The organism is Cytobacillus sp. SAFR-174 (assembly GCF_051964675.1).
Taxonomy (GTDB): Bacteria; Bacillota; Bacilli; order Bacillales; family Cytobacillaceae; genus Cytobacillus.
This window is the reverse complement of record NZ_JBQCMZ010000004.1, coordinates 1-57,671: the sequence shown is the minus strand read 5'-3', so window position 1 is coordinate 57,671 and position 57,671 is coordinate 1. Positions and strand designations below refer to the sequence as shown.

The 57,671-nt window shown below is 43.5% G+C and carries 55 protein-coding genes, 2 pseudogenes and 1 riboswitch (1 of these 58 running past the window's edge); of the genes and pseudogenes, 33 read left to right on the top strand and 24 right to left on the bottom strand.

Translation table 11 applies throughout. The annotated features are described in order from the left end of the window. Both ACTHRG_RS05630 and ACTHRG_RS05625 read right to left on the bottom strand, forming a co-directional pair. On the bottom strand, positions 1-850 hold the 5' portion of the coding sequence (locus ACTHRG_RS05630; RefSeq protein WP_076262756.1) for a VanW family protein. 86 nt of this gene lie to the left of the window's left edge; 850 of the gene's 936 nt are visible here — the first part of the coding sequence; its start codon is at positions 848-850; its stop codon lies off the left edge, out of view. Between the two features lie 175 nt (positions 851-1,025). Next, complete coding sequence (locus ACTHRG_RS05625) at positions 1,026-1,535, bottom strand: hypothetical protein (RefSeq protein ID WP_076262758.1); 510 nt, start codon at positions 1,533-1,535, stop codon at positions 1,026-1,028. 253 nt (positions 1,536-1,788) lie between these two features. Between ACTHRG_RS05625 and ACTHRG_RS05620 the strand changes: the two genes are divergently transcribed. The 6 genes from ACTHRG_RS05620 to ACTHRG_RS05595 all read left to right on the top strand — a co-directional run bounded on the left by ACTHRG_RS05620 (position 1,789) and on the right by ACTHRG_RS05595 (position 6,459). Continuing rightward, positions 1,789-2,136, top strand: coding sequence for a lmo0954 family membrane protein (locus ACTHRG_RS05620; protein ID WP_440230829.1), 348 nt, complete (start codon positions 1,789-1,791; stop codon positions 2,134-2,136). A 17-nt stretch (positions 2,137-2,153) separates the two neighbouring features. Then, a complete protein-coding gene (locus ACTHRG_RS05615) occupies positions 2,154-2,786 on the top strand; it encodes a PspA/IM30 family protein (protein ID WP_440230827.1) in 633 nt (210 codons plus the stop codon). Between the two features lie 184 nt (positions 2,787-2,970). Then, complete coding sequence (gene liaF, locus ACTHRG_RS05610) at positions 2,971-3,705, top strand: cell wall-active antibiotics response protein LiaF (protein ID WP_440230825.1); 735 nt, start codon at positions 2,971-2,973, stop codon at positions 3,703-3,705. Further along, on the top strand, positions 3,702-4,718 hold the full coding sequence (locus ACTHRG_RS05605) for a sensor histidine kinase (protein WP_440230823.1): 1,017 nt from the start codon (positions 3,702-3,704) through the stop codon (positions 4,716-4,718). The genes liaF and ACTHRG_RS05605 overlap by 4 nt, the downstream gene beginning before the upstream one ends. Before the next feature lie 43 nt (positions 4,719-4,761). Further along, positions 4,762-5,394: a response regulator transcription factor gene (locus ACTHRG_RS05600; RefSeq protein WP_076262766.1), complete on the top strand. Its 633-nt coding sequence runs from the start codon at positions 4,762-4,764 to the stop codon at positions 5,392-5,394. Between the two features lie 114 nt (positions 5,395-5,508). Next, positions 5,509-6,459, top strand: a complete 951-nt coding sequence (locus ACTHRG_RS05595) for a cation diffusion facilitator family transporter (protein WP_440230821.1) — start codon at positions 5,509-5,511, stop codon at positions 6,457-6,459. Positions 6,460-6,502: 43 nt separating this feature from the next. Here ACTHRG_RS05595 and ACTHRG_RS05590 read toward each other — a convergent pair whose 3' ends face one another. Continuing rightward, a complete protein-coding gene (locus ACTHRG_RS05590; protein WP_440230863.1) occupies positions 6,503-7,183 on the bottom strand; it encodes a TspO/MBR family protein in 681 nt (226 codons plus the stop codon). Between the two features lie 309 nt (positions 7,184-7,492). On the opposite strand from ACTHRG_RS05590, the gene ACTHRG_RS05585 reads away from it, so the two are divergent. The 4 genes from ACTHRG_RS05585 to ACTHRG_RS05570 all read left to right on the top strand — a co-directional run bounded on the left by ACTHRG_RS05585 (position 7,493) and on the right by ACTHRG_RS05570 (position 13,116). Further along, positions 7,493-8,863: a sigma-54 interaction domain-containing protein gene (locus tag ACTHRG_RS05585; protein ID WP_440230820.1), complete on the top strand. Its 1,371-nt coding sequence runs from the start codon at positions 7,493-7,495 to the stop codon at positions 8,861-8,863. Positions 8,864-8,955: 92 nt separating this feature from the next. Beyond that, positions 8,956-10,275, top strand: a complete 1,320-nt coding sequence (locus ACTHRG_RS05580; protein WP_076262772.1) for an aspartate aminotransferase family protein — start codon at positions 8,956-8,958, stop codon at positions 10,273-10,275. A 12-nt stretch (positions 10,276-10,287) separates the two neighbouring features. Continuing rightward, a complete protein-coding gene (locus ACTHRG_RS05575) occupies positions 10,288-11,655 on the top strand; it encodes a YjiH family protein (RefSeq protein ID WP_076262774.1) in 1,368 nt (455 codons plus the stop codon). A 135-nt stretch (positions 11,656-11,790) separates the two neighbouring features. Further along, positions 11,791-13,116, top strand: a complete 1,326-nt coding sequence (locus ACTHRG_RS05570) for a polysaccharide biosynthesis protein (protein WP_440230818.1) — start codon at positions 11,791-11,793, stop codon at positions 13,114-13,116. A 34-nt stretch (positions 13,117-13,150) separates the two neighbouring features. Here ACTHRG_RS05570 and ACTHRG_RS05565 read toward each other — a convergent pair whose 3' ends face one another. Then, the gene (locus ACTHRG_RS05565) at positions 13,151-13,825 is read right to left on the bottom strand and encodes a TrkA C-terminal domain-containing protein (protein WP_076262778.1); all 675 of its coding nucleotides are present in this window, start codon (positions 13,823-13,825) and stop codon (positions 13,151-13,153) included. Between the two features lie 57 nt (positions 13,826-13,882). Continuing rightward, positions 13,883-14,146: a hypothetical protein gene (locus tag ACTHRG_RS05560; RefSeq protein ID WP_076262781.1), complete on the bottom strand. Its 264-nt coding sequence runs from the start codon at positions 14,144-14,146 to the stop codon at positions 13,883-13,885. Positions 14,147-14,343: 197 nt separating this feature from the next. Here ACTHRG_RS05560 and ACTHRG_RS05555 point away from each other — a divergent pair, with 197 nt between their 5' ends. Further along, positions 14,344-15,282, top strand: coding sequence for a magnesium transporter CorA family protein (locus ACTHRG_RS05555; RefSeq protein WP_076262783.1), 939 nt, complete (start codon positions 14,344-14,346; stop codon positions 15,280-15,282). A gap of 10 nt (positions 15,283-15,292) precedes the next feature. On the opposite strand, the gene ACTHRG_RS05550 is transcribed toward ACTHRG_RS05555, so the two are convergent. Together ACTHRG_RS05550 and ACTHRG_RS05545 are read right to left on the bottom strand one after the other, a co-directional pair. Continuing rightward, a complete protein-coding gene (locus ACTHRG_RS05550) occupies positions 15,293-16,243 on the bottom strand; it encodes an SDR family NAD(P)-dependent oxidoreductase (RefSeq protein ID WP_440230817.1) in 951 nt (316 codons plus the stop codon). A 74-nt stretch (positions 16,244-16,317) separates the two neighbouring features. Next, positions 16,318-16,890 (bottom strand): TetR/AcrR family transcriptional regulator, encoded by a 573-nt coding sequence (locus ACTHRG_RS05545; RefSeq protein ID WP_440230816.1) that lies wholly within the window; start codon positions 16,888-16,890, stop codon positions 16,318-16,320. 145 nt (positions 16,891-17,035) lie between these two features. On the opposite strand from ACTHRG_RS05545, the gene ACTHRG_RS05540 reads away from it, so the two are divergent. Beyond that, positions 17,036-17,548 (top strand): acyl-CoA thioesterase, encoded by a 513-nt coding sequence (locus tag ACTHRG_RS05540; RefSeq protein WP_076262791.1) that lies wholly within the window; start codon positions 17,036-17,038, stop codon positions 17,546-17,548. 216 nt (positions 17,549-17,764) lie between these two features. Continuing rightward, a complete protein-coding gene (gene ggt, locus ACTHRG_RS05535) occupies positions 17,765-19,546 on the top strand; it encodes a gamma-glutamyltransferase (protein WP_440230815.1) in 1,782 nt (593 codons plus the stop codon). 70 nt (positions 19,547-19,616) lie between these two features. Here the strand turns inward: ggt and ACTHRG_RS05530 are convergent, their stop codons facing one another. Next, the gene (locus ACTHRG_RS05530) at positions 19,617-20,114 is read right to left on the bottom strand and encodes a GNAT family N-acetyltransferase (RefSeq protein WP_335687587.1); all 498 of its coding nucleotides are present in this window, start codon (positions 20,112-20,114) and stop codon (positions 19,617-19,619) included. 125 nt (positions 20,115-20,239) lie between these two features. Between ACTHRG_RS05530 and ACTHRG_RS05525 the strand changes: the two genes are divergently transcribed. Further along, a complete protein-coding gene (locus ACTHRG_RS05525; RefSeq protein ID WP_440230813.1) occupies positions 20,240-20,383 on the top strand; it encodes a hypothetical protein in 144 nt (47 codons plus the stop codon). 687 nt (positions 20,384-21,070) lie between these two features. Further along, positions 21,071-22,582: a cardiolipin synthase gene (gene cls, locus ACTHRG_RS05520; RefSeq protein ID WP_440230812.1), complete on the top strand. Its 1,512-nt coding sequence runs from the start codon at positions 21,071-21,073 to the stop codon at positions 22,580-22,582. Between the two features lie 662 nt (positions 22,583-23,244). Here cls and ACTHRG_RS05515 read toward each other — a convergent pair. Continuing rightward, entirely contained in the window at positions 23,245-23,469 is a 225-nt protein-coding gene (locus ACTHRG_RS05515; protein ID WP_440230811.1) for a hypothetical protein, read from the bottom strand. A gap of 126 nt (positions 23,470-23,595) precedes the next feature. On the opposite strand from ACTHRG_RS05515, the gene ACTHRG_RS05510 reads away from it, so the two are divergent. The 3 genes from ACTHRG_RS05510 (at position 23,596) to ACTHRG_RS05500 (ending at position 27,147) form a co-directional block, all read left to right on the top strand. Continuing rightward, a complete protein-coding gene (locus ACTHRG_RS05510) occupies positions 23,596-24,987 on the top strand; it encodes a TldD/PmbA family protein (RefSeq protein WP_440230810.1) in 1,392 nt (463 codons plus the stop codon). A 1-nt stretch (position 24,988) separates the two neighbouring features. Next, positions 24,989-26,347 carry a TldD/PmbA family protein gene (locus ACTHRG_RS05505; protein ID WP_440230809.1) on the top strand — a complete coding sequence of 453 codons (1,359 nt, stop codon included), beginning with the start codon at positions 24,989-24,991 and terminating at the stop codon, positions 26,345-26,347. Between the two features lie 263 nt (positions 26,348-26,610). Next, positions 26,611-27,147: a GNAT family N-acetyltransferase gene (locus ACTHRG_RS05500; RefSeq protein ID WP_440230808.1), complete on the top strand. Its 537-nt coding sequence runs from the start codon at positions 26,611-26,613 to the stop codon at positions 27,145-27,147. A 394-nt stretch (positions 27,148-27,541) separates the two neighbouring features. Here the strand turns inward: ACTHRG_RS05500 and ACTHRG_RS05495 are convergent, their stop codons facing one another. From ACTHRG_RS05495 to ACTHRG_RS05475, 5 genes are all read right to left on the bottom strand, one after another. Then, positions 27,542-27,883 carry a DUF3243 domain-containing protein gene (locus ACTHRG_RS05495; protein ID WP_076263130.1) on the bottom strand — a complete coding sequence of 114 codons (342 nt, stop codon included), beginning with the start codon at positions 27,881-27,883 and terminating at the stop codon, positions 27,542-27,544. Positions 27,884-27,953: 70 nt separating this feature from the next. Beyond that, entirely contained in the window at positions 27,954-28,682 is a 729-nt protein-coding gene (tatC, locus tag ACTHRG_RS05490; protein WP_335687598.1) for a twin-arginine translocase subunit TatC, read from the bottom strand. 14 nt (positions 28,683-28,696) lie between these two features. Next, positions 28,697-28,915, bottom strand: a complete 219-nt coding sequence (gene tatA, locus ACTHRG_RS05485) for a twin-arginine translocase TatA/TatE family subunit (RefSeq protein ID WP_048010511.1) — start codon at positions 28,913-28,915, stop codon at positions 28,697-28,699. A 371-nt stretch (positions 28,916-29,286) separates the two neighbouring features. Then, positions 29,287-30,996 carry a GMC family oxidoreductase gene (locus tag ACTHRG_RS05480; RefSeq protein WP_440230807.1) on the bottom strand — a complete coding sequence of 570 codons (1,710 nt, stop codon included), beginning with the start codon at positions 30,994-30,996 and terminating at the stop codon, positions 29,287-29,289. A gap of 26 nt (positions 30,997-31,022) precedes the next feature. Next, positions 31,023-31,787, bottom strand: coding sequence for a gluconate 2-dehydrogenase subunit 3 family protein (locus tag ACTHRG_RS05475; RefSeq protein WP_440230805.1), 765 nt, complete (start codon positions 31,785-31,787; stop codon positions 31,023-31,025). A gap of 725 nt (positions 31,788-32,512) precedes the next feature. Between ACTHRG_RS05475 and ACTHRG_RS05470 the strand changes: the two genes are divergently transcribed. Continuing rightward, positions 32,513-33,238: a 5-formyltetrahydrofolate cyclo-ligase gene (locus ACTHRG_RS05470; protein ID WP_440230804.1), complete on the top strand. Its 726-nt coding sequence runs from the start codon at positions 32,513-32,515 to the stop codon at positions 33,236-33,238. Between the two features lie 11 nt (positions 33,239-33,249). Here the strand turns inward: ACTHRG_RS05470 and ACTHRG_RS05465 are convergent. The 3 genes and pseudogenes from ACTHRG_RS05465 to mscL all read right to left on the bottom strand — a co-directional run. Next, a pseudogene (locus ACTHRG_RS05465) lies at positions 33,250-33,687 on the bottom strand (AhpC/TSA family protein); the annotation flags it as partial. Between the two features lie 220 nt (positions 33,688-33,907). Continuing rightward, positions 33,908-34,543, bottom strand: a complete 636-nt coding sequence (locus ACTHRG_RS05460) for a Bax inhibitor-1/YccA family protein (RefSeq protein ID WP_440230803.1) — start codon at positions 34,541-34,543, stop codon at positions 33,908-33,910. Between the two features lie 70 nt (positions 34,544-34,613). Next, positions 34,614-34,985, bottom strand: a complete 372-nt coding sequence (gene mscL / locus ACTHRG_RS05455) for a large conductance mechanosensitive channel protein MscL (protein WP_335687606.1) — start codon at positions 34,983-34,985, stop codon at positions 34,614-34,616. A 141-nt stretch (positions 34,986-35,126) separates the two neighbouring features. Next, a riboswitch (PreQ1 riboswitch) is annotated at positions 35,127-35,172 on the top strand. Between the two features lie 110 nt (positions 35,173-35,282). Here mscL and queF point away from each other — a divergent pair. The 4 genes from queF (at position 35,283) to ACTHRG_RS05435 (ending at position 39,135) form a co-directional block, all read left to right on the top strand. Further along, on the top strand, positions 35,283-35,780 hold the full coding sequence (gene queF / locus ACTHRG_RS05450) for a preQ(1) synthase (protein WP_335687608.1): 498 nt from the start codon (positions 35,283-35,285) through the stop codon (positions 35,778-35,780). Positions 35,781-35,939: 159 nt separating this feature from the next. Continuing rightward, a complete protein-coding gene (locus ACTHRG_RS05445; RefSeq protein WP_061792267.1) occupies positions 35,940-36,230 on the top strand; it encodes a YhdT family protein in 291 nt (96 codons plus the stop codon). Continuing rightward, positions 36,227-37,669, top strand: a complete 1,443-nt coding sequence (panF, locus tag ACTHRG_RS05440; RefSeq protein ID WP_440230802.1) for a sodium/pantothenate symporter — start codon at positions 36,227-36,229, stop codon at positions 37,667-37,669. Before ACTHRG_RS05445 ends, panF begins: the two co-directional genes overlap by 4 nt. Positions 37,670-37,941: 272 nt before the next feature. Beyond that, positions 37,942-39,135, top strand: a complete 1,194-nt coding sequence (locus ACTHRG_RS05435) for a hypothetical protein (RefSeq protein WP_440230801.1) — start codon at positions 37,942-37,944, stop codon at positions 39,133-39,135. A 39-nt stretch (positions 39,136-39,174) separates the two neighbouring features. Here ACTHRG_RS05435 and ACTHRG_RS05430 read toward each other — a convergent pair whose 3' ends face one another. From ACTHRG_RS05430 to ACTHRG_RS05415, 4 genes and pseudogenes are all read right to left on the bottom strand, one after another. Then, a complete protein-coding gene (locus ACTHRG_RS05430) occupies positions 39,175-40,407 on the bottom strand; it encodes an aminopeptidase (protein WP_440230800.1) in 1,233 nt (410 codons plus the stop codon). A gap of 137 nt (positions 40,408-40,544) precedes the next feature. After that, positions 40,545-41,825 carry an MDR family MFS transporter gene (locus ACTHRG_RS05425; RefSeq protein WP_440230799.1) on the bottom strand — a complete coding sequence of 427 codons (1,281 nt, stop codon included), beginning with the start codon at positions 41,823-41,825 and terminating at the stop codon, positions 40,545-40,547. 117 nt (positions 41,826-41,942) lie between these two features. Then, positions 41,943-43,255 (bottom strand): annotated as a pseudogene (locus tag ACTHRG_RS05420) (short-chain fatty acid transporter). Between the two features lie 99 nt (positions 43,256-43,354). Continuing rightward, a complete protein-coding gene (locus tag ACTHRG_RS05415) occupies positions 43,355-45,448 on the bottom strand; it encodes a DNA topoisomerase III (RefSeq protein WP_440230797.1) in 2,094 nt (697 codons plus the stop codon). 202 nt (positions 45,449-45,650) lie between these two features. Here ACTHRG_RS05415 and ACTHRG_RS05410 point away from each other — a divergent pair, with 202 nt between their 5' ends. Further along, the gene (locus ACTHRG_RS05410; protein ID WP_076263155.1) at positions 45,651-46,499 is read left to right on the top strand and encodes an STAS domain-containing protein; all 849 of its coding nucleotides are present in this window, start codon (positions 45,651-45,653) and stop codon (positions 46,497-46,499) included. Between the two features lie 740 nt (positions 46,500-47,239). Then, positions 47,240-48,733 carry a histidine ammonia-lyase gene (hutH, locus tag ACTHRG_RS05405; RefSeq protein ID WP_440230862.1) on the top strand — a complete coding sequence of 498 codons (1,494 nt, stop codon included), beginning with the start codon at positions 47,240-47,242 and terminating at the stop codon, positions 48,731-48,733. 38 nt (positions 48,734-48,771) lie between these two features. Here the strand turns inward: hutH and ACTHRG_RS05400 are convergent, their stop codons facing one another. Beyond that, positions 48,772-48,999 carry a hypothetical protein gene (locus ACTHRG_RS05400; RefSeq protein WP_226619409.1) on the bottom strand — a complete coding sequence of 76 codons (228 nt, stop codon included), beginning with the start codon at positions 48,997-48,999 and terminating at the stop codon, positions 48,772-48,774. 110 nt (positions 49,000-49,109) lie between these two features. On the opposite strand from ACTHRG_RS05400, the gene ACTHRG_RS05395 reads away from it, so the two are divergent. From ACTHRG_RS05395 to motB, 6 genes are all read left to right on the top strand, one after another. Continuing rightward, complete coding sequence (locus ACTHRG_RS05395) at positions 49,110-49,697, top strand: peroxiredoxin (protein WP_440230796.1); 588 nt, start codon at positions 49,110-49,112, stop codon at positions 49,695-49,697. A gap of 100 nt (positions 49,698-49,797) precedes the next feature. Further along, positions 49,798-50,172, top strand: a complete 375-nt coding sequence (locus tag ACTHRG_RS05390) for a DUF1992 domain-containing protein (RefSeq protein ID WP_440230795.1) — start codon at positions 49,798-49,800, stop codon at positions 50,170-50,172. Positions 50,173-50,203: 31 nt separating this feature from the next. Continuing rightward, on the top strand, positions 50,204-50,665 hold the full coding sequence (locus ACTHRG_RS05385; RefSeq protein WP_440230794.1) for an STAS domain-containing protein: 462 nt from the start codon (positions 50,204-50,206) through the stop codon (positions 50,663-50,665). 139 nt (positions 50,666-50,804) lie between these two features. Further along, complete coding sequence (locus tag ACTHRG_RS05380; RefSeq protein ID WP_061792278.1) at positions 50,805-51,179, top strand: hypothetical protein; 375 nt, start codon at positions 50,805-50,807, stop codon at positions 51,177-51,179. Positions 51,180-51,316: 137 nt separating this feature from the next. Continuing rightward, positions 51,317-52,111 carry a flagellar motor stator protein MotA gene (gene motA / locus ACTHRG_RS05375; RefSeq protein ID WP_061792289.1) on the top strand — a complete coding sequence of 265 codons (795 nt, stop codon included), beginning with the start codon at positions 51,317-51,319 and terminating at the stop codon, positions 52,109-52,111. Then, the gene (gene motB, locus ACTHRG_RS05370) at positions 52,104-52,901 is read left to right on the top strand and encodes a flagellar motor protein MotB (protein WP_440230793.1); all 798 of its coding nucleotides are present in this window, start codon (positions 52,104-52,106) and stop codon (positions 52,899-52,901) included. Before motA ends, motB begins: the two co-directional genes overlap by 8 nt. Before the next feature lie 301 nt (positions 52,902-53,202). On the opposite strand, the gene ACTHRG_RS05365 is transcribed toward motB, so the two are convergent. Then, a complete protein-coding gene (locus ACTHRG_RS05365; protein ID WP_440230792.1) occupies positions 53,203-54,399 on the bottom strand; it encodes an MFS transporter in 1,197 nt (398 codons plus the stop codon). A gap of 55 nt (positions 54,400-54,454) precedes the next feature. Next, entirely contained in the window at positions 54,455-54,883 is a 429-nt protein-coding gene (locus ACTHRG_RS05360; protein WP_440230790.1) for a MarR family winged helix-turn-helix transcriptional regulator, read from the bottom strand. 159 nt (positions 54,884-55,042) lie between these two features. Between ACTHRG_RS05360 and ACTHRG_RS05355 the strand changes: the two genes are divergently transcribed. Next, positions 55,043-56,428 (top strand): alanine/glycine:cation symporter family protein, encoded by a 1,386-nt coding sequence (locus ACTHRG_RS05355; protein ID WP_440230788.1) that lies wholly within the window; start codon positions 55,043-55,045, stop codon positions 56,426-56,428. Positions 56,429-56,793: 365 nt separating this feature from the next. Further along, positions 56,794-57,519, top strand: a complete 726-nt coding sequence (locus ACTHRG_RS05350) for a CPBP family intramembrane glutamic endopeptidase (protein ID WP_440230786.1) — start codon at positions 56,794-56,796, stop codon at positions 57,517-57,519. Positions 57,520-57,671 lie beyond the last annotated feature (152 nt).

Here is a 57,671-nt window from a genome sequence, read left to right as displayed (position 1 = left end):
CTATTTCATCAGATGAGTATACTCTGATCACCATCTGGCCGTGCAGGGCTTTTGCTCTTATAAGCAGGGGAAAGCTGTAACGGTTCTTAAAGGTGAAATCAGGACCATACCAGCTTACTGTTGCATCCCGGCCGGGCGGTACATATGGAACCTTCTTGCTGTGGGAATAACGCTCGAGCACCTTCACGCCTGCCCTGTCAACTGCATTGAACAGAGTGGAGGAAACCTGGCAGATCCCGCCGCCGATATCTTCTGACAACTCCCCTCTTACGATCACCGGAGCGCGCATATAGCCTTTACCCGCCGTTCTTTTGCCGACAGCACGGTTAAAAGAAAATATTTCATTCGGAAACACAACAGTATTATCAAGAGCTTCGGCTGCAAGCTGAATATTATGAGAGCGTGAGGTGTTATTCGGATTAAAGTATGTAGCATACTGGCCGATCATTTTAACCCGGATATGGGAAAGAAGGTCCCGGTCGACTCTTGGATAAACGGGGAGCATCGGAATCTCAATTCTGCCCGGCCCTTTATGATAAAAATAGGAATAAAAAATATCTGTGAATGCTTTACGGTGCAGTATTCTGCCGGGTTTCTCAGCAACGATCCGCCCGCTATCGCCTATATAAGCGTTCATAGGCGGAATATACGTCTGACGATCCAATGTCTCAAGCAGCTGAATGAACCGTTCACTATCTACCAGAGGAAGCCCGGGAAAAGGTATTTGATAGTCTATTCTGCTGATAGTTGAAATGGATTTGCCGTCGTTTTCGATGGATAAATTTTCTGGGGGTCCAGCAGTCTGTGTTTGTGCTACTATCATAATCCCTAATATCCATGAGAAATACATATCACACTTCACCTCCGCCATTAGTATTGGCAGGAAAGAATTCTTTCATGTGCCGAAAGAACTGTTTATCAGGCAATTTCAATCAGCATTGGCCGCTTGCTGCAAGAAGCAATTATGGAATGAAACACACACAAAAAGGAAGCTCCGGTGATTGGGGCTTCCTTGTGAATGCCTATTATCTTTTTTCATCAACCAGCTGGCAGTCTGCTGAGGAATCATCTTCATTTTTATCAACCCAGAGCTTGTACATGGCCTTCCCGTCACTAAGCGTGCCATCTGCCATATCCATTGGCAGCAGGGCGAAAAAGACATAATAAAAAGAAAAATAGACGAATTGGTACCACAGCATATTAGCATCCAGAATACCAATTCGAATCAAGTAATTCACAAGAAAAATACTGGCAATGTTTAAAATGGATCCTCCTAAAAAGATAAGAGATTTGGTCAGTTTATTGTTGTGTGTTAAAGATGTATACTCACATCCCCCATACCAGAAGTAAAACCGCCTAACCTCCAAATACCTCGTTGAAAACAGGATTTTACCTGTGCCAATAATAACCCGGATTCCTTTCCCGCCAAAGATGGCTGCAAAGAATATATGACCCAATAGATGAATGAGTGTCACTATAGGGAATACCACAAAAAAAGCTTGCATGAACTTCATAAAATCATCATACCCAAACATGGGAAGACCTCCACTTCAATAGATGTATATCAAAAACTGCATATTGCAGACATCATTATTATTTGTTTGCATACCCCATGTGTACCCCCCGGTCTGTCGTTCTAACGTACATTCTTTTTCCAGATTTCCCAGCTTTATTGAAAGAGGCCGACAAACTGCTACGTCTCAGGTCTTATTTGAAAATAAAGCTGAGGCTCGTTATAGCATTTACGTATAACAGGTAAGATGAAATCAAGAAAGGAGGAAACGAAAAATGAAAAAACTTGGATTATTGATTGCAGGTGGTATTGCGGCGATGGTGCTGATTTCAAACCTTGGCCCGATCGTGGGTCTGGCAGTAAGTGCTGCAATTCTATACTTTGTGTTTAAACAATTTTTAAAAGCAGAAAGCACGATGGCAAAGATCGGCTATGGAATCATCGGGTTCATTGCTTTGATGGCCACAGCTTCCAATTTCCCGGCAATCCTGGGGCTTGCAGCTGCATATGTTTTATATCTGATCTATAAAAAATGGAACGATTCAGGCTCACGTGTAATGGAAGAAGATAATGACCCTTTTGCCAGCTTTGAAAAGCAGTGGGCAGAATTAAACAGAAACTAAAAAGAGGAGAGATCGATATGGCAAACCTATTAACAAGAATTAAAGATACAGTAATGGCAGACCTTCACGATGCATTGGATAAAAAGGAGAAAAAGAATCCAATTGCCCTTTTAAACCAATACCTTCGTGATTGTGAGCGTGAAACTGAAAAGGTCCGCAAGCTGTTGGAACGTCAATATACATTAAAGGAAGAATTCACCCGGGAATACGAGCAGGCGAAGAACCTTGCAGATAAACGCAAACGCCAGGCAGAGGTTGCCTCACAGGCAAGTGAAGAGGAACTCTATCAGTTCGCCTCACAGGAGCAAATTCAGTATGAAGAGCGTGCCGGCCGTTTAAAGGATCTCCTAAACCAGGCAGTACAGCAAATGGGTGATCTTGAAAGAAAATACGAGGAAATGAAGCACAAACTAAAGGATATGCACATCCGCCGCATGGAGCTGATGGGCCGTGAAAACATCACACGTGCCAACCACCGGATGGATAAGGTGCTGGATCAAAACAATGATAAATCCTTTACAAAGTTCCAGGAAATCGAATCCTATCTTGACCGTCTTGAGCATCAGGTGAAAAGCTCGTATCACCGCAGCACAATCGATGCCCGCATCGCGCAGCTGGAAAAAGAGATGGAGAAGAAGCCAGTATTGTAGCGGTTATTTCGTAAGCAGCAATCCAAATTAACGAGAGAGTAAAATAAACCCTGTCTGTATAATCTTTTTCCCAAAAAAGATAAAAACTCTTTCTACTTAATGAACAAAAAATGGTATTCTAAAAAGGCGTAGAAATACTGCGCCTTTTAATCAATCATTCCAAATACACAAAGGGGGATGCCTAATGAACACAAACAACAAAAGCGATTATATGAGCTGGATCATCATATTGGGCATTGTCTTTCTCTTTGTGGAAATAGCCTTTTTTAACAGCGGCGTGGTATTCTCTCTTCTTGTGCCAATTGGAATGGTATATATCGGAAGAAAGTGGATGCCTAAGAGCTCCGGTAAATGGCTTTTCTGGCTTGGACTAATTTTTCTGCTCATCAATATTTTCAGCATGATGACGCTGAAATTTTTCCTGCTGGCGATTCTGGTTCACCTGCTGATTCAGTTTTGGCAATCCAAAAAAGAACCTAAACGAATTCAGCCGGAATTAAAGGAACCGGCAGTCAATCTCCAGAAAGAAACGGTCATAAAAAAGAATCCTCTTTTTTCCAATATATTTGTCGGCCAGCAAAAAACGCCTGAGCAGGTGTATGAATGGAACGATATCAATATCCAGACCGGCATAGGTGATACGGTTATCGACTTAAGCTATACAGTTATTCCAAAGGGAGAAACCGTCATTTTCATCCGGAACTTCATTGGAAATGTACAGGTGCTTGTTCCCTATGATGTGGAGGTTACTGTCAGTCATTCAGCGATAGCCGGTAAGGCACGGATATTCGAGTACGAAGAATCAAAGATGTTTAATCAGCATCTTCACGTTCAGACGCCTGGCTATGAACAGTCAGGACAGCGCGTTAAAATTTTCACTTCTTTTGCAGCCGGGGATATCGAGGTGAAGCGCGTATGAGTATCATTCAGCGGCAAATTGCATGGGGAGCGGGCATGTCCCTCCTCATTCTTGCTGTCCTGACAGCCTCTTTTTTTACGATGTTCCCCATTCCCGGCTGGCGGGATCTTTGGGAAACGGAAATACTTGATATTCCATTTATCTTATTTGTGCCGAGCGTAAGCCTGGCCATAGGCCTGATTTTTGGTCTGCTGTCAGGCATTTACTGGCGCCGGCAGCTTTTTGCTGTAGACACTATGCTCCACCAGGTCGAAGAAGGCAGGCAATTGGATGTGCCGGAAACGGGTAAAGAACTGCATTCCATAGCAGTCAGAGCCGAGAAGATTCAAAAAAATATAGCAGAACAGGCAAAGATCTCTCAAAAGCTGGCAAATGAAAAAGCGGAAGATATCGAGAGCAGGATGCAGGAAATCGTTTCACAGGAACGGAACAGGCTTGCCCGTGAGCTTCACGACTCTGTTAGCCAGCAGCTGTTTGCAGCATCGATGATGATGTCCGCCATTACTGAAACCCAGCAGGATCCGGAAGACAGGCAGGCAAAACAACTGAAAATGGTGGAGGAAATGATCCATCAGTCACAGCTCGAAATGCGTGCCCTGCTCTTACACCTTCGTCCGGCTGCACTTAAGGGCAAAAGCCTTCAGGAAGGAATTGAAGAGCTTCTGGTCGAATTGCTTCAGAAAGTTTCCATGGAGATTGAATGGAAGGTGGAGAGTTTTCCGCTTGATAAAGGGGTGGAAGACCATTTATTCCGGATCCTTCAGGAGGCAGTGTCCAACACACTCCGCCATTCCAAATCGCAAAATCTTGAAGTGCTTCTAATTCAAAGAGATGATTATGCCATACTCCGGGTGGCTGATGATGGAGTCGGGTTTGATGTAGAGGAAACAAAGGCAGGCTCCTATGGTCTGCAGAATATGTATGAACGCGCAGCGGAAGTTGGCGGCAGCATGAAAATCATCAGTGTGAAAAATAAAGGAACCCGCCTTGAAGTAAAGGTTCCGATTATGTAAATATTGTCTGCTTGGGCAAGACTAAATTCTGAGGGTGAGGCCAATGATTAAAGTACTTTTTGTGGATGATCATGAAATGGTTCGGATTGGAGTGTCTTCCTATTTGACGGCACAGCCGGATATTGAGGTTATAGGAGAAGCGGATAACGGAAAAACAGCGATTGATATGGCACTTGAATTGCGGCCGGATATCATTCTGATGGATCTCGTTATGAAGGAAATGGACGGAATCGAGGCGACCGGAAGAATCATCGAACAATGGCCGGAAGCTAAGATCATCATTGTGACAAGCTTCCTGGATGATGAAAAAGTGTATCCGGCTTTGGAAGCAGGGGCGACAAGCTATATGCTGAAAACCTCCAAAGCCAGTGAAATTGCAGAGGCAGTCCGCTCGACCTATCATGGACAGTCAGTGCTTGAACCGGAAGTAACCGGCAAAATGATGGTGAAAATGAGGCAGAAAAACCAGCTGCTGCCCCATGAAGAGCTGACAAGCCGTGAGATGGAAATCCTCCTGTTAATGACAGAAGGCAAAACGAACCAGGAAATCGCCGACGAGCTTTTCATTGCCTTAAAAACAGTCAAAACACATGTGAGCAATATACTAAGCAAACTGCAGGTGCAGGATAGGACCCAGGCTGTCATATATGCCTTTAAGCACTCGCTTGTTAAATAATGTCTTTGGAGAGCTAATCATGATATTAGCTCTTTTTATTTTTGCTAAAAATGATTCAGAATCTGCTGATGAGGGTAAAAATAAAACCAAACAAAAATATTTGGCGGTGATGTAATGTCTGTGATTGCTTTATTGAAAAAAGGAAACAAATCATCGGGAATGGCAGCAATCGGAAATACGGCACTCGCAATTGCGAAAGGCCTGGCAGCTTTTGCAAGCGGGAGCGGGGCCATGCTTGCCACGACCCTTCATTCTCTTGCAGATGCATTGAATCAGGGGTTTGTGTTCTTTGGCAGCGCGCTTGCGGAAAAGGCGCCAACCAAAAGATTCCCAACTGGATTTGGCCGGGTGATCAACCTGTTTGTATTAATTGCTGTTATCGTCATTTCCATCATGGCCTATGAAACTTTACATAAAGGCTGGGAATTGATTCAGCATCCAAAGGAATCAACCGACCTCTGGCTCAATGTGGGAGTAATGATACTTGCAGTTGCCGTTGATGGATTTATTTTAGTAAAAGCCATGAAGGAAATCGGCCATGAAACGAGGAATCCTGCTAAAGGATTTGGCATTATTCCTGTTGCCTTTAAAAATGTCAGGCTTGCCTCTCCTCCAACACGACTGGTTTTTTATGAAGATATTATCGCGACATTTGGTGCGCTGCTTGCCCTTGTTTCGATTCTGATCGCTCATTTTACAGGGCTTTACTTCCTGGACGGAGTGGGCACGATTTTAATTGGGCTGCTTCTGGTGGGCATTGCTGTGAAAATTGGATTTGAAAATACGCTTGGCCTGATTGGAGTGGCCGCGCCAAAAGATATCGAAGACCGTATAGCCGATATTATTCTTGGTGACCCCCAGGTCGTGGATATTAAACAGCTGCGTCTGATTCAGGAGGGAAGAAGATATCATGTGGAAGGGTACATTGAGCTGGTTGAAGGCCTGACCCTTGCGGATGCGGATGATATAAAAATCGGTGTAAGGAATCAGCTGCTTGATGACCCTGATATTAGTGACGTAACGCTCGGTATACTTGAAACAGACCAAATCCAGACATGGAAATGATGAAAAAAGGAAGCCTTGTGATGAGGCTTCCTTTCTGTATGTTTTACCTTTTTTTCCTGGTCAGCAGAATCCCTGCCGCTGTAAAAAAGGCAGCGAAGTAAGCGGCAAAAGCCACATTTGGGTCGTTTTCCATATTCCTGACGCCAATGCCGATAAATGCCCAAACAAACACAAGCGGATAAACCCAGTCATTATTCCTAATTCGGAATACAAGGGCGAGGGCGGTGGCCACTGCGAGCATGATGTATGTCCACAAACTATCTTTAAGACCCCATCCATCCCAGCCTATATAGGTAAGATAAAAGCTGATATTTGCAATCGCCGCTACAGAAATCCAGCCTAAGTAAACAGAAAATGGGGCTATATCCAGAAACTCAGGATCAAATTCCCTGACATTCTTGTATAAAAAAATGAGAGTAAAAAGAAGTGCAATCATAATGAGTACGGATAAAAGAAAATATTCGTAGTGCCAGGCAAAAATCCATAGACTGTTTAACATGCAGCTCACAATAAACAGAAGACTGGTTTGCCTGTAAATGGGCAGGCTCCTGCTCTTCTTTGGAATTTGCCTTGCCAGCCAGACACCCAGCAGCAAATAGATAAATCCCCAAATGCTGAATACATACCCTGCCGGCGTGAAAAGAACCTCCAGCTTGTTGGATATCTCACCTGTTGTCTGCCCATTCAAAGGCAGAATGTTTGCCAGCGCATTTGCTGAAATCATGACCAAATAGGCTGCTATTTCAAAAAATAGAATCAAAAATACCTCTCCTTCCCCTTATAAGAGTATATATTCCACTTTTAATGCAGCTATAATCTTTGAAAGTTTTTATTTTATTTTTATACTTATATACGAATTTTTATTAATTTATTCCCTCAGTATCTTTTCATTTCCACTAAAATGATGTATAGTCTTATACAAATCTGAATAATTATTTAAATTTGAATAATCTAAGGGTAAATCTCCTGAAACACAACAATTTATTTTAGAAATATGATTATTCAATAATGAATAATCTGCGGGAGGAACTAGATGAACAGCTTTTTCATGGACTGGAATAATGACAGAGAAGTCATATCTTCAATGGAAGAAGACATTATGGTCACCAATGCAGACGGCATAATTATAAAGGTCAGTAAAGGAAGCGGTGTGCATTATGGCATCGAACCGGATACTCTGCTTGGTGAATCTGTATATGAACTTGAAAGAAGAGGCGTGTTTAAGCCTGCGATTACTCCAGAAGTATTAAAGAAAAAGAAAAAAGTCATTCTGGTGCAAAAAGCCGGCTCAGGCAAAAAGATCCTGGTTACTGGTATTCCTGTATTCAATGAAACTGGGAATATCGATCATATTGTCAGCTATTCCTACGATGTTTCAGAACTTCTTGTTATAAAAGAATATCTGAACAGTGTTGAAGAAGAAATGGCCAGGGTGAAGAGTGAACTGAATCTCCTCCGCAATAAGAGCATTAAAATGGATGGCATGATAGCAGACAGCCTGGCAATGAGAAATATTGCCGAAACCATCAGAAGAATCCGCGATGTAGATGTCACAGTCCTGCTCCTGGGTGAGTCAGGAGTCGGAAAATCGGCTCTCGCCAAATGGATTCATCAAAACAGTACACGAAAAGACGGCCCGTTCATTGAAGTAAACTGCAGTGCGATTCCGGAATCCATCTTTGAAGCTGAGTTTTTCGGGTATGAAGGCGGTGCTTTTACAGGGGCAAAGCATAAAGGCAAAATGGGATTTGCTGAAATGGCAAAAGGAGGCACACTATTTCTTGATGAAATTGGCGAACTCTCAGCCCATCTGCAGGCAAAGCTGCTGAAATTCATACAAGACAAGCAGTTTTATAGAGTAGGAGGGACAAAGCCTGTTCATGCAGACTTTCGGCTCCTGGCAGCGACGAACAAGGATCTTGAAAAAGCAGTGGAATCCAGGGATTTCAGGCAGGACTTATTCTTCCGGCTGAATGTGGTGCCCTTAAAGATTCCGCCGCTCAGGGAAAGGAAAGAGGATTTATTTGCTCTCATTCATTATTTTCTCCACTCTATCTCCAAGCGGCATAATCGGGAAAGGCGCCTGGACAAATCCCTGGTCGATCACCTGCTGCAGCTTGAGTGGAAGGGAAACGTAAGAGAGCTTGAAAACCTGATGGAGCGGCTTATCGTAACAAGCACCAGCCTGATGATTACGAAAGACGACCTGCCTTATGAATACCATATGCAAGGAAAAAAAGAGGGTTTTATAGATTATGAGGGACAAACTCTTCCCGCTATATTGAAAGATGTAGAGAAAAAAGTATTAAACAATGCAAGGAAACGTTACCGGACCACTACTGAAATAGCAGTTGCCCTGGGGATCAGTCAGCCTTCAGTAGTAAGAAAATTAAAAAAAATATGATTGTTAATACATACTTTGGCATGAATATTGCATTAAAGAATAGCAGAGAAAACATAACCATTACATCTATGCAGTATTCAGGAGGGAAAAGTATGAACGGAGAAAATTGGAGTCATCTTGTCGGAAACATTTCAAACCTATTGGCGCCAAGCATGGCAAAGGATCATCCGAATTTGCCGGTGGTCAAGGCGGAAGGCTGCTATTACTACGGTGTCGATGGAAAAGAGTATTTGGATTTTACATCAGGCATTGCAGTGGAAAATGTCGGGCATCGTCATCCAAAGGTTGTACAGGCCATTAAAGACAGTGCAGACCATTTGGTGCACGGCCCGTCAGGCGTTATCATCTATGAATCGATTTTGCGGCTCGCAGAGGAGCTTGGAAAAATTACACCGGGAAATCTGGATTGCTTTTTCTTTGCGAACAGCGGGACTGAAGCAATCGAAGGAGCTATTAAGCTTGCAAAGTATGTCACGCGGAGGCCCTATGTTGTTTCCTTCACAGGCTGTTTCCATGGAAGGTCGATGGGAGCGCTGAGTGTATCCACATCCAAGAGCAAATACCGCAAGTTTCAGCAGCCGTCCTGGCTGACCTATCAGCTTCCATATGCGGATGAGCGGGATTGTCCTTTTGGCGAAGATCCTGAGGAGTACTTCCCAAGAAAACTGGAAAAGGACGCTGAAACACTCTTCAAGCATCAGGTTGACCCGGAAGAGGTTGCCTGCATGATCATTGAACCGGTTCTCGGGGAAGGCGGCTATATCATTCCTCCGAAGAAATGGCTGCAGAAGATCAGGGAAATTTGTGACCGGCATGGAATCCTGCTGATATTTGATGAAGTGCAAACCGGCTTTGGGCGTACTGGGGAATGGTTTGCCGCCCAGGCATTTGATGTGGTGCCGGATATCATGGCGATTGCAAAAGGAATTGCGGCAGGACTGCCGTTAAGCGCAACTGCAGCTTCGAAGGAATTGATGGAAAAATGGCCGCTGGGTGCCCATGGAACAACCTTTGGCGGCAATCCGATTGCCTGTTCTGCAGCATTGGCCTCTCTTGAAGTCCTAAAAACGGAGAATCTTTTGGAAAACGCAAAGCAAATGGGAGAGTATGCATTACAGAAATTACAGGCTTTGAAAGCCGAACATCCTGCAATTGGCAGTGTCAGAGGTCTGGGGCTGATGATCGGCATTGAAATCATCGACCCGCAAACCGGAAAACCGGATGGAAACGCGGTAATGGACATCCTGAATTCTTCTCTTGATAAGGGAGTCCTCTTTTATCTCTGCGGAAATTCAGGGGAAGTAATTCGGATGATTCCGCCGCTTGTTGTGACAAAGGAGCAAATTGATCAGGGTCTGAGAATATTGGAAGAAGCACTTATGGAACATGAAGCAGTTGTTTCCAAATCATAAGGAGGTAATAGAATGAAAGCTGAGACAAGGGTTAAGCCGCAAGCCGTCACAGGAGAGTATTGGAAATTTATTATCCCATCTTTAATTGGGTCGCTCCTATTTCTGGTTCCAGTTAAATTTCAGGGAGACGTCACGATTGGTGTCGGTATTTTAGCCTCTCTTTTAGGCAAAGCGTTCAGTGAGCAGATGCCTGCCATTATCATTATTATTTTAGGATTATCCGTTTTTCTATCCATCCTGGCAAAAACAGCAAAGCCGGCATTTATACTGGATAATAAGTTTTTAAAAGGGTTATTTGATACCGGGAAATTTGGGTTGACCATGAGAGTCCTCGGATTCGCAGTGGGAATCATGACTTTTTATGAAATCGGTCCTGAGTTTATCTGGTCGCGGAATACAGGCGGAGTGGTTCTCTACGACCTGGCTCCCGTTTTGCTTACGTGGTTCCTGTTTGCCGGCATCCTTCTGCCGCTTTTAGTGGAGTTTGGTTTAATGGAGTTCATTGGGGCGCTTGTCCAGAAATTTATGAGGCCATTTTTTACACTTCCCGGACGGTCCTCCATCGATTGCCTCGCGTCCTGGATGGGTGCCGGAACAGTCGGTGTATTGGTAACAACGAAGCAATATGATGAAGGCTTTTACACAAAAAGAGAAGCAGCGGTCATTGCGACAACCTTCTCGATTGCGTCTGTGGCTTTCAGTCTTGTCGTTGCGAATGTTGTTGGCCTTGGCCATTTATTCATCCCTTTTTACTTAACCGTTTCTGCCGCATGTGTCGTGGCAGCATTGATTATGCCAAGAATACCGCCATTATCCCGGAAGCCGGATACTTATTATGAACCGGTAGGACAGCAGATAGATGAAACCATTCCGGAAGGGGTTTCGAAATTGAAATGGGGATGGGAGCAGGCAATTGATAAAGCAAGGAATGCTCCGGGTCCCAAAAAGCTTTTAACCAATGGCATTGAAACTGTTCTGGATATTTGGATGGGCCTGATTCCGCTTGTGATGAGCCTGGGAGCAGCGGCCCTGATCATTGCGGAATACACGCCTGCATTTAAGTTTATTTCTTACCCGCTCATTCCGGTATTAGAGTTTATGCAATTGCCGGAAGCAGGTGCTGCGGCGCAGACTATGCTTGTCGGCTTTGCTGATATGTTCCTTCCTGCTGTTATAGGAAGCGGAATTGAGAGCGAGTTGACAAGATTCGTTGTGGCAGGCCTGTCATTAACGCAATTAGTATACATGTCGGAAATCGGGATTCTGATCCTGCGTTCAAATATTCCCCTGAGCTTTATGGATTTATTCGTTATTTTTATCGAAAGAACGATCATTACTTTACCTGTTATTGTACTGATTGCACATGTTTTTGTATTTTAGTTGAGAGGGGGGGCTGCATATTGCCAGCTCTCCTTTTCGTTATATTAATTTTCTTAAAAGTTCCAAAAGGGCAATATATTATCGGGGCATGTCTCATATCTTATATAGAATCTGCATTATATAAGGAGAGGCGCAATGAGTAAATTCTTCAAAGGAGTCATATTGCTTGCACTGGCTGCTTTTGCAAGCGAATGTATAGAGTTTGTGGTGAATATGGTGCTCGCCCGGGAACTGGGGGAGAGGGGACTCGGCATGTATATGTCGATTTTGCCGACCATATTTCTGATCGTGCTGCTGGCCAGTTTTGAGCTTCCGATCTCGATTTCCAAATTCATTGCCGAAAAAGATAAAAGGTATCATCTCAGCATGCTTCATCATGTCATCAAGCTGACCATTATCTTTACAGCCGTTTTGGTGCCGGCTGCAGCGATTATTATTCCGTTTATCAGTGTATTTAACGAGTACCACCCTCTCTTGAGATGGGTTGTGATCGGCTTCATTCCCATCGTGTCCTTTTCCTCGATTGCCAGGGGTTTTTTCATGGGCAAGCATCAAATGGGAAAAATTGCAGCATCCAATTTTCTGCGCAAATCCATTCAGCTCCTGCTGCTCGTTGTGCTTTATCAGGCCTTTCAATTTGATGTCAATACAGCGGTCTTTATTGCTTTTTGTACGTTTGTAGGAAGTGAGATTGTTGTTTTTCTATACTTGCTGAATATGTTTATTATTCAGTATCAGCGGATTAAAAAAGAGCCATCTGACTATGTCAGCGGAAAAAGTGTGAGGCAGAATCTCATCTCTGTGTCTGTTCCGACAACGGCTTTAAGGGTCTTTCATGCCCTGACACATGCTGTTCAGCCATTTTTAATCAAGGCGGCTCTCTTAAAAGCAGGAGTGCCCGGCGAAGTTGCAACAGAACATTTTGGGATGCTCGCCGGTGTCGCCATGACCATTGGTTTTTTTCCATCCTTTATAGCCCATTCCTTTTTAATCATGCTGATCCCGACAGTCTCCAAAGAGTATGCTGATCATAATCTGGGGGAGCTTCGGAGACTTCTTCAGCAGGTGTTTTTTGTCACCTTTTTATATGGGATTCCATCGGTTGTTTTTTTCTATTTCTTTGCACAGCCGCTGACCGAGATGTTTTTTCACTCCACAGATGCAGCCGTATATTTACAGCTGCTTTGGCCATTCTTCCTGCTCCACTTTTTCATTATCCCGATGCAGGCCTATTTAATCGGACTGGGTCTGATGAAGGATGCGTTCTATCATTCCGTCTGGTCAACCGTTGTTTCTTTCTCGGCCATGTTTGTGCTTGGCTCGATGCACAGCCTGCAGATGGACGGAATTATTGTGGGAATGAATATGGGCGCTGTTCTCCTGGCGATGATGCATTATGTAACAGTATGCAAAAAAATTGGTCTGACACTCTATCTGTCGCCGGCAAAGCAGTTTAACTGAAGCGGCAAAAAAGCATCTCCACGATGGGGATGCTTTAATCTTCTTTATCCTGTTTAGGACCAAACTTATCCTCAATTGTTTGTTCTTCTCCATATAAAACAATATGGTCGCCTTCCTGCAGTTCCGTAACAAGCCGCTCTTTTCTGATTTTTACATCGCCTCTCTGGATAAATAGCACATTAATATCTTCATCCTCGTCGATAATATCCCCCAGCTCTTTACCAATAAACTCACATTCTTCGTCAATAAAATAGTCCAGGACATGATCATTATCTTCCGTGAGAAGAGCCTCCCTTATCGGAAGATCACGAAAATCATAATGTTCTTCGAGTTCATGCTCCAATTTACCTGGAAGATAATCCCGTACCTTGGGGAGCCTTAAAATAATGATAATTAGGACCAGGGCTGCTGCCACGAATGAGATCTTGGAAGTATAAAATTCATCTGAAAGGATATTGCTGATTGCAGAAATAATGACTGCCAATGAAAAGGCGCCAAATAAAATTAGAAAAGCTCCGAACCTTCTGCGGATCGGATGGTCAATGATGAGTTCCGATTCCCCGGTTGTAAAGCCGGTGCCTGTAAGCATGCTGATCACCTGAAATCTGGCAATATGCTTATCAAGCCCTGTATAGGTGAAAATAAGAGTATGGATTTCAATAACAGCTAATACGATTCCCAAATAAATCAGGATGAAAAGAACACCCATCTTGCTTCCTCCGAAAATTCAGATTTATGTAAAAAACCTAAGGAGTTAGTCCTTAGGTCATTGCTGAACAGTTTCATTATAGTAATTTACTGAATACATGGCACCTTCATCAACCATTTTATTATCTTCAATATTATGAGGGTCCGGGTGACCCAGCTTTTCTGTTGGCACTGTTTCGTTTAAAAAGCGTTCAGGCAGCATGCCTTTCATTTTAACTGCAAGAGACTGAACTTTATTTCGATTGTTTTTGCTTGCTAGTAATAAAATGCTTGTAATTCCAACACCGGCTAACAGATATGGATTTAATGGACGAGAATTCATGTTTATGCTCCTCCTCTAAAAAATTTGATTGTCTTTCTTGCTCTATATTTACCCGGCATAATCAGAAGCAAACATGAAGTACTTTTAACATTGTTTCCAATACTAGAAGAAATTACTCTTTCAACAAGGTTTTATTCAGCCTTTAAGCAGGGAAGTATGATGATATAGATAAAAGAGCGTTTTAGGAGGAAGATGGGATGGAAAAAGAATATAATGAGGATAATTGGACATGGCACCGTTACGATCATTTGGATGAAATAGACTTTAATGAAGCTGGCGACTATAAAGAAGCATTGCAGAAATGGGCCAAAAACACTTCCGAGAACAAAACAAATGTAATGGAAATAGATACCTGCGTCCGCAAAAAGGAGTTTATCAGCGGCTCACTCATTTATCAGCAGACAACGAACGAGCAGCATGAAAATAGTTTGTTTCACTATTTTCTGACAAGGGATTTTCTCCTCACTGTGGACTTTGATTCGACTGTCATTCAGTCTGATGAATCACTGCTTTTAAATAAAATGGATTATACGAACAACGCCATTGATGGATTTTTTGTGATTTTAGGTGAAATCCTGAGCGATAACATTAAGAAGATTGATAAGTTTGAAGTACGTTTAAATGACCTTTTATGGAAAATAAAAGATAAGAATAATATTAATCGCCTGGAAGAAATCTATGAGCTGCGCCACCAGATTCTCGTGTGGAAAAATATTATGATTCCTGTTAAGGAAATCAGGCTTGGTGTAGAAGAAACCTTTGGTGAAGATGTTACAGAAGGAACTGAATTTAAAAGAACCTGCAAGCGGATTGAAAGAGGGTATACGCTGGTGCGTGAGTTTCAGCAAGAAATTGATGACCTCGTGAATTTTGAAGAGATGGTATCCATGCACAGGGGAAATGAAATTGTGAAGACACTCACTGTTATTACCACTCTTATGACTCCGATTGCAACCTGGGGAGCGCTCTGGGGCATGAACTTCAAAATTATGCCCGAACTGGAATGGAAGTATGGTTATTTGTTCTCCATTATCATTATCATTGCTTCTACCGCAGCCCTTTATATCATGCTCGTGAAAAAAGGCTGGATGGGTGATATCCTGAGGGGAAAGAAGAAAAATTCATTCTTCAAATAAAGGAATGCCGTTAAACAACGGCATTCCTTTCGTTTAATAAATGATCCAGTGTCATTTTAATTCCAGTCTCGTATGGTGTTTGAGGGAGAGTGCCGATTCTCGCTTCATATTTACTGCCGTCCAAAATAACAGGAGTCTGATTCAAATACATCAATTCCGTATATTCCCTCATCATGGGATCAAAAACACCGATGGCACGAATCATCCACTTATGGACAGGTGTGAAGGTAACGCCTCTATTTAGATGGCTAGAAACAATACTGGCTATTTCTTCACCAGTTATGGTCCCTGCACCAGGGATATTCCAGACTTCGCCGTATGAGGTTTCATTTAATGAAAGTTCGGCTAAAGCTTCTGCTCCATCCTTAATATAGATGAATTCTCTTGGAATATCGGTTTTGCCGACAAACATGCCTTTATTTTTTTCAATAATCTGGCTGAGTGTATAGTGTAAGAGTGTGTTTCCTGTATGTGGGCCGTAAAAGTCAGGGAAGTGGGCAATGATGTATGGCACGCCTGAGTTTTTTATCATCTCAATTAAGGTTTGGCGCAGCTTGCCTTTTTTAGTGTGCGGATTCTTGGGAGAAACTTCGGCAGCAGGGCTGGATTGAAGGCCATAGGAATATATATTATCAGCATAAATAAAAGGCTTTTGATGTTTGCGGCATGCGTGCAGGATATTATCTAATATAATTGAGAGTGCGGGATCCCAGTCAGGGTAAGGAATATTGATGGTATGAAAAACGGCATCCGCTTCTGACACTGCCTTTTCAATATCCTCTGGATTCAGTGCATCCCCTGGATGGATAATCGCACTTGGTCCCCAGTCTTCCTTGAAGTTAAGCAGGTTTTCTTCAGACCTGGCAAAGGCAATAGTTTTTATATTTCTGCGGCATAATGCCTCTGTTAAAGCATAGCCCATTCCGCCTGTTGCTCCTAACACTGCAGCTGTTTTTATCATTCTTCATCATCCTTTTTAATTTATTAACCACTGTTCAATTAAAGGGAAAAATTAAAGAAATGGATGTCATTTCTTTAATAAATGGCTTTTATTAAAAATTGCGCATGTGAAGAGGCGAGTTCCTTCACTTCTTCAAATGTCGTTTCCGATCTGCAATAATGCGTGACAAAGCCGTGCAAGCTTAAAAATACAGACCAAATATCCTTTATGGAAAGAGTTTTTGGAGCGAGTGAATTAATCGCTTGCGCAAAATGCAGGTAGCTTTTATTTGGCCCTTCATTCAGATAGCTTTTCACATCATCATCCCGAATTAAAAACATCAGCTCATAATGCTTTTGATGGGTCAGGCCAAATTGAATATAACGGTAAAAAATGCTGAAAAGCTTCTGTTCATTGGTATCTGCAGATTCTTTCAGCACACTGTCGAGGACCTGGTCGAGCTTTTGAAAATCGGCTTCAACCATTTCGTAAAATAATTGAGCCTTATTTTTGAAATGATAATAGATGGCACCATGGCTGCAGTGAAGGGTGTCCGCAATTTTTCTCATGGATGCTGCGGCATATCCTTCCTGAACAAACAGATCACGTGCTACAGAAATAATTGCTTCTTTTGTTAGTTCGTCTTGGGCTGATTTTCTTGGGCTCATGGAATCACCTTTCGTTATTGAACACTGGTCAATAAAATTATATGATAAAGAGGGTATTTTTGGCAATATTTTTTTAATATCTATCCAAATTATTTTTATTAGCCATCAGCTTTTGATATGCTTTATTAAAACAGGAGGGAACAACATGAATGAAACAAAAACCTGCAGAGAATCTTTTACGGTAAAAACAAGCATCGTGCTTCCGCCGGACACGAATACATATGGAACATTATTTGGCGGCAAGCTAATGGCTTATATTGATGATGTGGCAGCCATCGCGGCGATGAGGCATGGAAGAAGAAATGTCGTAACCGCATCTACAGACTCTGTTGACTTTCTTCATCCGGTTTATGAAGGCAATTCAGTCTGCCTGGAGGCGTTTGTGACCTATACAGGCCGGACATCTATGGAGATTTTCGTAAAAGTAATTGCAGAAGACCTGCTGACTGGCGATCGAAATGTGTGTGCGATGTCCTTTTTGACAATGGTTGCGGTTGACGAGAATGGAAAGCCTGCTCCGGTGCCGGCAGTCGTGCCTGAGACAGACGAAGAAAAGAGCTTATATGAAACAGCAAAAGAACGGGCGGAATTCCGCAAAAAGCGGAGAAAGGACAGTGAAGCCAGAGCAAAGACATATGGTGCAGACCTGCCCTGGTAGATAACAAAACCTATAACAGAATATCGGGGGGAGCGTTTCTCCCCGATTAAAAACTGCCCCCTCATATTTTCCCATCCGGAAGAATAATTCCACCTTTTTACACACCAGCATCTAGTAAAATAGACTTAACTTTCAGAATATTAACTCTTATTTCTTGATTATCCTTTTCCTTCCTCTTAAGTTAGACGTGTAGAACCATACTGAAGGAGGAAGATTATGAAAAGATTTTTGAAAGCTAGTATTCTCATGCTTTTAAGTATTTTACTGGTTGCCGGAACCATACCGTTAACCGGGCAGGCGAAAAAGCCGAAGCATGATGATGGCTATGGCGGATATAGCCAGGTTGATGTAGGCAGGGATGGAATGGTGGCTTCAGCTCATCCGCTTGCCTCAAAAATTGGGGCAGATGTTTTGAAAAAGGGCGGTAATGCCATCGATGCGGCTGTCGCGGTCCAGTTTGCCCTCAATGTGGTGGAACCGATGATGTCCGGAATTGGCGGCGGGGGCTTCATGATGGTCTATGATGGAAAAACGAAAGAAACCACCATCATTAACAGCCGCGAACGTGCCCCGGCCGGAGCCACACCGGATATGTTCCTGGATGAAGACGGAGATCCGATTCCATTTGCGGAGCGATCAACTGGCGGTACGGCTGTCGGTGTGCCAGGCACATTGAAAGGGCTGGAAACTGCTCTTGAAAAATGGGGAACACGCCCCATGCAGCAGCTGATCGGTCCTGCGATTAAACTGGCAGATAAAGGCTTTCCGATTGATTCTGTATTAGCCGATGCGATTGCCGATAATCAGGACAAGCTTGACAGAACGGCTGCCGGCAAAGTGTTTTTGCCTAAGGGTAAACCTCTTGAAGAAGGGGACCGTTTAGTACAGAAGGATCTTGCCAAAACGCTTAAAATGATTCGTTCTGGCGGAACTGACGCGTTTTATAACGGGAAAATAGCAGACGCTCTTGCAGGTGTGGTGCAGGATTTTGGAGGATCGATGACACCGGAAGATCTGGCAAAGTATGATGTAACTATTGACGAGCCTATTTGGGGAGACTATCAGGGGTATGAAATTGCGAGCATGCCGCCGCCAAGCTCTGGCGGAGTATTTTTGCTGCAGATGCTGAAGATTTTGGATGACTTCAATCTATCACAATATGATTTAAAATCCTGGGAAAAATATCACCTGCTTGCTGAGACCATGCATCTTGCCTATGCAGACCGCGCTGTCTATGCAGGGGATCCGGAATTTGTAAATGTCCCGGTCAATGGGCTCCTTCACCCGGATTACATTAAAGAGCGCCAGGAACTGATCAGCCTGAATGAAGTGAATCCAAATCCTGAAGCAGGCGATCCATGGAAATATGAGGACAGTCAAGCCAATTATGAGGCAGCTGAACAGCCGAATGACCGCCAATACGGTGAGACTACCCATTTTTCCGTAACGGACAGATGGGGAAATGTTGTATCATATACGACAACCATTGAACAGGTATTCGGAACAGGAATCATGGTTCCGGGCTACGGGCTGATGCTGAATAATGAGCTGACAGATTTTGATGCCGTGCCAGGCGGGGCAAATGAAGTCCAGCCAAACAAGCGTCCTTTAAGCTCGATGACACCGACGATTGTCTTTGAAGATGGAGAGCCTGTCCTGACAGTCGGTTCACCAGGCGGCCCAACGATTATTACATCAGTACTGCAGACCATCCTTTATGCCATTGAATATGATATGGAGCTAAAAGCAGCAGTTGAGGAACCGCGGATCTATACCAATAACCTGAATTCCTACCGCTATGAGGAAGGCATTCCGTCAGAAGCTATTAATAGGCTAAACGGAATGGGGCATAACTTCGGTCCGAGTCCGACCACAATTGGAAACGTCCAAAGTATTTTGATTGACCGTGATAAAGGTATTTTCAAAGGTGTAGCAGACTCCAGCCGCAATGGAGCTGCCATTGGCGTTGATTTGAAAGGGAAAGGGAAAAGAAAATAGAGTTTATGAGAATAGCACCTTGCTGATAAGGTGCTATTCTTTTTATCCTGCGGGGAAGCTGCCTCTTATATTATAAAAACAATGCCATCAGGTCCTCATCAAAGTACTTGCCATCAATCTTCAGTGCATGCCTCTCCTTGCCGTAAACCTCGAAGCCGAAAGATGCATAAAGCTTTTTAGCAGGCATATTTTCAGACATGACGGCCAGGTGGATTTGTTCCACCCCGTCCCATGAGCGGGCTTTTTCCACAGCCTTGCTGACAAGGCTCTTGCCGATACCATTCTTTCGGGCGGACTCTGTCACGTACATCGCATATATATTGGTGCGGTGCTTCATTTTTAACCCGGTATCTCTCACTAGACTGACAACACCTATAAGCTTCCCGTCTTCAAATGCGCCGTAGTGAAAGGAGTTTTCTGTCTTAAATCTTTCTCCATACACTTCAGGAGGCCTCCCCGCTTCCTCCTCATAGCTTGAACCAAATGCTTCCGGATTCTTTTTTAATCCCTCTAATCTTAACTCTTTGTATATTTCAGCATCATCCGGGCGCAGAAGCCTAATTTCCATCAGGTTCACTCCTTTATTTTTTCCTCATCCTTAGATTCTCTTTACTGTGACGAAATCCTTTAGCAAAAATTGTTTTTCTTTGCTGTGATAAGGGAACAGGATAAAAAAGTACAGGAGGGATCAGTATGACACAGGATAACAACAAGGACTTAAAAGAGATTGTAAAAGGGCAGGATTCCCGGCAGCAGCAAGAACAGTCGTTAAAAGATCAGGAGCGTAAGCCGGATCAGCAAAACCGTTTGAAGGACCAGGAGACTATGAGGAAGTAATTTTTTAGAGGGAGCTATGAAGAGTAGCTCTCTTTTTTTAGGGCTGAATTGTAAGCAATGGTTCACGCATATTGAATATACATATAAAAAGGGGGAAGCAGAATGGGAGTGCTGTTTGGTTTAATTATTGCGACTCTGGTTTTCGCCTATTGCATTGACCGCAGAAGAAAGAAGATAAAGTGAAACTTCAATCAGTGGGGGTGTTCCTTATCCCCCACTGATTGTTAGTCGCGTTCTAGTGTCGCTAAGATCTCCACTAGCGCTTCAATCAATCGACACTACGAACCCGATTGGTTCAACTAAGCCTCTGCTGCGCATCGGCAAGTTTCACTGTATCTCACCAATCGGGCCTTTACGGGCAGTTTGACCCCCGCTTTCCTCCTTTGATTCCTCTGAGTCTTGAAGTGGGGGTCTTACTGCCCGTTAGACTGCGATAAACAATACAATGCAAAAAGGGATCAGCCCAAGTGAAAAACCGGGGGAGAGCTCGAATTATACGATGGGTGATAATCATTATACCGGAGGGGGACAATAGCCATTGCGATTTCAGCAAGGCTCTTCTTTTTTTCCGGATCATGCTTTCTTAACCTGAAAATGGGAAAAGCTAAGGTTGCCTGGTTTCTATATGGCATCAAAAAGGGTATAAGGAAAACATACATATTGTAACCTTTTTAGGAGAAGTGGCCTATGAAAAAAAGAAGAGTGGACTCTTTATTTGTATTTATCCTGATTGCATCAGTGTATATGATATTTTTCACGGATGCCGCCTCACCCATTAAAATCGGTGCTGTCCTGCTTTATGCAGCTGTTATATTTATCAGCGCTATTTCCTTGATGCTCGAGAATCGCAGCCCTAACCAGACCTTGCTGTGGATGTATGTGCTGGTGTTTTTTCCGGTTGCCGGTTATCTGTTTTACTTGTTTTCCGGACAGCTATATTTGAAAGGCTATTTATTTAAAAGCAAAAGAAGCCGGGACAGGGATGAATGGAAAAGGCTGATGAAAAGGGAAGAAACACCTGATATTTCATTCCTGCAGGACAGCCAGCACTGCTTTGCTAAATTCGCCAATAATGTGGCATTGACCCCGCTGAGCACCAATTCACGGGCAAATATTCTTAAAAATGGCGAGGAGACATTTAATGAAATCAAGAAAAAGCTGCGTGAAGCAGAAGAGTTTATCCATATGGAATATTATATTTTCCGGTCTGACAGGCTTGGCAAGGAAATCATCAATATCCTGATCGACAAAGCCAGGCAGGGAGTGGAAGTGCTGTTTATTTTTGATGCGGCAGGCAGCATGGGAATGACATTGGAAGATCTGCAGTCCATGGAGGATGCAGGCATTAAGGTAAAGCCATTTTCTCCGCTGAAGTACGGTTTTTTTAATCAGAAATTCAACTTTAGAAACCATCGCAAAATTGTTGTTATAGATGGGAAAGTCGGCTTTGTGGGCGGACTGAATGTGGGAGTTGAATACCTGGGCGAAAATGAAAAAATCGGCTTCTGGCGTGATACTCACATGCTCCTCAAGGGGGAGGCAGTGTATACATTGCATACGGTTTTTCTCCTGGACTGGGAATATGTCAGCAAGGAAGATGTGCTGGAGGAATACCGGGATGTAAAGTATCCGATTGATGATGATGTGCTTGATGGTGCGGTGCAGGTGGTGGCCAGCGGTCCTGACACACAGCAGGGAATTATGAGTGATCTGTATTATTCAATGATTTCCTGCGCGACACGGTCCATTTGGATTGCCACACCTTATTTTGTCCCTGATGAATCGATTCGTACGGCGTTGAGGGTGGCGGCGGCTAAAGGAGTGGAAGTGCGCATCCTGGTCCCTGAGATCAATGACAGCTTCCTGACGCAATACGCAAGCCGGTCCTACTTTGCGGAACTGCTTCGATATGGTGTCGAGATCTATTCCTATAAAAAAGGCTTTCTCCATCAGAAGATTATTATCGTGGACGGAATCCTCGCTTCCATTGGAACGGCAAACATGGATATGCGCAGCTTCCACTTGAACTTTGAAGTTAATGTCTTTTTATACGGCACAAGCTCCATCCGCGATCTTGTCGCCCACTATGAAGAGGACCTGGAAGAAAGTGTGAAATTAAGTCCCGTCCAATATTATAAACGGGGATTGGCGGAAAGGTCGAAGGAATCATTTGCCCGGCTGTTTTCAGGGGTGTTGTAAAAAAGTGCCATTGATGTGGCACTTTTTTTGTGTGGAGGGGTGCTGCTTTTATAATCTGCAAATAGAAGAGGGGACTTGCAAATAGAATAGTGGAATTTGCAAATAGATAGGTAAAATGCAAACAGAGATCCGGAACCTGCAAATAGATGAGCAAATTTGCAAATAGTCCAGCCGAAATTACAAATAGATGAGCGAACTTGCAAATAGACCAGCCCAACTTGCAAATAGATAGGTAAATGCAAATAGAAACCCGGAACCTGCAAATAGATGAGCAAGCCCGCAAATAGACCAACCGAAATTACAAATAGATGAGCAAACTTGCAAATAGGCCAATCAAACCTGCAAATAGATAGGTAAATGCAAATAGAGATCCGGAACCTGCAAATAGATCAGCAAATTTGCAAATAGACCAACCGAAATTACAAATAGATGAGCGAACTTGCAAATAGACCAGCCAAACTTGCAAATAAATAGGTAAATGCAAATAGAAACCCGGAACCTGCAAATAGATGAGCAAGCCCGCAAATAGACCAGCCGAAATTACAAATAGATGAGCAAGCCTGCAAATAGACCAGTCAAACTTGCAAATAGATAGGTAAAATGTAAATAGAGCCCCGGAACCTGCAAATAGATGAGCAAATTTGCAAATAGACCAACCGAAATTACAAATAGATGAACAAGCCTGCAAATAGACCAGTCAAACTTGCAAATAGATAGGTAAAATGCAAATAGAGCCCCGGAACCTGCAAATAGGGACCCGGAACCTGCAAATAGGGACCCGGAATCTGCAAATAGATGAGCAAATTTGCAAATAGACCAACCGAACTAACAAATAGACCAACCAAACCTGCAAATAGATCCAGCACTGGTACAAGCAACCCCCCCATTTACGTCTCCAGACCGAGGCATAATCATCCTCCTTATTGGTCAAAAAAGGAAAAAATCATACTAAAATAAAGTTCAGTACGGTATGATTAGAATAGTTTGAAAAGTTAGACAGAAGGGGGTTCACTATGCTTTCACAATCAGTCATTCATGATGTAATTATGGCAGCTCTGGCCACTGGCGGGGATTTTGCCGAAGTATTTGTTGAGGATCGTTTCACCAATAACCTTGCGCTTCAGGGCGGGAAAATTGAGAGCAGCTTATCAGGCCGGGATTATGGGATCGGCATTCGCGTGTTTAAGGGGCTGCAGAGTGTGTATGCTTACACAACGGATGGGTCGAAGGAAGGTTTGCTGAAAGCTGCGGGCAATGCTGCCCAGGCGATCGGTGGAGAAAAAATTATTCAGCCCGCACAGCTGCAAAAAGAAATGATTCCGGCAGCACATCCTATATCTCTGAATCCGCGCGAGGTGGAGAAGCTCCGCAAAGTAGATGTCATGAAAAAGGCATATGAAATTGCGAAGAACTATCACAGCAGCATCCAGCAGGTTACGGTCAGGTATTTGGATGAAGAACAGAATGTGCTGATAGCAAACTCCGAAGGTAAATTTGTTGAAGACCGGCGGGTGCGAAGCCGCCTTGCCATACAGTCGATTGCGGCAGAAGGAAACCAAATGCAGCCTGGATTCTATGGACCTGGAGCCCATAAAGGCTTTGAATTTATGGAAAACCTGAACTTGGAGCATTACGCCAATGAAGCATCCCGCATTGCCGTTACGATGCTTGGGGCAGACCCTTGTCCAAGCGGGAAGTTCCCTGTGATCATCGATAATGAATTCGGCGGGGTTATTTTCCACGAAGCTTGCGGACATGGCCTTGAAGCTACATCTGTAGCGAAGGAAAACTCTGTTTTTGCAAACCGGATCGGCGAAAAAGTGGCCTCGAATGTCGTTACATACATTGATGACGGCACGCTTGCCAATGAGTGGGGATCGATTACGATCGATGATGAAGGCGAAAAGGCGCGTAAAAATGTCCTGATTGAAAATGGAATTTTAAAAGGTTACTTGATTGATAAATTCGGCGGACGCAGGATGGGCATGGAATCGACAGGATCGGGAAGGCGGCAGTCCTACCGCTTTGCACCGACTTCGAGAATGACCAATACGTACATTGCAAACGGCAAGTCCACTCCGGAAGAAATCGTCTCAAATACAGAGTATGGAATTTATACTAAATACATGGGCGGCGGCCAGGTCAATACCACAACGGGCGATTACAACTTTGCCGTCATGGAAGCGTATCTCGTAAAAGACGGAAAAATCGGCAAGCCGTTAAAGGGTGCTACGTTAATAGGGAATGGCCCGAAAACACTCCAGCTGGTTGATATGGTGGGAAATAACCTGGACCATGGTGCTGGCATGTGCGGTTCACAGAGCGGAAGCATTCCTGTCAATGTTGGCCAGCCGATGATCCGCGTAAGCGAAATGACTGTTGGCGGAACAAAGGGAGGCGAATAATATGAACCTGCAGGAATTTAAGGAAAAGCTCTTTCAGCTTGGCGGGCAGCATGGTTTCACAGATATGGAGCTTTATTATGAGAGAGAGGAAAAGTTCGCCTGCGAGCTTTTCAAAGGGGAAATCGATTCTTACGACACTTCCGAAGTGTTCGGAACCTCCTTCCGAGGCCTTTACGAAGGCAGGATGGGCTATGCTTTTACGGAAAAACTGGATGAGGAATCCCTGTCTTTTCTGATCGGGAATGCGAAGGAAAACTCTCAATTTATTGAGGATGAAGTACAGGAAGAAATCTTTGCCGGCAGCGAAAAGTATGAGTCTGGAAGCTACTATTCAAGCAGTCTTGCGGAAGTTACGATTGCTGAAAAAATAAATTTGCTTAAGCAAATAGAAAAGCACATCTATGCCTATGATGAGCGGGTAACCGGGACCGATTATTTCATGCTGCGCAGCGGTGAAACAGAAAGGGTTCTTCTCAACAGCAAAGGCCTGCATCTCAGCGAAAAGAACAATCATGCCGGCATTTATGTATCAGTCATCGTAAAGCAGGGAGATCAGGTGAAAAATGGTGAATACTCCAAGTTTACGAGAGACTTTTCGATCTTGAATCCGGAGGAAATAGCTAGGCATGCAGTAGAAGAAGCATTATCACAGCTGGATGCCAGGAGTGCTGAAAGCAAAAACTACCCTGTTCTGCTGAGAAACGATGCCGCCGGCGCCCTGCTGCAGACATACATCCCGATTTTTTCAGCGGAAAACACCCAAAAAGGGCAATCGGCTCTTAAGGGGAAAACGGGTGAAAGCATTGCTGTGGCATCATTGAATATCGTAGATGACCCATTTTTAGAAGAAGGTCTGCTCAGTTCTAATTTTGACAGCGAAGGGGTTGCCACTGCCAGAAAAGATATTGTGAAAGACGGCAGGCTTATTACCTTGATGCATAACCGCAAAACAGCACAAAAAGATGGTGTGGAATCGACAGGCAATGCCTATAAAGCTTCTTATAAGGGCACTTTGACGGTAGCTCCAACGAATCTTTACGTCAATCCATCCGATCAAAGCTATGATGAGCTGGTATCTTCGCTCTCAGAGGGTATCATCATAACCGAATTATCCGGCCTCCATTCCGGTGCCAATACCGTATCAGGGGACTTTTCCATTGCGGCTAACGGCTATTATGTCAAAGATGGAAAAGTGCAAAATGCCGTAAACCAAATGACGATTGCCGGAAACTTCTATGAGCTGTTAAATAATATTGAAGCCATCGGTTCAGACTTGGAGTTTTCGTTGGGTTTCATGGCCACAGGCTACATTGGCTCCCCATCTCTATTAATCAGGGAGCTGGCTGTGACGGTTGAATAAATAAACGGGATGGCACACCACTTCGCAGGTGGTGTGCTTTCTTCATTCTGCGGGATGCAGGATAAACTATAAAACATGTTAGATAAATCTTAAGCAATGTTAGATAAACCTTAAGAGATGTTAGATATATCAAAAGGGTTGCAAGATATATTTAAAAATTTGTCAGATATAAATAATAAGCTGAAAAGTCAGCAGGAAAAATAAAGGATTTTCTTTTCGGAAAATAGAAACTCTGCTGATAAACAAAAATAGGAGGCAAAAAGATGAAAACCCTCGAAACCAGCCGCCTGATTCTGCGCAGCCTTACCCATGATGATGCAGCCAGGGTAGAAGAATACGCAAGTGATTATGATGTGGCAAAAACGACATTAAATATTCCCCATCCTTATCCTGAAGGGGGAGCAAGGGAGTTTATTACAGGCATCCTGGAAGCAGAGAGAAACGGTAAGATTGCGATTTTCGCTATTACGAGAAAGGAGGATAATGGCTTAATAGGACTCATCAATATTATAGGCACTAATGCTAATAGAAGGGCGGAGATCGGCTATTGGATCGGCAAGCCTTTCTGGGGCAAAGGGTATGGTACAGAGGCTGCCAGGGCAGTTATTAAGTACGGATTTGAAGAACTGAACCATAACCGGATTTATGCTCTTGCCTTTACGGACAATCCTGGATCATGGAGGATTATGGAGAAGTCAGGAATGAAGCATGAAGGGATTTTGCGGCAGCATGCAATAAGAGATGGAAGGCCGGTGGATTTGACCTACTATGCCATTCTGCGTGAGGAATACACCGGGTAAGGGAGCCGCTGTTTGAATCTCACTCCACAATATGTTTCAATAGAAGCAAATCTTTTTTATCATGGAGGTTCATGTGCGGATCATTGCTTCCCATCCTTTTTTTACAGTCAGCAGGAAGATCGACTGGAATCAGCAGCAATACATTGAACAAGAACTTTTTCTTCACTTATTTGAGGATCACATCCTGTCGCCATCAGAAAAGTTTCTCCTTGATGAAGTTTGGGATATGTCATACAGAAATTCCAGTTGTGAATTTGGTTTCCTTTATCTCCATACCAATCGGGGGGTGTTTTCTTTTCAAGTAAAGTCAGACCCGAATCACTTTATAAACCTATATAGAGATCTTAAAAAGTAAAAGCCGGAATTGTCACGAACAACAATTCCGGCTCCATTATTATGCCTGCTCTGTCAGGCGTACAAGCATATGTGCGAGCTTATGCCTTTCTTCATCATCTCCGACTTTCCATAACTCCTTCAGCAGCTGTTCTTCACGGTTTTTGGGCTCCACATTTTCAGCGAGGTAGCCAGCCACTTTTTCCGCTGTTACGGCAAGCTGTTCCTCATTTAATCCCAGCTTTTTGCCAAGCTCAATTCGTTCCGCCAGATAGCCCTTAAATTCATCGAAGCTGCTTAAAATATCTTCTGCTCGTTCATTGGACATCTTGTCCATTGCGCTTTTAATATTTTTTGTATCCAGTTCACCATCTTGTTTGATTACATGTTCTTGTTCATTCATTTCAGTAGACCTCCCAAAGGATTGTTTGTTTTCTTATTAAATATCCTTTCAGAAGGAGAATTAAACTCTTTTAGATTTCACTGGATGGTGTTTCTTGAACAGCTTTCAGTTTCCTGAATTTCACTTTTGACATGATCACGCCAATTTCATATAGCCCGATAAGAGGCACGAGGACTAGAATCTGTGAAAATAAATCTGGTGGTGTAATGAGAGCTGATACAACGGCCATGATCAAATAAGCGTATTTTCGCATTGAACTGAGCATAACTGGGGTGACAATGCCGATCGTTGTCAGAAACAATAACAGCAAGGGTACCTCAAACAAAAAACCAAAAGGAATGGTTGACATCAGGAGAAACGAAAAATACTCCCTGGCTGTGATCATCATCGCAAAATGTGATTCACCCAATAGCATTAAAAACTGATAAATAGCAGGGAATATAATAAAAAATCCGAAGCCAAGCCCGCCGATAAAGCTGAAAAGAATGGCCGGGAAAAACATTAGAGATACTCTGCTTTCTTTTTCCGTTAAAGCTGGCTTCACAAACAGCCAGATCTGATAGGAAATGAAAGGAAGCGAAAGCCCAAGGCTGATGCTTCCTGCAATTCCTGTGTACAGCTTAATGACATCAAGCGGTCCAAGCATAACCAGCTCATGATCGTTTGAGAGCATAGGGATCAGCCGGTTGATGAAAAACAGACATAGGGCAAAGCTGACAATAAAGAAAATCAGAGATCGAATCAGCACTTTTCTCAGGTCTGTTAAATGCTCTATAAGGGTTTGTTCGTCCGTTTTCATTCTAAACCCTCCTGTTAAAGCGGTTTATCCTTCCGATCAGCCGTTTCAATTGAACGTGCTTTTGAATCAGGTTCATCGTCATCGCTCATAATTTCTCTGGCTGATTTTTTGAATTCTGATAAGGTCCTTCCAAAGGCAGACCCGATCTCAGGAAGCTTTTTAGGACCAAAGATAATTAAGGTGATAACCAGTATGATAATCAATCCGGGTATTCCAATATTTGAAAGCCCCATGGAGTTCACTCCTTCGTGAAAAATTTCTTAAAAGGTAAGTTAGTATTAGCTTGAACTTCGAGAACTGTCCAGCTCCAGCGCCTACCCCCTCGAGGTCACAAGCTTGTCTTGTTTCGGCTCCTAGGGACTCGAGACATAAGCCAATCCCTTCCAGAAGGAAAGGACACCTTCTTGCAGGGCCCGTCTTATGCTTGTCGTCCCTAAGCAGTCGCCTCCACATTTCCGACAATCCTCCCAAAAAGGCAAAGAACGCCTTTCCGGGAGGCTCGTCTTGTGCTTGAGGCCCACAGGATGTGGGTCATGCAGACGTTGCCACAGGACGTGGCGTTCTTAGTCTGCGTTCCTTCGTAACCAAGGCGCTTGCGCTTTTCTTATGCAAGCAGGCCGCCTTCTTTGCTGTATTTGATGATTCCTTCAGCAGCACGATAGGCGAGTGCCCCTACAGTTCCTGTCGGATTATATCCTCCGTTGTGAGGGAAAGCGGAGGCACCAACGACAAAGACATTCTCTGCATCCCACATTTGGAGATAGTTATTTACGGCTGATGTTTCAGGCTCTGCCCCCATGATGACACCGCCTGTATTGTGTGTCGTCTGGTAAGGGACGATATCGTAATGCTCCAGCTGCTGCCGGTCGTTAATTTTTGAAGGTCCCATTTCCTTCATGATGTTGTCTGTGATTTTTCCAATATAGTTATAAAGATTCTTATCCTGTTCAGTGAAATCGTATGTCATACGAAGCAGCGGAAGCCCGTAAGCATCTTTATAAGAAGGATCCAGATCCATATAATTGTGCTGAACAGGCATGGATGCCCCCTGGGTGCCAATGCTTAAAGCCCGTGTGAAATACTTAATGGAATTCTCCTTAAACTTGCTGCCCCATTTCGGTGTATCAGTCGGAACCATATTATATTGAATCGGACGGTATCCTGACTGGTTGATAGATATGGAGCCGCCATGGATAAAGCCAAGATCCGAGTGGTCAAAATTGTCCCCATTGTAATCATCCACCGTTGCACCGAGGGCACCGGCACCCATAAATGTGTTAAATTGTTCTTCATCAAAAAAGCCCGCTGACCCGGGAAGGATCTGATAGCAATAGTTCTTCCCGATCACCCCTGATCCTGTATCAGGGTTGTATGGACGTCCCAGTTTGGATGTCAGAAGAAGGCGGGTGTTATTCATGACATAGCTGGTCAGAATAACCATTTCAGCCGGCTGAATGAATTCTTCTTTTGTCTGGACATCCACATAGCGCACACCGGTTGCTTTTTTGCCATCGTGAATAATTTCCGTTACATTCGCAAAGTTGCGGATATCCACATTTCCCGTTTCTTTGGCAAATGGAATAACGGCCACAGTCGGATCAGCTTTTGCTCCATATTCACAGCCGAATCGTTCGCAAAACGCACAATACTGGCATGGAGCCATCTTGGCGCCATATTGGTTTTCATATGCCTCGCTCATATTGCCGGATGGCATTTGGTAAGGTTTCATCCCCAATGATTTTGCTGCCTTTTTAAATCTGGCTGTAATGGGTGTTTCCTTCATTGGAGGGTTTGGGAACGGATCCGCTCTTTTTGGCCCCAGCTCAGCTTCTTCTCCGCCAATACCTGCCGCCTTTTCAAATTCGTAAAAATAAGGCTCCAATTCATCGTATGTAATGCCCCAATCCTGAACTTGAAGACCTTTGATCTTGGCTTCGCCATATTTTTTAACTGTCTGTGACTTGATTTCAAAGTCATAAGGCAGAAAGCGGAAAGTATGCCCATTCCAGTGAACACCGGACCCGCCTAAGCCTTCGCCCAGCAAAAAGGACCCAAGCTGGCGCATAGGAAGGGCACGTTCCTTCCCATGATTGCGGAACGTAATCGTTTCTTTAGAAAGATCCTGCATTAATTCATAGCGGATTCCATAACGCAGTTCATCATGGACCACATAGTAGTCCTTCACGCCGCGCTCTTTTCCACGCTCCAGGCCGACTACTTTTAATCCCTGTTTCCCAAGCTCAGCCGCAATGATTCCGCCGGCCCATCCGACTCCTACAATGACTGCATCCGTTTTTGGCAATGTTTTCGCCATTTTTACCACTTCCTTAAAAGATAGTACTATTTCGTATATGAATGGAGACTGTTTGGTTTAATTTTCACAAATTTTTCAGACTCAATTTGATTGATATAGCTCATTTGATGGCCAGGAAAGTCTTTCATTTTCCAGCCTTCCATATTTTTGTTTCCGGCGTAGGCAGGGTCTGCATATACACCTTCAATGGTGGCGGCCCGGAGAATATTAAAGAACGTCCTTGCAGTAACACCCCGGAGCTTCACTTTATCCTCTTCAAAGGCTGTAAGAATTTCATCCTGCTGTTCGCCCTCCAATTCAGCAAATGGCTTCTTGAACTTTTCATTGCTGTAGGTCTGCAGGGCAGCAAGTCCGACATCAAATATTTCATGCCGTTTTAAAGGGGATTGGTAACCCTGAAAGTTCGACCCTGGGAAGAACGGACCCTGCATATATTCCCTTGTATTGTTGCCCCATGAGCCCGCAAGCTGATGGTCGATAAAAAATGGAACATCCAAATCATTCGCACCAGGGCCATTTTCATCCTTTGGATAAATTCTCTCAACGGCAGCCTGCAGGATTCCGAATGTCTCGGGGTTTGTGAAATATAAAGGCGACTGCTGATAGGCAACCTGATCATGCCCGTTTGTATGGGCATTCTCTTCCGTTGCTGTACCGTCTTTGTTCATGTTTGCACCAATTAAGCCGCCAAGAATACCGCCTCCTACTAAACCGCCGGCAACTAACCCGGAATTGCGGATGAATCTTCTCCGGGACATGGTTGATTCTTGTTTTTGTTCATGTTCAGACATCTATATGGAAACCTCCTTTTATTTGCCATTATGGAGAAAAATATACTTGTCTAAACAGTTTGATAGGAATATTTTTTGGATTGTGAAAAGAAGAGAGGAGATAAGGGGGTTTTTATCGCAGTCTAACGGGCAGTAAGACCCCCGCTTCAAGACTCAGAGGAATCAAAGGAGGATAAGCGTGGGGGGGGGGCAAACTGCCCGTAAAGGCCCGATTGGTGAGATACAGTGAAACTTGCCGATGCGCAGCAGAGGCTTAGTTGAACCAATCGGGTTCGTAGTGTCGATTGATTGAAGCGCTAGCGGAGATCTTAGCGACACTAGAACGCGACTAACAATCAGTGGGGGTTAAGGAAAACCCCCACTGATTGAAGTTTCACTTTATGGCATTAAAAAAGATGCAAACCGATTGGTCTGCACCTTTTTTAAGTCCGAATGACGGACAACCTGGAGATTACGATTTGCATAGGGCCGAACCGATTTTAAATATATCGGTTATAGACGAGAGTGCCTTTCGAACGCTCTGCAAACCCTCCCTGGTTTCTTGCAATGCCAATGACGAACCTTGAAGTCGCTGTTACGCTTTTCATCGTCAACCAGTCCCTTCCGTTTTGTTATTGGCCTTGCATTATTTGTTTACCCCGTATACTTGTGTTAAAACCTGTTTATTTAAAAAATTGGAGTTTTTTTCTTTAATAGATAAAATGAAAGAAAGGAAGTGAAACACGATGAAAACGAAGAAAGAAATCCGTGAGTACATATGGAATTTTCTTGAGGAGAACAAGCTTGGCCGCTTTCCGTTTCCTTTAACGAATAGAATTCCCAATTTCAAAGGAGCTGAAAAAGCGGCTGCATTTGTTTTTACTATGCCTGAGTATAAAGAGGCTAAGGTCATTAAGGTAAATCCTGATTCTCCGCAGCTGCCGGTCCGCACCCAAATTCTGAAAGATGGAAAAACATTGCTGGTTCCGACTCCACGGCTGAAAGCAGGTTTTATTATGGTAAAGCCGGAGTGGGTACCGCCCGGGGAGGAGCGAAAAGCAGCGAGCCTTAAGCATATTCACTCATACGGGAAAGAAGTTCCCCTCACAGAATTGCCGAAAATTGATTTGTTTTTTGCCGGATCAGTGGGGCTTCACCGGGATGGCCGGCGGGTCGGAAAAGGGGAGGGCTATGCTGACCGGGAGTATGCGATAATCAGGGAACTGGGGAATCCTGAAATCCCTGTGATAGGAACAGTTAACAGCGCCCAGGTGACAGAAGCAGATATCCCGAGGGATCCTTATGATATGACTGTCGACTGGATTGCCACTGAAAAGGAACTGATCAAAACCAATACGCCCTATCCAAAACCAGCCGGGATTCAATGGGATCTTGTCACGGAGAAGGAAATGGAAGAGATGCCGGTTTTGCGTGAAATATGGGAGATCACAAATGGAAAGGCAGCCAAGTAATTGACTGCCTTTTAAGCTTTAACTTCGTCCATATTCTTTAAAACATCATCAATCATGGCGTGATTTTCGGGGGATTCATCAATATGATTCCATAAGATTTTTCCCTGAGGCGAGAAAAGCCACGTCCCGCCCTGAATGTAGACATCCTGAGTTTTCATTGATTTCATGACAAACTCCTTTTGTTTTTCATCCTTAGGGATAAAGCCGCCAACTTTTCCTGTCATAAACCCAAGTGCTGCCTTTGAAAGAAGCTTCCATTTTGGCATGGTTTTATGTCCCGTTCCTCTATAAGCTTCCCGGGAAGGGTCGCCGAGGATCGGAAAAGGGAACGGACCGAATTGCTCAAGGAATTGACTGATAAAGGTTCCTTTCGAAGGAGCAATGACAATGACTTGAAAACCTTTTGCTTCTACTTCATTTATGCGCTCGCGCAACTGCGCAAGATATTCCCGGCAGACCGGTCAGCCAAGATGGCGGACGAAGACAGCCATTGTGTATTGGCTGCTGATGGCCTGTTCAAGCGTAATATTTTTATCAGGATTTTGGGTTTCTAAAATATATTTCATGAAATATCCCGCCTTTCGGATTTACATCTGATCATACCTAATTCTATTGAAGGAATAAAGAATTGCGGCTTGCACATAAAAAAACAGGAGTTCGCACTCCTGTTTAGTCCCGGCTCCCCAATATCCCAAAAATGCGAAGGATATTTATGAACAGGTTGATAAAATCAAGGTATAGAGCCATCAACGGTACTTCTTCCGGTGACACTCCATACTGTTTCATGCGATTGAAGTCGAATAGCACATATCCGCTGAACACAAGCACTCCGATGAAGGAGAATGCTAGCATCGCGTTAGAGCTTAACGGCCAGATGAGGCTGAAAATTCCGATCGCAATAAGGGCGAGCAATGCCGCAATCAGCATGCCGCCAAGGAAAGATAAGTCCCGCTTCGTTGTCGAAGCATATACGGCTAAGCCCGTGAACACAACCGTGGTCGTAGCAAGTGCTGTTAAAACAGGGTTAGGTCCAATAGCAGCCAGGTAGTGGGCAACAATCGGGTAGGTCGTCATTCCTGAAATAAATGTAAATACATAAAGGAATGTATACCCAATAGCTTTTTTGCGGCGGAGCAGGAAAGCGAAAAGCAGCATTCCAAGTTCAAGAAGCATCAGCTGCAAAAAAAGGGCTGGAGGGATGAAAACACCCGCCATCGTTCCGATAAATGCGATCCCCAATGATAAGGCAAACGCCCGTAAGACAGAAGGCAAATAACTGTTATTTGCAGTATGCTGTACATACATTTTTTCATTTCTCCTCTAAATTCATTTTGTATATGTATATACGACTGAGCTATTATTTAAGTTTCATTAATTATTTATTTTTTAAAAGGTCTCTTATTTCAGTTAAAAGCTCGATATTTTTATCCACAGCTGGTGCAGGTGCTGCTTCTTCTTTCTTTTTGAAACGATTGTTAATAATCCTGATAAAGACGAAAATGGAGAATGCCACGATGAAGAAATCCACCACATTCTGTATGAATAAACCGTATTTTACCTGTGCTCCGCCGACTTTCACCATCAAATCCGTAAAGTTAACTCCGCCCATTAGCAATCCGACAAGCGGCATAATGATATCATCTACAAGGGAAGATACAATCTTACCGAAGGCAGCTCCGATTACAACCCCAACCGCCAAATCCAGGACATTTCCCTTTAGAGCGAATTTTTTAAACTCATTCCACATAACAAGTCACCTTTCTTTGAAAATTACCGTTATTATACTATGAAGAAGGTATGAAAACCAGATAGGGAAGGACCTATTGACAGAAACAGGCTTTTTCTCTATAGTAACTATGACAATTATATTTCTATTATTCCCGTGTGAGCGGGAGAGGTTCATAGCTTCACCCTCTATAAAAAACTATGGCTTTGATTATAATAATCAACCATATCCACGAGAGGATATGGTTTTATTTTTCAAGCTGTACTTTTCGGACCTCTCTTTAGGATCAGCGGGATCATATAAAGGGAGGCTATTTTTATGTCAGGAAGAAAAGATGAGGAATTAACGGATATTACATTGTTGGGAAATCAGGGTACTAAATATCTTTTTGAATATGCTCCTGAGATTCTGGAGGCTTTTGATAATAAGCATCCAAACCGCGATTATTTTGTAAAGTTTAATTGCCCTGAGTTTACGAGCCTTTGCCCAAAAACAGGCCAGCCGGATTTTGCGACCATCTATATCAGCTATATTCCGGATCAAAAGATGGTAGAGAGCAAGTCATTGAAGCTATATCTTTTCAGCTTCAGAAATCATGGCGATTTCCATGAGGACTGCATGAATATCATTATGAATGATCTTATCGAATTAATGGATCCCCGCTATATTGAGGTTTGGGGCAAGTTCACTCCGCGTGGAGGAATCTCCATCGATCCGTATTGCAACTACGGAAAGCCGGGGACGAAATATGAAGAAATGGCCGATTACCGCTTGATGAACCATGATCTATATCCGGAGACAATTGACAATCGCTAAACCATAGCTTGCTTAAAGTTCATTTTTAAAATAATATCAAAAAAGGCAGAGGAATCTGCTTTTTTTGTTGCAGAAAATATACATAAGTGGGATTATATTTAGGGAATATTCTGTATTTTAATAGAGCAGTACAATAATAAAGCTCTGAAAGGGGATATAATGAAGAAAAGCATACATAAAAAAGATCCTCGCTTTAAGATTGCAGAGAAAGAAGCGTGGATTGGCATTGGTCTGGTACTCTTTAATTTTATTTGGTGGTATGGGTTTGCCTATGGGCTGGGGTCCGAACCTGCCGATGAGTATACATTCATCATGGGGATGCCTGCCTGGTTTTTCTGGAGCTGTGTAGCCGGATTTGTTGTCATGGTGATACTGGTATCAGCAGCTGTAAAATTCCTGTTTAAGGAAGTTCCGTTCGAAGAAAACGGGGAAGGGGGAGAATCCGAATGAACTGGCAGGTTATTGCTCCTCTTCTTTTCTTTTTAGTCATTATTTTTCTGGTGGGTCTATGGTCCAGCAGAAAGATTGATACGAGCAGTTCGTTTCTTCAGGATTATTTTCTTGGAGGAAGGCAGCTGGGCGGTTTTATTCTGGCCATGACCATGATTGCAACATACGGCAGTGCCAGCAGTTTCATTGGGGGTCCCGGTGTTGCATACACCCAGGGGCTTGGCTGGGTATTGCTTGCCATGTCACAGGTTGTTACTGGTTATTTCGTCCTCATGGTTCTTGGGAAAAAGTTTGCGATTACAGCAAGAAAGTATAATGCTGTAACACTCATCGATTTTCTGAAAGAGAGATATAACAGCAAATGGGTTGTCTGGCTATCCTCGCTCAGCATCATTATTTTCCTTTTTTCCGCCATGGCTGCCCAATGGGTTGGCGGAGCAAGGTTAATTGAATCACTGACAGGATTAAGCTATTTATCTGCTTTGTTTATTTTCGCGGCTTCTGTCATGGTCTACGTTGTCATTGGCGGCTTCCGTGCAGTTGCCGTAACGGATGCCGTCCAGGGCGGAATTATGTTCATCGGCACCATGATCCTTCTGGTTGCTGTTATTGTGGCAGGTGGAGGGATACCGAATATTATCAGTGATCTGTCTTCAGAAAACCCGAATCTGATTACACCGTTTGGCTTTGATGGCGGATTGACCCCTTTATATGTGTCCTCATTCTGGATTTTGGTTGGAGTGGGGGTTGTAGGTCTTCCTCAGGTTGCGGTAAGGGCCATGTCCTATAAAAATGCCAAAGCCATGCATAGGGCCATTATCATCGGAACAATAGTGGTCGGCTTTATCATGCTGGGCATGCATTTAATTGGCGTGTTTGCCCGGCCGATTCTTCCGGGAATTGAGGTGGGGGATAAAGTTATGCCGATGATTGCCATGGAAGTCCTTCCACCATGGCTTGCGGGAATTGTGCTGGCTGCACCGATGGCTGCCATCATGTCAACCGTGGATTCCCTGCTCCTCCTGGTCAGCTCTGCGATTGTAAAAGATGTGTATATTAATTACATTAAACCTGATGCTGAAGAAAGCACGATTAAGAGAATGAGTTTTGCAGTCACAGCTCTGCTGGGAATTCTGGTATGCATTATGGCGCTCAGTCCGCCCGATTTGCTGATTTGGCTGAATCTCTTTTCTTTCGGAGGACTGGAAGCAGCGTTCATATGGCCAGTTGTGCTGGGTCTTTATTGGGCGAAGGGGAATAAATATGGTGCGGTGGCCTCCATGATAACCGGAACGGCTTCCTATATTTTATTCCATACTTTTTATCCCAATGCTTTAGGCATGAATACAGTCGTATTGCCTATTGCTTTATCACTGGCCGCCTATATAGCTGTAAGTCTATTTACCGAAAAAACAGCACCTGCAGCAGCAGAAATTTAACCAAGAGGCTCCGGAGAGGTATTCCGGGGCCTTTCGTATTAACCGGCAAAGTGCCTATAGATCAGGCTCTCTCCACTATAATCAAACGTTTGATTGAAGCAGGAGAAGAGTCATATATAAAGGATAAGGGAGGAAACATGGGTTTTTGTAAAAAAATGAGCATATTGATAGGTTTGTAGAAACGATCCCTATTTGTTACACTTAATTAGTTGAAACGTAATTGTAACATTTGACTTTAAATGGAAATGTTTTTTTACATTAGGGAGAATATAATGAAAAATTTTATAAATATGATCATAATTGCCATGCTTTCATCCGTTATAGCAGGCTGTTCAAGTGAAATAAATGCATCTTTAAATACAGAAGAAATAAAACTTGAAAAAGAAGATAAAGTAGAAGCAGAAGCTAATATATCCGTACAAGAGGCTGGAAAAGATAAAAAAGATACGGTTTGGCTTGAACGTAAGTCACTTTTCCAGATTGACGCAACAGACGGGATCATGAAATATACGGTCTACCTTTTTTCGGAAGACGAAAGAAGAACCATTTTGGAAGAGGACAGCGCGAAAGGAAAGAAAGGCGATTCCTATTTTACAGGACATTATTCAGTATACCTGGCTTTGAAGGGGTCAAAAGAGGCGTATAAACAAGCAGCTCTAAATGACAGTTCTGAAATGTCCTTTAATCCTTCAAAGGAACAGGTTTACACTCAGAAAATGAGGAATAAAACCATCATCTCGATCTTTCAGTCCAAGGGGGAAAACTTAGTCAAGGGCCAGCTGCTGGCGATTAAAGATGGAGAAGTGCAAAGAATCAGTACGGAAAAAGACATGACCACTACCTCCAAAGCGAAAATAAAAACGATTAATCAAAAGTATCTTCAAACTGCCCAAAAAAAGAGTGATGGATGGGTTATTTCAACATGGCTTTTTAATGAGGAAGCCCATTCAATGAGCCTGCACGACCAAATCGAGCTTTCAGAAGAAGATCATTCTGATATCGACTGGATGAACCTGTGGCTGAAAAAGGAAGCCATTTACTATCCTTTTAAAAACCTGGCACTCAGCGGGGATGCCATTGAGAAAGCAAAACAGGGAATCCCCCTCGGAAGTCCATTTCCGATTGGCACAAACATATCTGAAATTAAAAAGTCAGATCCAAACTTTGTTGAAGAGGGGTTTGAAGGTGGAAGCCCTTTTGTGATGTATCCTGAAATCACCTATTATTATGAACGGGAAACCGGGAACGTAACAGCTATTTCCATTCCTGGACAGCGGGTGAGAACGTCAATGGACGAGATTACTGCCATGTTTGGCACTCCAGCGGAGGTTAGGGAAGAGAAGCTGTCAGGTGAAACTATCTCCACCTACCCGGCAGATAAATATTCTATCGATATGGTTTCTGATTTAGAAGGAAACGTCAGTGAAATTGTATTAAGGAAAATAAAAAATCATGCGGGTCAATGACCGCATGATTTTTTATAGTCATGAAAGGGCGCTTCCGCTTTAAAATGCCCAATCACCTTTTCTGAATACAGGTTCAGCGCTGCCGTCTTCAGTGATTCCGTCGATATCCATTTCAGCGGAACCGATCATGAAATCAACATGTGTTAAGCTTTCGTTCAAGCCGTTTTCACCCAGTTCTTCACTGGACATTTTCTTGCCGCCTTCAATACAGAATGCATATGCACTGCCGATGGCAAGGTGGTTTGAAGCATTTTCGTCAAATAAAGTATTATAGAAAAGTAGATTGGACTTGGAAATTGGCGAGTTGAAAGGAACCAGTGCCACTTCTCCAAGATAGTGGGAGCCTTCATCTGTCTCAACCAGCTGCTTAAGGATTTCTTCTCCTTCTTCTGCCTTCACATCGACAATGCGGCCGTTTTCAAATGTCAGGCTGAAGTTATCGATGATGTTTCCGCCATAGCTTAGCGGCTTTGTGCTCGAAACTGTACCGTTCACACCTGTCTTGTATGGTACTGTGAACACTTCTTCAGTCGGCATGTTCGCCATGAATTCGTGCCCCTGTTCATTCACACTGCCTGCCCCGACCCATAAATGGCCTTTTGGAAGCTCGATTGTCAGGTCTGTGCCTGGAGCTTTATAGTGAAGCTTCTGATATCGCTTGCTGTTTAAGTAATCCACTTTTTCATGAAGTGTTTCATCATGCTTTTTCCAGGCTTCAACCGGGTTATCCAGGTCAGCGCGAGTGGCTTTAAAAATAGCGTCCCAAAGCATTTCAACCCTGGATTCCTCCGGAGCTTCAGGGAATACCATGTTTGCCCATGCTTGGGAAGGCGCAGCAATGACTGTCCAGCTCACTTTATCCGACTGGATGAATTTGCGGTATTTTGCAAGCGCCTGTCCGGCTGCTTTCTGGAAGCTTGAGATTCGCTCTGATTTCACGCCTTTCAGCAAATCAGGGCTTGCTGAAACGATTGACATGAATGCCGCACCTTTTTCAGCTAAATCTTCGACTTCCTTTGCACGCCATTCAGGGTATTCGGAGAAAGACTCATCCGGTGCTAAATCGTATTTCGTGCGTGTGACCGCATCATCGCTCCAGTTCACAACAACGTTATGAGCTCCTGCTTCATATGCCTTTTTCACAATAGTGCGAACCAGTTCAGCTGAATCAAGTGTTGTGTTAATAACCAGCGTCTGCCCCTTTTGTACATTTACGCCGACCTTCACTGCAAGCTCTGCGTATTTCTCTAAATTCGTTTGAAATTGACTCATTATGTATTCTCCTTTTGTCAGAATCTTCATTTTCATTGTAGCGGTTCTGTCCGGAAAAAGAAACCTATTGAACTGAAAATCATGCTGCAGAACTTCAGGGCTCCATCTCCGGGCGGAGACATAATTAAAAAGGAATCTTAAACAGATTCCTTTTTTGCATGAAATGCTTTATTCCTTTCAGGCAAAGCAAACATCAGCCAATACAAAAACGCACTTATACCAGCCAGCAGTGCCAATATAAAGAATGTCCAGTCATAGCCGATCCAGACTGTAAGGGGGATAGAGATCGGCGCAATGGTTTTTCCGACTGTAAATCGAAGGGAGGCAGCTGCAAAGTACTGACCCCGCATATGATCGGGAGCAATCTTTGATACAAAGCTCTGCTGGAGGCCAGCGGTCATTAATTCGCCCATAGTGAAAACGGCCATTGCCAGAATTAATCCCCATATCCATTGGGTTTGTCCAAACAGTATGATGGCTGCTGCATACGTAAGAGATGATAAGATAAAGACATTCCTTTCCTTGTACTTTATCATCATTTTGGTGACAGCTACGGTAAATAAGGCGACAAGGAAGCCGTTCTCGGACAGCAGAATGCCAAAAGCCTGTTCCCCCTGAACGGTAAAGGACCAGTCCATCCATTTAAAAAGCTGCTGGTTATGAATCACTTCATTTGTATAGACAGGTATTAACAGATCAAGCTGCATAAAAGTCTGTGCAGCCAAAACACCTGCCAGGATAAAAAGGAGAAAGGTCCTGTCCCTGAAGATAATGCCATAATCTTTGGTTTGCTTTACTAAAACATGATGCCATTTACTGTTTTCACTTGACCCATGTATCTGCGGAGGTAAAGTTTCCCTTGTCCATCGGAAAAGGATGAAAGCTAACAGAATACAGATAATGCCTGCGGCCATAAGAAGCTGAAAACGGTAATGGACATAGAAAATGGCTCCTAAAATGGGACCCACCACAACCGCAATATTAATAGAAGTGTAAAAAATAGCAAATACCTGGCTTCTGTCTTTTTCCTCCACCACATCGGCAACCATTGCCTGGCTTGCCGGCCAATAAAATGAGCCGAAGATTCCCACAAAAGCAAAGCAGATAAAACCAAGCACAGGAGATTCCAGCCAGGGTGAACTGGCAAATCCAAAAATAATAAATGAAAGTCCCTGGCCGAAAGCAGAAAGAACCATCATTTTTTTGCGGCCAAAGCGGTCAGCTGTATAACCGCCCATTAAGTTGGCAAGCACTGAGAATACCTGAGAAAAAATGAGCAATAAACCAGCCTTGTCTTTTCCGAATTCATCCGCGAAATAAATCGTTAAAAACGGGAAGAACATCCAGAATGTAATATTCATAAGCGCTTCCCCAAATAACCTTACTTTTAGATTCTTATCCCAATCTTTTATTTTCATGCTGCGTCCCCATCTTCAATCTCAGAATAACGCTATCATACTACCAAATTTAGAAGAAACACAAGAAGACTTTTTGTTCAAAAAAGCCAAACCTTGATGAAGGTTTGGCTTTTCATATCAATAGACGAAAATCATCAAAACAGTGGTAACAATGCCTACCCATATGGCCAGCAATGCACAGTAGCCCATAATATGACGAATATGAAGGCCGACTACACTTAAAATAGGAAGTGCCCAGAAAGGCTGGATCAGGTTCGTCCAGGCATCACCCCAGCCTACAGCCATAGCCGTAATGGCGGGATCAACCCCCAGCTGCAGCCCGGCAGGAACTTGAAGAGGCCCCTGTAAAGCCCACTGCCCGCCGCCTGAAGGGGCAAGAATATTGACGATGCCAGCGGCCCAATAGGTAAAATATCAAAGGTGTCTTTACTTGCTATGGACGCCATTCCATTGATTATCGACTCTGCCAGCCCGGAGCTGCCAAGAACGGCGATAATTCCGGCGTAAAACGGAAATTGCAGAATGATAGGGGAAATGGCAGAACCCGCTTCTTTAAAGGCATTTGCGTATTGCACAAGCGATTTGTGCAGGATAAGGCCCAGGGATAGAAAGGTAATATTGATAATATTCAAGTCAAGGTCACGCCCGTTTATGAACTCGAAAATGACATAGATTAACCCGATTAATCCGGTAAAGATGCCGAGAAAAGGTGTTCTTTCAAGTTTTCCGGCGGGCGTTTTTAAAACTTCAACCGGTTCAGCTTCTTCCTTGGACATCTTTGGCGGAACATATGAGATAATATTTTTCTTGGGTGCCATGAGCACGATGAAAATTGGCATTGTAACAATAAGGGCAATTAATATTGCGATTGTTCCCGGATGAAAAATCGTCTCTGAAGTTGGAATCACCCCAGCAATATCCTCCAGAAAGTGCCCCTTTGTCGAAACAGTCAGACCGATTGAACTTGACAAGCCAGCTGTATATAGAGCTGTAGGTGCATAGGCTGCAGCCACTAATAGCGGGAAGTGTGCGTTCTGATTTCTTTTCCCGACTTCACGTGCAATAATGGCGCCAACGACAACAGCAAGGCCCCAGTTAATATAATAAGCAGCAGAAGAAATGAGAAAAGTCAGTACGTAGGCCTGGTTGGCCGTCTTCGCTTTGGAGGAAAGCTTTTCAAGTATACGCTGTACAGAAGGAACAGAAGCAAGCGCCATGCCTGTCATCAAGAGAAGCACCATTTGCATGGTAAAAGCAAGGTATACCCAGAAGCCGTCACCAAAAGATTTAAACAGCTGGGCAGGTTCAGAAGGCTTCATGAAAAATCCGGCTATGAAGACAAACAGAGTCATAAGTACAGCAATGACAAAGGCGTCAGGGAGATACCTTTCCACAAGCTTGGAGAAACGATCTGCCATTCTGGTTAACATCCTGTCACTCTCCTTTCAGTATTAGTACATGCTATGGAGAGGACAAGCTATGTATGCCAGTTCATATAGAAAAGCCCCGGCAGCAGCCAGGGCTAAACTTTAATCTTTATCTTCCATTGCGGCCTTCAGCAAATCGCCAAGGCTTGTTCCAAAGGACTCTTCCTTCTGGGTATATTTCTGAACAAGTTTTCGTTCTTCGCGTTTGTTGACGGCTTTCTTTTTGTCCTGTGCTTTCTCCACCACATTGCATGGGCGGCACTGGAAGTAGGTGCCTGCCTTGCCCTGGTGGATCTCCATTTTTTTTCGGCACTGCGGGCAGCGGCGGTTTGAAAGCTTTGGATCCTTGCGCTTTCGGAAACTGCAATCAAGGTTCGAGCAGACAAGTATTTTCCCATCCTTTGTATTCCTTTCTTTCAGGAAGGAATCGCATTCAGGACATTTTGAGCCCGTGAGATTATGGGCACGGTACGATTTGTCACTCTTTTTAATTTCTGAAACCAAGTTTTGAGTCTGCTTGCGGATATTCTGGAGAAACTCTTTTGGATCTGCTTTTCCGCGTGCGATTTTCTCCAGCTCCTGCTCCCATTTGGCTGTCAGTTCCGGTGATTTCAGATCTTCATTCACCAGGTCCATCAGCTGTTTGCCCTTTTTAGTCGGAAACAGGCGTCCATTTTGCCTTTCGAGCGCTTCAGTCTCAAGAAGCCGTTCAATGATTTCCGCTCTTGTCGCAGGCGTTCCGAGGCTGTATTTTTCCATCTGGGTCAAAATGTCAGCTTCTGAATAGCGAAGAGGCGGATCAGTCAGCTTTGCAGCGGATTCGGCATTTTGCAGTGTAAAGCTCTGTCCTTTCGAAATGTTCTTCAGGCTCTGTTTTCCTGTCTCTTCTTCAGTATTCCGTTCCACCTTGCGATAACCGAGGTCGATAACGGCCGTTTCCCTCGCTGTGAATTTCTCACCATTAACATCGATAGCAGCATGGATGGTTTCATACTTATAAGGGTTATGGAAAATGGCCAAAAATCTGCGCAAAATCATTTCGTACAGCTTACGCTCATCAGGGGACAAATCACCGAGATGTACACGTTCTTCAGTCGGAATAATCGCATGATGATCGGTTACCTTTTCATTATTAAACACTCTTTTTGCGAGCACCCTGCCCTGATTCGCAAGGATTGGCTTCACTTCATCCTTATAGGAAGCAGCGATTCCATGAAGGCGATCCATCATGGTTGCTTCCATATCCTTTGTTAAATAGCGTGAGTCTGTCCGCGGATAGGTGACAAGCTTATGCTGCTCATACAGTTTCTGCAGTACATTCGAAGTTTTCTTGGCAGAAAAGCCAAAACGTTTATTCGCGTCACGCTGCAGTTCCGTCAAATCATAAGGAAGAGGCTGAAGCTCTGTTTTTTCCTTCCGGTTAATGGACTGGATAACCGCTTTTTGCCCCTTTACTTTGGAAAGAACTCCATCTGCTGCCTCTTTAGAGAAAATGCGCTTTTCACCATTTTTCTCCCAGTCAGCCTGCAGTGGGCCAATGTGGGCGCGAATCGTCCAGTACTCTTTTGGAACAAATTGCTGAATCACTTTTTCCCTTTCCATAACGAGCGCCAGAGTCGGTGTCTGCACCCGGCCCGCAGATAGGGGATCCTTGTATTTAGTCGTCAGAGCCCTTGTGACATTTAGGCCGATGAGCCAGTCAGCCTCTGCCCGGCACACGGCGGATTCATACAAATCTTCAAATTGTTTACCGGGCTTAAGGTTTTGAAAACCGTCACGGATAGCGCGGTCCGTTACAGAGGATATCCATAAGCGCTTGATTGTCTTGCGCCAGCGGATTTTCTCTAATATCCAGCGAGCGACAAGCTCCCCTTCACGGCCTGCATCGGTTGCAATGATTATTTCCGTAACATCCTTCCGCTTTGCCAGGTTTTCAATAGCTTTATACTGGTGGCTGGTCTGCTTCATCACCTTCAGGCCCATTTGGTCAGGAATAATCGGCAGATCCTCCAGATTCCAGTTTTTATATTTGCTGTCATAATGCTCCGGCATCTTTAATTCGATTAAGTGGCCAAGAGCCCAAGTGACGATATATTTATCGCCTTCCATATAGCTTTTATGAGATTGCCGGCATCCCAGCACCCGGGCGATTTCACGGGCAACACTGGGCTTTTCAGCAAGAACAAGTGATTTCATAATGACTCCTTTCAAATCCATTCAGTTCCTTTTGTATCCTAACTAAGTATAGCGGAAAATCATTCATATTTGTAATGGGATACGTTATTATAGACAAAATCAGACAGATGCCGATTTAAGGTGTATTACTTTTCATTAACTCCGATTCATTTTACAATGAATATAACAGTTTGCTGACAAATAGAAAGACAAGGTGAAAATAATGCATGAAAAGAATCAGCGCTTACTTGATTACATTCAGGAAAACTCAATAAACATTACAGACATGTGGCTGTCCTTAAGGGAGAAACAGAAGGGCTCCATTTATTCTGCGGATGCAGACCCAGCTTATGAACAGCTCCTGAGAGAACAGAATGCTTTTACCAACCGTACCGTTTCAACCGCTTTACTTGATGACGAAGCAGTGTTTATTGAAAATATGGAGGAGTGGGCCAGGACTGTAGCTGAAAGCAGAGTGGACACGAGTACTCCCATTTTTCAAGTGCTTGGTGCTTTAAGCACTGTAAGGGAAACCTATTGGCATTTTGTTGAAAAGTTCATTAAAGAAAACCAGTCTGAAGTGACAACAGATGATGTATTAAAATGGAGCAAGACCATTAACAGAGCTTTCGATAAACTGATCAATAAATTTTCGGAAAAGTATTATGAACTGACCACCAGAAGGCTTGTTGCCCAGCAAAGTCTGATCAATGAACTTGGCACTCCAGTCATTCCTGTTAAAGATGACACAGCTGTTCTGCCGCTTATCGGCGATATTGACACCGAGCGTGCGCAAATCCTGCTGGAGGAAATTCCGAAAAAATGTGCAAAAGAAAATATTGAGCATTTATTTATTGATTTATCTGGTGTAGCTATTATCGATACGATGGTTGCCCATCAAATATTCTCTTTAACGACAGCTCTCAAGCTATTAGGGGTCAAATCCACCATTTCCGGCATCAGCCCCGAGGTTGCCCAGACTTCCATTCAGCTCGGCCTGGATTTCACGGGTATTGAAACATATGGAAAACTAAAACATGCTTTAAAAAGACAAGGTGAAAACTTAAAGTAGAAATAAGAACGAAAAGCCGGCAGAACTGCCGGCTATTTATCGCAGTCTAACGGGCAGTAAGACCCCCACTTCAAGACTCTGAGGAATCAAAGGAGGATAAGCGGGGGTCAAACTGCCCGATCTAGCTGCGGCTCCTAGGGGCTCGAGGTCATAAGCCAATCAGCTGATGGGAAGAAAAGCACTCCCCGCCATCTGCTCGTCTTATGCTTGTCACCCCAAGGCAAGTCGCCTCGCTTTATAATGTAAAGGCCCGATTGGTGAGATACAGTGAAACTTGCCGACGCGCAGGCAGAGGCTTAGTTGAACCAATCGGGTTCGTAGTGTCGATTGATCGAAGCGCTAGCGGAGATCTTAGCGACACTAGAACGCGACTAACAATCAGTGAGGATAAGGAACATCCCCACTGATTGAAGTTTCACTTTATATGGATATAATAAAATACGCTTTACTGTGTTACCATTCTAACAATCTAACTTGTTAAATAATGGGAATTTATTGTTGACATCCCTCCAATAGGAACATAAAATTAATTATATTCAGAAAATATAACAAAAATAGGCTGTGATAAAGATGAGACATCTGACAACAGATACTGCAAATAATCTTCTAAAAAAGGCTGTATTTCAAACCTGTGTTTGAGATACAGCCTTTTCTTTATCTCGCTAATGTACCGGGGAGGATATAAAATGGAAAAATTGACAGAATCGATGATGACTTTAACTCACGGGGAGGAGAACAAGGTGGTTACTTTGAATGGAAATACCCTTACTTTGTCTGAAGTCAAACGGGTTCTTTTTGAAGGAGTAAAGGCTTCGGCATCAGAGGAAAGCATGCTTCGTGTAAAAAACAGCCATGAGGCCGTAAAGAGAATTGTAAGTGAAGAAAAAGTCATATACGGAATAAACACTGGCTTTGGGAAATTCAGCGATGTAAGAATTGATCAGGGAGATGTCGAGGATCTTCAGCTGAATTTAATCCGTTCGCATGCCTGCGGAGTAGGGGAACCGTTCCCTGAGTCTGTCTCAAGAGCTATGCTTCTTTTAAGAGCAAATGCTTTATTGAAAGGATTCTCAGGTGTTCGTCCGGTTGTGATTGAAACTCTTTTAGCACTTGTGAATAAAAGTATCCATCCTGTCATCCCGCAGCAGGGCTCTCTTGGAGCAAGCGGGGATTTGGCGCCTTTATCCCACCTGGCATTAGTATTAATGGGAGAAGGGGAAGTTTTTTATAAGAGGGAAAGAAAGCCTGCGCTTGAAGTGCTTGTTCAGGAAGGAATAGAACCTGTAACCTTACAGGCGAAGGAAGGGCTTGCCCTCATTAACGGTACACAGGCAATGACGGCAATGGGCGTCATTGGTTATCTGGAAGCGGAAAAAATCGCCTATCAAAGTGAGCTGATTGCAGCACTTACAATGGAAGGACTAAACGGCATAATTGATGCGTTTGATGAAAACATCCATCAGGCAAGAGGGTATCAGCAGCAGGTGGATACAGCCAGAAGAATAAGGGAATACCTGTCAGGCAGCAGCCTGATTACAAGACAGGGGGAAATCCGGGTGCAGGACGCCTATTCCATCCGCTGCATCCCGCAAGTGCATGGAGCATCCTGGCAGGCTCTTGACTATGTAAAAGAAAAGCTTGAAATCGAAATGAATGCAGCCACAGATAACCCGCTGATTTTCGAAAACGGGGAAAGCGTTATATCAGGCGGAAATTTTCATGGGCAGCCAATCGCTCTTGCAATGGACTTCATGAAAATTGCGGCAGCGGAATTGGCCAATATTTCCGAGCGCCGTATTGAAAGGCTTGTCAACCCGCAGCTGAGTGACCTGCCGCCATTTTTAAGCCCGGAGCCTGGGCTGCAGTCTGGTGCGATGATTCTTCAATATGTTGCAGCGTCCCTTGTTTCGGAGAATAAGACACTCGCCCATCCGGCAAGTGTGGATTCGATCCCTTCATCAGGGAATCAGGAAGACCATGTGAGCATGGGGACAATTGGGTCGAGACATGCTTACCAAATCATCCAGAATGTCAATAAAGTGCTGGCAATTGAACTGATCTGCGCACTTCAGGCAGCCGAGTTCCGCGGTTCTGATAAAATGGCTGATAAAACAAAACGCTTTTACGAAGAAGCTAGAAAAGTGGTGCCTTCCATCACAAAAGACCGCGTGTTTTCAAAGGATATTGAAGCATGCGCAGCCTGGCTGAAAGAAGTTGAAATAGACGCAATATAAGAAGGAGGGGTCTGAATGTTCTTCAGGCCCCTGACTTATTAATCCTTCGCTCTTTCCTCAAGTTCCTTTGCCTCATCTTCTTCAAAGCGGTTTTTAAACGCTTCCTGCGTCACAATAAATTCCTCATCTTCCTGTGCCTCAGTTGTATGGCGCTCAACCATTGTGTGTTCAGGAAATTCTCCCGGGTGATGCTTTTTTTTATGATTAAAATGGACTCCGCGTGACATAATCAGGCTCCTTTCGTAGTTGAATTTGCATTCTTCCACTATTTTTCCCTCCGGCATCAGGACTATGTACAGCTGGTTCAATCAATATTTTCCGTTTGTTCGCATAAGTATATAGAGCAAAGACGAAACAGAAAAGGAGGGGGACAGCCGTGATTGATCCGAATGCTTCCGTGTTCTGTGCGGGACGGGGAGACCGTGCGCCAGTTTTTATTGCCGATGCTGTCATTGATCACCAAATAAAAAAAGTCAATCTGGAGAACTATATTGGAAAATGGGTGCTGCTGTTTTTTTATCCGAGTGATTTTACATTTGTCTGACCGACAGAATTAGCGGCGGTCGCCGCTGTGAACCCTTATTTAAAAGCCTTAAACTGCGAAGTCATGTCCATCAGTACGGACAGTGTATATGCACATAAAGTATTTAAGGAAACATCTCCGTCATTAAAAAACGTGAATTATCCAATGGTCAGCGACCGGACACATCAAATAAGCAGAGCTTATAGGGTATTGGATGAAAAGTCAGGAGCCGCCATCAGGGCGTCCGTTTTTATCGATCCCAATGGCATTATCGCGGCAAAGCTCATTTACCCTGGAGAAGTCGGGAGAAATCTGCATGAGCATGTCAGAATCATGCAGGGAATTCAATATGCACAGCAGACAGGGACGGGTGTGCCGGCAAACTGGCAGCCCGGCCAGCAAGGGATTAACAAGGATCCAAACTTAATAGGTAAAATCTAAAAGGAGGAGGCGCAAGCTTTCTCTTCTATATACATAATTACTTTAATATGCAGCGCCGAAAATATATAATAAGTACAAATGAAGTGGAGGAGGAGCTTAAGTGGACTTTTTTTCTATACTTTCTGAAGATCGCATAAAAAAAGCTTACAAGGACGGCGAGTTTGATAATCTGCCTGGATATGGGAAACCGCTGCCGCCAGATGATCTGTCTTCCGTCCCTGAGAACTTGCGCATGGCCTATCGCATCATGAAGAATGCCGGATTCACTGATGAAGAAAACCAAATAAAAAAGGAAATGATGACGATTGAAGACCTGATGAAGAAATGTGAGAATCAGGAAGAAAAAAAGGCACTGCAGAAGAAACTAAACGAAAAGCTGCTCCGCTATAACAGCATGATGTCGAAAAGAAGACAAAACACCAACTCATCCCTTTTCAAAAACTACGAAGAAAAAATAAACAATAAATTATTCTAATGAATTAGATGATTGGAATTGAGGAGAACACATGAATAAAGATGAATATATAAAGGTCCTTGAAAAAAGAGTCGAGGAATATGAGGCAGCCATAGCAGATATGACGGCACCCATAATTCCATCGATCATTCCCCAGACGTTTCTTGTGCCAATTACAGGGTTGCTCATGGCTGAAAGATTCGAAAAAATTACGGCTAAGATCCTGAACCATATTAAAGACCATGACACAGAATTTGCCATTATAGATTTTACCGATATTACGGTCGACCGCTTAGAGCAGATGTGCCTGTCAGAGCTTGGGGAGCAAATCCGCAGCCTGACTGATTCCATTAACCTCATGGGAGTTAAGCCTTACTTTGTCGGAATGACCCCGCAGCTTATAAAAGAAATCATTTTATCCGGCATTGAATTAAATGCTGAAACACATGCCAACTTCCAGGCGGCTTTAAAGCATCTAATGAAAATACACAATCTTGTCTTTCAAAAAAACTAAATTCTCAAGACCCCTCTCCTGAACAGGATAGGGTTTTTTTACTTATACAGGCACATTTTCTTTCCGATTGGGGAATTGTCCATGCGAAAACCTCCTGTGATACATATTCTATAGTATCCATGAGAAAGGAGGTAGACTTATGTCGAGAGATTGGAGAAGAAGATTTGAGATTAATGCAGATGAAGTAGAAATCAGAGCCGAAAGAGTTATTGTAAAAGAAGAAGATAATCGCCGCCGTGATGATGTGCGTGGAGCGGAAGACCGCCGCAGGAAGCACCGCCGAGATGACGATGTAGCAGGAATAGAGGACAATCGCAGAAGACATTGTGGCTGTGGAAGAGACAGTGTTGGCGGAGCAGAAGATGACCGCCGAAAACATCGCCGTGACAATGTGCGTGGTGCTGGTGACTTATGGTACAACAGAGATTTAGCCGGATCTGGCAGAGGCTGCAGATGCCGCCGAGATGACGATGACCGCAGAAGAAGAGGTTTCTGCGGATGCCGCTGGATCTAAAAATAATGATAACGAAGGCAGGGGAAGCACCTCTGCCTTTTATATATGAAAATTTTCCTAAAGAACTGTTAAAATCATCCGAAATTAATAATAGAAAGTTTTGGAGATTTTCAGACTACATAGAAGGTGTGGCATGCATGGATAAAACAACGATTATAGGAGTAATATTAGGAATCATAGCAGTTGGAGTAGGGATGGTTTTTAAAGGGGTTTCCCCATCTGTTCTGATTAACCCTGCCGCTATTCTGATCATTATCTTGGGTACGGCAGCAGCAGTGAGCATTGCATTTCCAACAAATGAAATCAAACGGGTGCCAAAGCTTTTTGGCATTTTATTTAAAGAAGAGAAGCTGATGAACCCTTCTGAAATGATTAAGATGTTTTCGGATTGGGCTCAGCTGGCAAGAAAAGAAGGATTGCTTGCCCTGGAAGTCAAGACGAACGAAATTGAAGATGCATTTTTAAAAAACGGCTTATCTCTGGCTGTTGATGGGCAAAGTGCCGATTATATACGGGATGTATTAAGTGAAGAAATCGAAGCGATGGAAGAAAGGCACCAGGCAGGAGCGCAAATTTTCAGCCAGGCAGGTACGTATGCCCCATCCCTTGGAGTATTGGGAGCCGTAATTGGATTGATTGCAGCACTTGGAAATATGGCGGACACTGCCAGCCTTGGACATGCCATAAGTGCGGCATTCGTAGCGACTTTACTGGGGATATTCACCGGTTATGTGTTCTGGCATCCGTTTGCCAATAAGCTAAAGAGAAAGTCCAAGCAGGAAGCAAAAATTAAAAGCATGATGATCGAAGGGATTCTTTCTATTTTAGAAGGGGAGGCTCCTCGAGTAATAGAACAAAAGCTTGCTTCCTACCTTCCTGCAGGAGAACGCCGTAAATTCCTTGATGAAAGCAGCGTGGCAAAGGATGAGTAGGAGGAAAAAGAAGCAGCATCATGAGGAGCATGTAGACGAATCCTGGCTTTTGCCGTATGCTGATTTATTAACTCTGCTTCTTGCCCTGTTCATTGTCCTCTTCGCCATGAGCTCAGTAGATGCCCAGAAATTTCAGAAGCTATCAAAGGCATTCAATGATGTCTTTTCAGGGGGAACGGGCGTCTTTGAATTCCCAAGTCCAATGCCGGAAGGACAAATGCAATCTACTGATGCAGTGTCGGAAAAGCCAAGCAAGGATCTCGAGGAAATGGCAGCGCTGGATGAGTTGGAAAAAGAAAAATTGAAGCAGGCTGCCGATCATGAAGAACTGGCAGAGCTGCAGCAAAGAGTCAATGCCTTTATTGAAAATCAAAACCTGGCGGACAAACTGGAAACCTCATTAACCACGGAAGGACTGCTTGTGTCTATCAGAGACAATGTTCTATTCAGCTCAGGAAGTGCGGAGGTCCGAAAGCAGGATTTAAAAGTGGCTGGTGAAATAGCCGGGCTTCTCATTATGGATCCGCCAAGAAATATTATCATCAGCGGCCATACAGACAATGTCCCGATCCGCAATTCAAACTTCGAGTCCAATTGGGAGCTCAGTGTCATGCGGGCGGTCAACTTTATGAAAATCATCCTGAAGAATGACCAGCTGGACCCGAAATGGTTCAGTGCCAAAGGCTTTGGGGAATTCCAGCCGGTTGCCGAAAATGATACGAAAGAAGGCAGAGCGAAGAACAGACGGGTAGAGATTTTAATATTGCCAAGAACGGGGAATCAGCCTTAGCGGGCTGGTTTCTTTTTTATGTAACAAATAAAAAAAGGCTATTAGCCAGCCGCTTTCCCGGGATCATTCATTTGCTTCCTGTTCCGTGCCGTCCGGTTTGCACATGCGGTCGACCATTACACCAAATAGAAATACACAGGCGATTGGAATGGAAAAATTCAAAATATGAACAATGGTCATCAGCGAACCTCCCAAAATATATTAATTACATTATATGCCAATGTTCACAGAAAAGACAAACAATTTTCAGAAAATATACACAAATTAAGATTGACAAAGAAAAAGAGCCGCTGGGGGCTCTTTATAATGGAAGATCTGCTTCTGAATGAATGGTTCTTGGTTCTGTCTTTTTTCCATGAAGCAGGTAGTATACGAGCAAGCCAAACAGTGCTACTCCGGCAAGCATAAAATATAGCGAAGGGAAACCTGTTTTGACCGCAAGTATTCCGAGAACATAGGATCCTAATCCGATCCCTGTATCAAAGAGGGTGAAAAAGGTCGAGGTGGCAAGACCGCGTTTCGCTGGATCGGCCTGCTTGATGGCAACGGTTTGAAGACTCGGAACAATCGTGCCATACCCCAATCCGATCACTGCACCTGACAGCAGAAACACAAAGGTGCTGTTGGCCTGGCTGAGCAAAAACAAACCTGCCGCAAACAGAATAATCGCTGGATAGATCACTTTATTTTCTCCGTACGTATCAAACCAGCGACCTGTAAATGGGCGGGACATAATGATGAAGGCCGCATATACAACGAAGAAGAAGCTCGCAGCTTCAAGTAAATCAAGCTCTTTCGCATAAACCGAAATAAAGGAAAGAATTCCTGAGTACGCGAAAGCAAGGATGCCTGCTGATATTGCAACAGGAACGGCATTCTTTTCGAATAAGCTTGAAAGTGTGAACTTCGGATGCTTCACAGAGCTTTCTGCTGTTTGCGCTATTCTAACAAAAGCACCAAGCACTATCGCAATAAATGATAAAACTGTACATAACGCAAAAATCCATGTGAAGCTTGCGTATTGGACAATCGTCAGACCGGCAAATGGGCCAATCACCATAGCCAGATTCATGAACATCGCATAATAGCCAAGCCCTTCGCCTCTCCGTTTATCCGGCACAATTTCAGCAACAATCGCTCCAGTCGCTGTGGTGGCCATGCCAAAACCTGCACCATGAAGGAATCTTAGAGCTAATAGTGCAGGCATAGTGTCAGCCCAAAAATAAAGAAGAGATGAGACAGCAAACACAATCAGGGAAGCAAGCAGAATCTTCCGCCGTCCAACCTCGTCAATCCATTTCCCTGTAAAAGGCCGGCTGATCACGGCAGCAATCAGAAAGACCGAAATAATCAGGCCAACCTGTGTTTCGTCCCCTTTTAAATCATCCAAAATATAAAGGGGAAGCGTTGTGAGCAACACATAAAACCCCATAAACAAGAAAAAACTTGTAACAGAAATACTCAAAAAATCCTTCGTCCATAATGGCTGTTTCTTCATGTTGTCCTCCTAACAATGAAGGTACCAGGTACCTATACCAATTTCGTGAACTGGTCTAGGTGCCTGGTACCATATTTTCTCTCATTTTTGCCATAAGTCTGATCATTGTGCTGATTTCTTCTTCCGTAAAATTCTGCAGGACATTGCTTTCGCTTGATCTTACTGCAGCAAGCCAATTGTCATATTCCAGAATCGCTGCATCAGTCAGTGAAATCAGTTTTTCGCGTTTGTCCTTTCCGGCTGTTCTGGTGATCCAGCCTGATTTCTCAAGACGGGCCAATGTCCTGGTCATGGTCGGAGCTTCAACGCCCAGATAAGAAGAAATCTCTTTTTGGGTGCTCGGGCCTCCGGTTTTCAGACGGTAAATAATCGTCCATTGAGCCGCATATAACCCAAGCGGCACCAGACTTTCATTAAGTACTTTGGAAAAATGGCGTGTAAATTGGTTGATGGAATGAAAAAATTCACTTTGATTAGGGTGCATTGTTTTCACCTGCTTAAAATAGTTACCTAGGTAACTATACATGGAATTTAAGAATTTGTCTACCTCGCATATTCTTTTGCTAACTAAGTGTTTAACTGGCAAATAAAAGGGAATGGAATAACAAGGGCAACTGTGCATAACTATAAGGGGGAAATTTTTTTGGATAAGTTATTAGAAGTCGTAGGAGATATTTCAGGATGGCTGTGGGGATATCCCATCATCCTATTATTAGCCGGAACAGGGCTGTATTTAACCTTTTTGCTGGGTTTCTTCCAGTTCCGCTATCCGGTATATATTTTTAAACAGACATTCGGAAGTGTTTTTAAAAAGCCGAAGGGAAAAGGAACCGTTACACCGCTGCAGGCACTCACATCTGCACTGGCCTCCACCATTGGAGCGGCAAACATTGTAGGTGTGCCGGCAGCTATCATGTTTGGCGGTCCTGGAGCAGTCTTTTGGATGTGGGTCATTGCGCTAATAGGAATGTCCATTAAGTTCTCGGAAAGTGTATTGGCTATTAAGTACAGAGAGAAAAATGAAGATGGAGAATATGTGGGCGGCCCTATGTATTACATGACAAAAGGTCTGAACATGAAGTGGCTTGGTGTGATATTTGCCTTTGCGCTCATGATCGAATTAATCCCAAGCATCATGGTTCAGGGTAATGCCGTGGCATCTGCAGTCACCGAAACCTTTAAGATTGATGGACTTTATACAGGAATCGCTGTAGCGGCACTGGTTTCCTTAGTTGTTTTTGGCGGGATCCAGAGAATTGGAAAGGTAACCGAAATCTTTGTTCCATTTATGGCACTCATTTATGTAGGTGCAGCGTTAGTAGTCTTATTTATGAATCTGGGCAAGCTTCCTGAAGTGTTGGAATTAATCTTCACTTATGCGTTTCAGCCAATGTCTGCAATAGGCGGATTTGCCGGTGCGGCAATTGGCGAAATCATTCGCTGGGGATTTGCAAGAGGATTATATTCCAATGAGGCAGGACTTGGAACGGCACCGATAGCTCATGCTGCTGCCACAACTGATCACCCGGTGCGCCAAGGCTTCTGGGCGATTGTCGGTATTGTTGTGGATACGCTGATTGTGTGTACCGCCACTGCATTTGTAGTGCTTTCATCAGGTGTGTGGACAAGGGAAGGGGCCATGAAGGATCCTTCAGCCCTGACAGCAGCGGCATTTACAGAGTATTTTGGTTCCTTCGGAGGTATTCTTGTTGCTGTATCACTCGTATTCTTTGTGGTTTCCACAATCATCGTAGTCGTCTTTTATGGTTCTAAAATGGCCGAGTTTCTATTTGGCTCTTTTGCCGGAAAAGCCATCAAAGTCGTTTACATTGCTGCCATTGTTCTTGGCTCAGTGGGTGCAGCGCAAACCATCTGGCAGTTCCTTGATCTGGCACTTGCCATGATCTTGATACCGAACATCGTGGCTGTCCTCCTTCTAAGCAAAGAGGTTAAACAGCTGAAAAACGAGTTCTTTACTTCAGATAAGTATTATTTAAAAGATATTAGAAAAGACGATAAGGCAGCGTAAAAATAGTTCTCCCGCTAATGGCTAAGTAGTTCAGTTTTCGTGGAGAAATAATGTAATTGGCATATGATTTAGTATAGCTTTTAGCACAGTAATTAGATTGGTTATTTTTGTTGATTTTTCAACGTTTTATAAGTTAATACAATAAAATAACATAGCAAATAGCACCCTAAATAACGTCTTGACAATGGATAATGTCTTCGTGAGAATTAGGGTGCTATTTTACTTGTTATTTGAAGTGCTACTTTAAAGATGTTCTGAGAAAACTCAAGATTTTTAGCATTATATAGTAAAATAAACTTGAAGACTGAAAAATTCAGTTATTCAATTAACGGAGCAGTTATCTTTAATAAGAGGGGGAGAATTTGTTGTTTTGGGGGTTGTTTTCATTATCTGTTGCTATTTGTTTACCAGGCATATATTTTATGTTTCAAACTGAGAAAAGGATGCCAAATAATGATGATATTTCAGATAAAGAGCGCTTGATTGCTCACTTTATAATAGTTGGATTATTTGGTGCAATGGGAGCTTTTGTAGTACCAAAAGTAAGTATTCTTACAACTGAATTTAATGTGAGTTTAATTTTAAAATTTGGACTTGTTTTTGGTGTGATTTGTTCATTTGGAAATATATTGATATATTATTTTTACTTAGTGAAAACTATTTCAAATAAAGACTACATTGCTATTGAAAAACATTACTATAGTATGGGAATTTTAAGTCGGACTTTTTATGGAGGATTTGTTGAAGAAATTATTTTCCGTTGGGGAATAATGAGTTTAATTTTATGGCTATTACAATTTATTATTGAACCGCTAAATTTTACTGCTGTGGTCATTGCTATTGGTATATCAAGTATACTTTTTTCCCTAGTACATATACCTTCAATTAAGATGGTATCATCGGAACCTAAACCATCAATGTATGTCTATACTATTGTTGGAAATATATGGGTTGGGGTTTTTACTGGCTGGGCGTTTTTGGAGGCTGGCATTTTTTCTGCAATCATTGTACATATTTTATTCCATATTGGGTGGTATCCGATTCAAATAAAGTTAACTGGGGCTTTAATTGAAAAAGAACAGCATATTTAATAATAAAAAGCTTGGGATGTCCCAAGCTTTCAGTTTGTAGACAAAAGGGGTTCGGAATAGTCTCATTCCGAACCCCTTTTTGTGTGCCAGGCATGTTCATTAACTTGGCGGTGAAAGTCCGCTATGGGCGTTGGGATATGCGAACCATTAGC

Excerpts from the sequence above, each read along its gene's own strand:
- ACTHRG_RS05625 (WP_076262758.1), bottom strand. The coding sequence starts at position 1,535 with ATGTTTGGGTATGATGATTTTATGAAGTTCATGCAAGCTTTTTTTGTG.
- ACTHRG_RS05620 (WP_440230829.1), top strand. The coding sequence starts at position 1,789 with ATGAAAAAACTTGGATTATTGATTGCAGGTGGTATTGCGGCGATGGTG.
- ACTHRG_RS05615 (WP_440230827.1), top strand. The coding sequence starts at position 2,154 with ATGGCAAACCTATTAACAAGAATTAAAGATACAGTAATGGCAGACCTT.
- liaF (WP_440230825.1), top strand. The coding sequence starts at position 2,971 with ATGAACACAAACAACAAAAGCGATTATATGAGCTGGATCATCATATTG.
- ACTHRG_RS05605 (WP_440230823.1), top strand. The coding sequence starts at position 3,702 with ATGAGTATCATTCAGCGGCAAATTGCATGGGGAGCGGGCATGTCCCTC.
- ACTHRG_RS05600 (WP_076262766.1), top strand. The coding sequence starts at position 4,762 with ATGATTAAAGTACTTTTTGTGGATGATCATGAAATGGTTCGGATTGGA.
- ACTHRG_RS05595 (WP_440230821.1), top strand. The coding sequence starts at position 5,509 with ATGTCTGTGATTGCTTTATTGAAAAAAGGAAACAAATCATCGGGAATG.
- ACTHRG_RS05590 (WP_440230863.1), bottom strand. The coding sequence starts at position 7,183 with ATGATTTCAGCAAATGCGCTGGCAAACATTCTGCCTTTGAATGGGCAG.
- ACTHRG_RS05585 (WP_440230820.1), top strand. The coding sequence starts at position 7,493 with ATGAACAGCTTTTTCATGGACTGGAATAATGACAGAGAAGTCATATCT.
- ACTHRG_RS05580 (WP_076262772.1), top strand. The coding sequence starts at position 8,956 with ATGAACGGAGAAAATTGGAGTCATCTTGTCGGAAACATTTCAAACCTA.
- ACTHRG_RS05575 (WP_076262774.1), top strand. The coding sequence starts at position 10,288 with ATGAAAGCTGAGACAAGGGTTAAGCCGCAAGCCGTCACAGGAGAGTAT.
- ACTHRG_RS05570 (WP_440230818.1), top strand. The coding sequence starts at position 11,791 with ATGAGTAAATTCTTCAAAGGAGTCATATTGCTTGCACTGGCTGCTTTT.
- ACTHRG_RS05565 (WP_076262778.1), bottom strand. The coding sequence starts at position 13,825 with ATGGGTGTTCTTTTCATCCTGATTTATTTGGGAATCGTATTAGCTGTT.
- ACTHRG_RS05560 (WP_076262781.1), bottom strand. The coding sequence starts at position 14,146 with ATGAATTCTCGTCCATTAAATCCATATCTGTTAGCCGGTGTTGGAATT.
- ACTHRG_RS05555 (WP_076262783.1), top strand. The coding sequence starts at position 14,344 with ATGGAAAAAGAATATAATGAGGATAATTGGACATGGCACCGTTACGAT.
- ACTHRG_RS05550 (WP_440230817.1), bottom strand. The coding sequence starts at position 16,243 with ATGATAAAAACAGCTGCAGTGTTAGGAGCAACAGGCGGAATGGGCTAT.
- ACTHRG_RS05545 (WP_440230816.1), bottom strand. The coding sequence starts at position 16,890 with ATGAGCCCAAGAAAATCAGCCCAAGACGAACTAACAAAAGAAGCAATT.
- ACTHRG_RS05540 (WP_076262791.1), top strand. The coding sequence starts at position 17,036 with ATGAATGAAACAAAAACCTGCAGAGAATCTTTTACGGTAAAAACAAGC.
- ggt (WP_440230815.1), top strand. The coding sequence starts at position 17,765 with ATGAAAAGATTTTTGAAAGCTAGTATTCTCATGCTTTTAAGTATTTTA.
- ACTHRG_RS05530 (WP_335687587.1), bottom strand. The coding sequence starts at position 20,114 with ATGGAAATTAGGCTTCTGCGCCCGGATGATGCTGAAATATACAAAGAG.
- ACTHRG_RS05525 (WP_440230813.1), top strand. The coding sequence starts at position 20,240 with ATGACACAGGATAACAACAAGGACTTAAAAGAGATTGTAAAAGGGCAG.
- cls (WP_440230812.1), top strand. The coding sequence starts at position 21,071 with ATGAAAAAAAGAAGAGTGGACTCTTTATTTGTATTTATCCTGATTGCA.
- ACTHRG_RS05515 (WP_440230811.1), bottom strand. The coding sequence starts at position 23,469 with ATGGGGGGGTTGCTTGTACCAGTGCTGGATCTATTTGCAGGTTTGGTT.
- ACTHRG_RS05510 (WP_440230810.1), top strand. The coding sequence starts at position 23,596 with ATGCTTTCACAATCAGTCATTCATGATGTAATTATGGCAGCTCTGGCC.
- ACTHRG_RS05505 (WP_440230809.1), top strand. The coding sequence starts at position 24,989 with ATGAACCTGCAGGAATTTAAGGAAAAGCTCTTTCAGCTTGGCGGGCAG.
- ACTHRG_RS05500 (WP_440230808.1), top strand. The coding sequence starts at position 26,611 with ATGAAAACCCTCGAAACCAGCCGCCTGATTCTGCGCAGCCTTACCCAT.
- ACTHRG_RS05495 (WP_076263130.1), bottom strand. The coding sequence starts at position 27,883 with ATGAATGAACAAGAACATGTAATCAAACAAGATGGTGAACTGGATACA.
- tatC (WP_335687598.1), bottom strand. The coding sequence starts at position 28,682 with ATGAAAACGGACGAACAAACCCTTATAGAGCATTTAACAGACCTGAGA.
- tatA (WP_048010511.1), bottom strand. The coding sequence starts at position 28,915 with ATGGGGCTTTCAAATATTGGAATACCCGGATTGATTATCATACTGGTT.
- ACTHRG_RS05480 (WP_440230807.1), bottom strand. The coding sequence starts at position 30,996 with ATGGCGAAAACATTGCCAAAAACGGATGCAGTCATTGTAGGAGTCGGA.
- ACTHRG_RS05475 (WP_440230805.1), bottom strand. The coding sequence starts at position 31,787 with ATGTCTGAACATGAACAAAAACAAGAATCAACCATGTCCCGGAGAAGA.
- ACTHRG_RS05470 (WP_440230804.1), top strand. The coding sequence starts at position 32,513 with ATGAAAACGAAGAAAGAAATCCGTGAGTACATATGGAATTTTCTTGAG.
- ACTHRG_RS05460 (WP_440230803.1), bottom strand. The coding sequence starts at position 34,543 with ATGTATGTACAGCATACTGCAAATAACAGTTATTTGCCTTCTGTCTTA.
- mscL (WP_335687606.1), bottom strand. The coding sequence starts at position 34,985 with ATGTGGAATGAGTTTAAAAAATTCGCTCTAAAGGGAAATGTCCTGGAT.
- queF (WP_335687608.1), top strand. The coding sequence starts at position 35,283 with ATGTCAGGAAGAAAAGATGAGGAATTAACGGATATTACATTGTTGGGA.
- ACTHRG_RS05445 (WP_061792267.1), top strand. The coding sequence starts at position 35,940 with ATGAAGAAAAGCATACATAAAAAAGATCCTCGCTTTAAGATTGCAGAG.
- panF (WP_440230802.1), top strand. The coding sequence starts at position 36,227 with ATGAACTGGCAGGTTATTGCTCCTCTTCTTTTCTTTTTAGTCATTATT.
- ACTHRG_RS05435 (WP_440230801.1), top strand. The coding sequence starts at position 37,942 with ATGAAAAATTTTATAAATATGATCATAATTGCCATGCTTTCATCCGTT.
- ACTHRG_RS05430 (WP_440230800.1), bottom strand. The coding sequence starts at position 40,407 with ATGAGTCAATTTCAAACGAATTTAGAGAAATACGCAGAGCTTGCAGTG.
- ACTHRG_RS05425 (WP_440230799.1), bottom strand. The coding sequence starts at position 41,825 with ATGAAAATAAAAGATTGGGATAAGAATCTAAAAGTAAGGTTATTTGGG.
- ACTHRG_RS05415 (WP_440230797.1), bottom strand. The coding sequence starts at position 45,448 with ATGAAATCACTTGTTCTTGCTGAAAAGCCCAGTGTTGCCCGTGAAATC.
- ACTHRG_RS05410 (WP_076263155.1), top strand. The coding sequence starts at position 45,651 with ATGCATGAAAAGAATCAGCGCTTACTTGATTACATTCAGGAAAACTCA.
- ACTHRG_RS05385 (WP_440230794.1), top strand. The coding sequence starts at position 50,204 with ATGAATAAAGATGAATATATAAAGGTCCTTGAAAAAAGAGTCGAGGAA.
- ACTHRG_RS05380 (WP_061792278.1), top strand. The coding sequence starts at position 50,805 with ATGTCGAGAGATTGGAGAAGAAGATTTGAGATTAATGCAGATGAAGTA.
- motA (WP_061792289.1), top strand. The coding sequence starts at position 51,317 with ATGGATAAAACAACGATTATAGGAGTAATATTAGGAATCATAGCAGTT.
- motB (WP_440230793.1), top strand. The coding sequence starts at position 52,104 with ATGAGTAGGAGGAAAAAGAAGCAGCATCATGAGGAGCATGTAGACGAA.
- ACTHRG_RS05365 (WP_440230792.1), bottom strand. The coding sequence starts at position 54,399 with ATGAAGAAACAGCCATTATGGACGAAGGATTTTTTGAGTATTTCTGTT.
- ACTHRG_RS05360 (WP_440230790.1), bottom strand. The coding sequence starts at position 54,883 with ATGCACCCTAATCAAAGTGAATTTTTTCATTCCATCAACCAATTTACA.